Genomic DNA, 56,868 nt, shown 5'->3' with positions numbered 1-56,868 from the left:
CCGAGGGCCCCGCATCCGCACCCGCGCTGCTGCTCGGTCCGTCGCTGGGCACCTCCCACGCCCTGTGGGACGCGGTGGCGCCCGAGCTGTCGATCGGGCACCGGGTGGTGCGCTGGGACCTGCCCGGGCACGGCGGTTCGGCCGCGGACCTGATCGGGCCGGGGGCCACCGTCGCCGACCTGGCCGGCCTGGTGCTGCGGCTGGCCGACTCGCTCGGCGTCGACCGGTTCGCGTACGCCGGGGTGTCGCTCGGCGGCGCGGTGGGCCTGCACCTGGCCGCGTACCACCCCGACCGGGTGTCCTCGCTCGCCGTGATCTGCTCCTCCGCCCACTTCAACGGGGAGCGGCCCTGGCGGGAGCGGGCCGCGCTGGTTCGGGCCGAGGGACTCGCCGAGCTGGCGAGGACCGCCGACGCCCGTTGGTTCACACCGGGGTTCACCGTGGAACGGCTCGTCCGGGACCACCGCGAGGCCGACCCCGGGGCGTACGCGGCCTGCTGCGACGCCCTCGCCGCCTTCGACCTGCGCGAGGAGCTGGCGCGCGTCGCCGTGCCGACGCTGCTGATCGCCGGCCGGGAGGACCCGGCGACCCCGCCGGCCCATCTGCGGGAGATCGCGGACGCGGTGCCCGGCGCGGCGCTCGTGGAGATCCCCGGCGCCTCCCATCTCGCGCCCGCGCAGTGCCCGCAGGCCGTCCTGACCGCGCTGCGCGCCCACTTCGACGGCGGCGCCGCCCTCGGGATGAGGGTGCGCAGGGAGGTGCTCGGCGACGCCCACGTGGACCGGGCGCAGGCCCGGCAGACCCCGTTCACCGCCCGCTTCCAGGACTTCATCTCCCGCTACGCCTGGGGTGAGATCTGGACCGACACCACGCTCGGCCGCCGTGAGCGCAGCATGATCACCCTGACCGCGCTGGTCGCCCACGGGCACTACGACGAGCTGGCGATGCATGTGCGGGCGGCGCGGCGCAACGGGCTGACTCCGGAGGAGATCGGCGCGGTGCTGCTCCAGACGGCCGTCTACTGCGGGGTTCCGGCCGCGAACTCGGCGTTCGCGACGGCCCAGCGGGTGCTGGCCGAGGAGGAGGACCAGGCGTGACCGCCGGGCGGCCCCGCCCGGTGAGCTACTGGGGTCCGACTCCGCTCGCCAGCGTCTCCTCCGCCCGCGCCACCAGGCCGTCGGCACCGCACTGTCGGGCCAGGGCCAGGCCCCGGTGCAGCTCGGTGGTGGAGCGGGCCGCGATGCCGTACTCGATCCGGGCGGCCGCGTGCTCGTACTGGCAGGGCGAGGCCTCCAGGTAGGTGACGGCCTGCGCGGCGAGCCGTACCGCGCGCTGGCCGGTCTCCAGCGCGGCGGCGCAGCGCAGGGCCTCCCCGATGGCCGTGTCGGTGCCGAAGCGCTCGGCGTTGCGGCGGGCGTCCGAGGCGAGTTGGGCGGCACGCGCCGGATCCTCGGTGGCGAGGGCACGGGCGAGGTCGACGGCCCAGGGCACCAGGACGGGGTTGAGGTGGCCGCGGGCGGTGGCCGCCTTCTCGGCCTCCTCCAGTTCGTTGATGCCTTCCTTGGTGCGGCCCGCGGCGAGCAGCAGCCGTCCGCGCACCGACCGCGGGTCGGGCAGCACGATCGTGGAGGGGTAGGGCGGTGCGAAGCCGTACTGCTCGGCCACCTCCCAGGCCTCCGCCACCTGGCCGCGGGCGAGCAGGGTGTCGACGAGGTTGCAGGTGGCGGACCAGTACAGGGGCAGTCCCCGGCCGACGCGCTCGGCGAGCCGCAGTGACTCGCGCAGCGACTTCTCGGCCTCGCGCAGCCGGCCCCGCCTGCGGTGCCCGATGCCGAGGTAGGCGTGGGCCAGGGCGAGGTGACCGCCCATCCAGCCGGCCGACTCGTAGGCGCGCAGCGCCTCGTTGAAGAGGGCCTCGGCGCGGTCGAGCCGGTCCGCGTAGGCGTACGCGCTGGCCAGCATCATCAGCAGTTCGATGCCCCACTCGGGGTCGGTCCAGCCGAGTCCGGGGGGCGAGGCGGCCGTTGACCAGGGCGCGGTCGCAGAGTTCGGCGACCTCCTCGGCGTTCTCGCCGCGGGCCATGGCGTCGAAGCCGCGCAGGATGAGCAGGGCCCGCTCGGAGTTGTCGTGTCCGGCGCAGGTGCGGGCGAGGTCGGCGAGCCGCTCGGAGCGGGTGGGTGAGGTGGTCTCGCCCGCGTGGATGCCCTCCCACATGAACTGCACGGCCTGGAGCCGCATCCGGGCGGGGCCGGACTCGTGCCGGGCGGCCTCCGCCTCGACCGTGCGGACCGCCTCCTCCAACTGGTTGTTGTGGAGCAGGGCCTGGGAGAGCCGGTAGACGGCGTCGACCCGCTCGGCGCCGTCGAGTCCGGGCAGGGCGAGCGCGCTGCGCAGATGTCCGATGGTGGTGGCGGGCGAGGTGAGCAGGGTGGCGCAGCCGAGTTCGTACAGCACGTGCGGGTGGACCTCGGGCCGGGGCGGTTCGCGCAGGGCGCGCTCCAGGCAGCGGCGGGCCGCGTCGGGGGCGCCGACGGCGAGGTGTTCGCCCGCGGCCTCGCGCAGTTGGGCGACGAGTTCGGCGTCGTCGTCCGGGTGGACCTCCAGCAGATGGCGGGAGGCGGCGGCCGGTCCGCGTCCGGAGTCGGTGACGACCCGGGCGGCGATGCCGTGCATGGCGGTGCACAGGGCGGGCGGGATGGAGTTGTAGACGGCGCTGGCGATGAGGGGGTGGACGAACTCCAGGTCGCCGTCGCTGACCGGGACCGCGGCGGGGTCGGGGACGGTGAGGATACGGGCGTTGCACAGGAGTTCGGCGCAGCGCAGCGCGTCCTCGTGGCTCATGGTGGCGAGCCGGGCGACCTGGGTGACGGTGATGCCGGCGCCGAGGATGGCGGCGGCCCAGGCGAACCGGGTGGCCTCGATGCCGAGTCCCTCCAGGCGGGCGACGAGACCGCCGCCGCGGGCCGAGCGGTTCAGGGCGCGCAGTTCGGCGGCGGAGGACTCGACCGGCTCCAGCTCGCTGTCCTGCACCTTGGCGAGCAGTTCGACGGTCTCGTAGGGGTTGCCGGCGGTCACGGCCCAGACCTCGCGGCAGAAGGCGCCGTCCGCGTGTCCGCCGACGGTGGCGCGGGTGAGTCCGGCGGTGGCGTCGGGGGTGAGGGCGCTGAGGTTGGCGACCGGGCGGCTCGCGGCGGCGGCCACCGCGTCGAGGTGGCGGGCGCCCTCCCCGCGGACGTCGCCGGGCCTGCGGGTCACCACCAGGAGGACGGAGAGGTCTTCGAGGCGCTCGGCGAAGGCGGCGAGCCAGCGCAGGGTCTCCAGGTCGGCCCAGTGGGCGTCGTCGATGAGCAGCACCAGCGGCCAGTCGCGGCGGGCGAGCCGCCGGACGGCGGCGACCAGGCCGTCGCACACACCCTGCGGGTCGGCCCTGCGGTCACCGGGTTCCGTGATGCCGAGGGCGGGACCGGCGATGTCGTACCAGTCGCCGAGGTACTCGCGGGCCTCCTCCGGCAGCAGCGACACCAGCGCGGGCTGGAGCAACTGCCGTACGACGTTGAACGGGACGGACTGCAGGGTCTCGCCGCCGCGGGCGGACCACACCTGGCAGCCGCGCGCCTCGGCGATGCGGCGGGTCCGGTTGAGCAGCGCCGTCTTGCCGAAGCCCGCCTCGCCCCGGATCACCAGCAGGCTGCCCGAGGAGGAACGGTCGGCGCACAGGGTGTCCACCGCCCGTGCGACGGCGGCGACTTCGGCCTCGCGCTCCCACAGGGAAGCCGAGGTGGCCGCCGTGGGCCGTACCTCCGTCATCCCGATACCTCCCCAAGTCGCCCGAACGACGTACAGGTCTTGAGCGTAGCCCTCCGGCCGTGCGTGTGGAGGGCGGTCCGGGCAGCTGTTGCCGTCACGGGTGACGCGGAGTTCGGCCTGATGACGGCGGCGGTGACGCGAAAAGGCCGGGGACCCTCTCATACGGCTTTCACCGATGCCTCATACGGTGGGGTCATGACGCAGGTGACTCCTCCCGGGTGGTACCCCGACCCGGGGCAGACAAGTGACGCTCCCGCCACCGAGCGCTGGTGGGACGGCAGCGCGTGGACGGATCGGACGCGCCCCGCGGGCTCGTCCGCCGCATGGGGTCCGCCGGCGCCTTCGCCGGCCGGCGGAGCCCAACCGGCATATCCGGCCTACCAGATGTATCCGGCGTATCCGTCGGCGCCGCCCGGCGGCCGGCGGCGCGGGCTGCGCACGGGGATAGCCGTGGCGGTGGCCGCCGCGGTCCTCGCGAGCATCGGGGTGGGCGTGTACGTCCTCACCGACAGCGGCGGATCGGACGGCGGCTCCGCCAACTCCCAGCAGCCGGACGGCCAGGGAGGCCAGGGAGGTCCCGGCGGCGGCCCGTTCGGCGACTCCGGGGGTTCGGGCGGCGACAGCGGCTCGGGCGGCCCGGGGGGAGACGGCGGTTCGGGCGGTGACGGCGGTTCGGGTGGTGACGGCGGGGAGTCGCCGTCACCGGAGGGTTCCGAGGCGCCCCGGATCGAGAGCGGTTCCGTGACCGACCCGATCAGCGGGATCAGCCTGCCGATACCGGACGGCTGGTACGGCCAGGAGCTGAGCGTGGGCGCCTTGGTCAGCTCGGAGCAGTCGTACGCGTGCCCCGGGGACACCTCCCAGAACTGCACCAAGGGCGGCGCCTACTCGGCTCCGGCGAGCCTGCTCGGCACCGCCGGCGACTCCGCCGAGGAGGTCGCCAAGGCGGACATCGAGCAGAACGCCGAGGATTCCTACGGCGAGGGCTACGGCGAGATCACCTCGCACCAGGTGCTGGCCTCCGAGGCCGTGACCGTGGCCGGACAGAAGGGCTATCTGGTGCGCTGGAAGGCGGTCACCAGCAAGGGCGCCGACGGCTACGTCCAGTCGCTGGCCTTCCCCTCCCCCGCCCGGTCCGGGCAGATCGTGGTGGTTCGCTTCGGCATCGACGTCGGCGAGAAGCAGTCCGTGATCGACGAGATCACCGAGGGCATCGAGGTCGCGTCCGTCGACGGCAGCGGCCAGGACGTCTGACACCCGCCGCCACGGACGACGGCCGGGTGGGGCACCTCTCCGCTCAAGAGGGACCCCACCCGGCCGGGGGGTGCGCGCCGCCCCCGTCCCCACGGTGCGGCGCGAGCAGGTCACCGTCCAGTCATCCCGTGGACGGCGGCCTGGGTTCTAGGTCAGGCCCAGTGCGGGCAGTACGGCCGCCTCGACGAAGCGCAGCAGGTAGTCGGGGTCGGCGAACTCGCCCTCCAGCACGGGCCGCGCGCGCAGCACGCCGAAGATCTGCGCGGCGATGTACGGCAGCGCGGGATGGTCGGCGGCGACCTCGCCGCGTTCGACCCCGCGCTGGATGATCTTCCGGAGCGCGGCCAGTTCCGGTTCGACCAGCGCCTCGCGCAGGGCCCGCTGGAGTTCGGGGTCCTGGGTGACCGCGTGCCCGAAGGCCTGGAGCAGGATCGTGGTGTCGCCGGACCAGTCCCCGGCCGACCGGCCGGCCGCGCGCAGGTCCCCCGCGAGCGTGCCGGTGTCGATCCCGGCGAAGCGCGGGCTGCGGCTGGAGCGCAGGGCCGCCGCGACGAACTGGGGCTTGGTCTTCCACTGCCGGTAGAGCGTGGACTTGCTGCACCGCGTGCTGGCGGCGATGCCCTCCATGGTGACGGCGTCGTAGCCGCACTCGCGGATCTGGTCGAGGACGGCGTCGAAGAACTCCTTCTCACGCTCGGGCGTGATCTTGGAGCGGCGCGAGGCGGTGACCGTCTCCGGTCCGTCCGCGGCCTGCGACGTCATCGGCTCTTCTCCTCGCTCGGTGGTTCCCGGTGTGGCGCACGTCTATCGGTACACCAGTGTACCGGTACCCGACCGTATCGGTACACTGCCGTATCGGTACAGTGTCGTTTCGGTACTTACCCGTATCGATGAGTTCGGCGCGTCCGCGGAGTCACCAGCCCCGCGGGCCGCCGTCCGCACCACCCAAGCAGCACCGTCAGCGAAAGGGCCGGGGGATGAATGCCCGCACCGAGCCTGCACCGGCCGAGCCGGACGTCACCGCGCGTCCACCGCTCGTCCGTGAGCTCCTCCTCGTCGTAGGACTCTTCCTCGTCTACAAGTTCGGCCGGCAGCTGGCCACGGGCCACACCGGCGAGGCCTTCCGCAACGCGCGGCAGGTCTGGGACCTGGAGCGGGCGGTCCACCTGCCCGGCGAGGGCGCGGTGCAGTCGGTGCTGCTGCACGGCGACGGCCTGGTCGAGGCCGCGAACACCTACTACGCGACCGTCCACTTCCCGGCCACCGTGGCCTTCCTGGTCTGGCTCTACCTGCGCCGCCCCGCGCACTACGTGTGGGCGCGCCGGGTGCTGGCCGCCGTCACCGCGGTCGCCCTGGCCGGTCATCTGCTCTTCCCCCTCGCGCCGCCGCGGATGCTCGCCGCGACCGGTCTGGTCGACACCGCCCGGGTGTACGGCCCCTCCGTGTACGGCCCGCCGGCCGAGGACCACCTGTCGAACCAGTTCGCCGCGATGCCCTCGCTGCACTTCGGCTGGGCGCTGATGGTGGCGGTCGGCCTGATCGTCGCCACCCGGTCGCGGTGGCGCGTGCTGTGGCTGCTGCACCCGCTGGTGACCCTGCTGGTGATCGTGGGGACCGCCAACCACTACTGGCTCGACGCGATCGTGGCGGCCGCCCTGCTCGGCCTCGCGCTCGCCCTCATCCGCCCCCGGACTCCGTCCGGGGGGACCCCCGTCTCGCCGCGCTCGCCGCACCGCACCAGGACCACCGCGGGACGCGGCACGGAACACCTCGTACCGGCGGAAGAACCGTCTCTCGTGGGAGCTGGCCGATGAACGCCACACTGCTCGCGGTAGTGCTGTCCCTCTTCTCGGCCGTCGCCTACGCGGCCGCCGCGGTCGCCCAGGAGCGGCTCGCCTCCCGGGCCGCGGGCTCGGGCATCCTCCGGCTGATGTGCTCCGGCGCCTGGTGGGCCTCGGTCGGGCTCAACGGCTCCGCCGCGCTGCTGCACGTGGTGGCCCTGAAGTACGGGCCGCTCACCGTGGTCCAGCCGCTGGGCGCGCTGACCCTGGTCGCGGCCGTGCCGCTCGGCGCGCGGGTCGCGGGCCGGAAGGTCACCGCGACGGAGTGGCGGGGCACCGCGCTCACCCTGGCCGGACTGGCCGCGATCCTGGTCACCGCGTCCGGGCCCGCCCCGGACACCGTCCTCAGCACCCCCGAGGCGCTCGGCGTGGCCGGCGCCACGGCCGCCCTGATCGGCCTGCTGGCCCGCCCCGGCACCCGCCCGGGGCTGCGGCACGCGACCGCGTCCGGCTTCGCCTCCGGGGTCGCCTCGGCGCTCACCCAGACCGTCACGGTGGCCGCCACTGACCGCTCGGGCCCGCTGCTCAGCGTGCAGGTGGCCGGTGTGGCCCTGCTGGTCGCGGCCTTCGCGGTCGGTGGTCTGCTGCTCTCCCAGACCGCCTACCGCGACGGCCTGGACGCCCCGCTCGCGGTGGTGACCCTGACCAACCCGGTCGCCGCCGCGCTGATCGGCCTGGTCCTGCTGGGCGAGCGGCTCCAGGGCGGCGCGGCCGGCGTGCTGCTCGCCCTGGCCGGCGCGGGCCTGGCGGCCCGGGGCGTACTCCTGCTGACCCGGGTGACACCGCACCCGGCCGCCGACGAGGCCCGTGCGGCGGTGGACGAGGAACACCCCGTGGCCGCGGTGCTGGCCCTGGAGCCGGGCACGGCCTCGCTCGAACCGGCACTGCGGCCGGGCGGCGCCGCGGTCGACCCGGTGTTCGTCGCGGGCATCCCGGGTATCCCGGGCGTCACGGTCGAAGCCGTGCCGGCACCCAGGCGGCCGGAACCGGGGCAGCTCACCGCGCTGTGAGCCGCACGGCTCCCGGCACCCCCTCCTCGTACGCGTGCCGACGCCCCGGCTTCCCGAAGCCGGGGCGTCGCGCGTCAACGGGTCCCGCCGCCCGGTCTACTCGACGATCAGCGCCGGGTCGCTCACCCCGGGGCAGCCGTTCTCGACGTGGCCGGCGAACCTGCGCAGGAACGCCGGATCGGCGTCGCAGGTGACGGTCAGGTCGTACCAGCGGCGGCTCGCCGCGAGATCGACGGTGTGCCGGACCGTGGTGCCGGGGCGCACGGTGAAGGTGCGGGGGCGCCCGCCGTAGCCGCCGGTGACCTTCAGCCGGAGGCTCGACGGTCCCCCGTTGGTGAACGTGAGCCGCACGTCGTCCCCCGTGTGCCGGGCGGTGACCTCCGGTCCGGCCGCCCGGTTCGAGCCCTTGAAGACCCGCAGGAAGCCGTTCGGGCCGTGCACGGTCAGGTCGTACGAGCCGCCCGAGTAGACCGAGTTCCAGGTGTCGGCGAGGCTCTTGCCGGCCTCGGTGGTGTACGTCCAGGGCCCGTCGGTGCGGTTGCCGGAGGTGACCAGGAACGCCGCGCCCGCCTCGGCCCCGGAGGCGAAGGTCAGCGTGAACCGGCCGGCCGCCGCGTCCACCGAGCCGTCCACGGACGGGGCGTACTTCAGCGGACGGGCCCGGCGCGGACCGCGCTCCTGGCGGGGCATGTCCGGGTCGGCCGGCGGGGTCGGCCGGTAGTCGGGGTGCCGTTCGCGGTCCTGCGGCTCGTACTCGTCCGTCTCCGGCAGGGCGGCCGGGCGGCTGTCGCGGCGGGAGAAGTCGAAGGCCGAGGTGAGGTCGCCGCAGACGGTCCGCCGCCACGGGGAGATGTTGGTCTCCTCGACACCGAAGCGGCGCTCCATGAACCGGAGGATCGAGGTGTGGTCGAGGGTCTCGGAGCAGACGTAGCCGCCCTTGCTCCACGGCGAGACGACCAGCATCGGCACCCGCGGACCGAGCCCGTAGGCGCCCGCCGGACGACGGCTGTCGCCCGGGTGGACGTCCAGCGAGACGTCGACGGTCGACTTGCCGCGGGAGGCGTCCTTCGGCGGCAGCGGCGGCACCAGGTGGTCGAAGAAGCCGTCGTTCTCGTCGTACGTGATGAACAGCGCCGTCCGCGACCAGACCTCCGGGTTGGAGGTGAGCGCGTCCAGCACCTGGGAGATGTACCAGGCGCCGTAGTTGGAGGGCCAGTTGGAGTGCTCGGAGAACGCCTCGGGGGCGGCGATCCAGGAGATCTGCGGCAGCGTCCCGGCCTTGACGTCGGCCCTGAGCCGGTCGAAGTAGCCGTCGCCGTTCTTGACGTCGGTGCCGGTGCGGGCCTTGTCGTACCAGGGCTCACCGGGCTGGGCGTTGCGGTACTTGTTGAAGTACAGCAGGGAGTTGTCGCCGTAGTTGCCCCGGTAGGCGTCGGAGATCCAGCCCCAGGAGCCGGCCGCGTCCAGGCCGTCGCCGATGTCCTGGTAGATCTTCCAGGAGACCCCGGCCGCCTCCAGGCGCTCCGGGTAGGTCGTCCAGTCGTAGCCCAGTTCGTCGTTGCCGAGGACCGGTCCGCCGCCGCGCCCGTCGTTGCCGGTGTGTCCGCTCCACATGTAGTAGCGGTTGGGGTCGGTGGAACCGATGAACGAGCAGTGGTAGGCGTCGCAGATGGTGAAGGCGTCGGCGAGGGCGTAGTGGAAGGGGATGTCCTCGCGGTCGAGGTAGGCCATGGTGGTGGTGCCCTTGGCGGGGATCCACCGGTCGTACTTGCCGCCGTTGTAGGCCTGCTGGCCGTCGGTCCAGCCGTGCGGCAGGCCCTCCAGGAACTGCATGCCGAGGTCGTCGGCGGTGGGGTGGAAGGGCAGCAGGTCCTTGGTGCCGTCCGACTGGTGCCACACCGGTTTGCCGCTGTCCAGGGTCACCGGGTGGGGGTCGCCGAACCCGCGGACGCCTCGCAGCTTGCCGAAGTAGTGGTCGAAGGACCGGTTCTCCTGCATCAGGACGACGATGTGCTCGACGTCCTCGATCGAGCCCGTGCGGTGGTTCGCGGGGAGCGCGGCGGCCCGCTCGATGCTGGCGGACAGCGCGGTGAACGCCGCGGTGGCGCCGCTGAGCTGGAGGAACCTGCGCCGGTTGACATCGGGCATGACGAAGTGACCTCTCGTTCTGGGTGAGGGTGACCGGACGGGGTCATGACGAAACGCGCGCGCAAGGAGTGTTCCAGGAGCACGAAACGTCAGGGAAGGGTGCGGTGGCCCCTGTCTGAAGGTCGGGGATACGCCGGGTACGGTCCCCGACCGCGTCCCCACCGGGCGCTTCCGTCAGACGGAAACCCCTCTCCCGGGCTGCCCCGTGCCCGCCCATGATGACGCCCACGCGGGACAGGCAAGGACGCCACCGCGAGCCGAGGGAGCCGCCGTATGCCGCACATCACCGCCTTCGCCAGGAACCAGTGGTACGTCGCCGCCTACCGTCACGAGGTCGGGCGGGAGTTGCTCGGGCGGACGGTGCTCGGGGAGCCGCTGGTGTTCTACCGGACCGAGGAGGGCGGGGTCGTCGCCCTGCACGACCGCTGTGTGCACCGGCGGTATCCGCTGTCGCACAGCGGGCTCGACGGGGACCGGATCGTCTGCGGGTACCACGGGTTCACGTACGACACGACGGGCGCGTGCGTCGGTGTGCCGGGGCAGCGGCGGATACCGCGCACCGCGCGCGTCGCCGCCTACCCGGTCGTCGAGGTGGACTCGCTGGTGTGGGTGTGGATCGGTGACCCGGTACTGGCCGACGCGGGGGCCGTCCCGCGGGCCCCGCACCTGGACGCCCCCGGCTGGACGACCGTCCGGGGCATGGAGCCCATCGACTGCGACTACGGGCTCCTGGTGGACAACCTGCTCGACCTGTCCCACGAGACGTATCTGCACGGCGGGTACATCGGCACGCCCGAGGTCGCCGAGACGCCGATCACCACGGAGGTCGACGAGGGCGCCGGGATCGTACGGGTCAGCCGGCACATGGACGACGCGGAGTGCCCGCCGTTCTACGCCGAATCCACCGGAATCCGGGGTCGGATCACGCGCTGGCAGGACATCGAGTACCACGCGCCCTGCCTCTACGTGCTGCACAGCCGGGTCGCTCCGGTCGGCGTCCTGCCGGAGGCGGACGGCAGCGATCCCGGCGGGTTCCACACCGAGGTCACGTACGCCATCACCCCGTCCGGCGACGGCCAGGTGTACGACTTCTGGGCCGTGTCCCGGGACTGGGCGACGGACGACGCCGAGGTGACCGAGTTCCTGCGCGGCAACAACCACACGGTCGTCATGCAGGACGTCACCGCGCTCAACCTCCTCCAGCGGACCCTCGGTATCGAGCGGCACGGCTACCAGGAACTCAGCATCAACATCGACACCGGCGGCCTGGCCGCCCGGCGGATCCTCGCGCGGCTGGTCGAGGAGGGCGGCAAGCCCGTGGAGCGGGTGCTGTGACGACGCCGGCCGGGGAGGTCTACCGCGTCGACTGGCTGCCGGGCACCGATGTGCTGCACGGCACCTGCCACTGCGGCGCCGAACACACCGCGGAGGATCCGGTGGAGCTGTGGGAGTGGATGCTCGGGCATCCCGAGGGGCACGCGTCATGACCGAACTCGTCGTGCAGCGGCGGAAGTCGGTCGCCGACGGAGTGCTCGAACTGACCCTTCGGGATCCGGGCGGCGAGCCCCTGCCGGAATGGACACCCGGGGCGCACATCGACCTTCTGCTCGCGCCCGGACTGGAGCGTCAGTACTCCCTGTGCGGCGACCCGGCCGACCGCGGCTCCTGGCGGGTCGCGGTGCTGCGGGAACCCGGCGGACGAGGCGGATCCGCCTTCGTGCACGAGGAGTTGAGGGAGGGCGACAGGGTCGGGGCGCGCGGTCCGCGCAACCACTTCCCGCTGCGGCCGGCGCCCCGGTACCGCTTCGTCGCGGGCGGCATCGGCATCACCCCGATCCTGCCCATGCTCGCCGCGGCCGAGGCGGCAGGCGCCGAGTGGACGCTGCTGTACGGCGGGCGCACCCGGGCCTCGATGGCCTACGTCGAGGAGCTCCGCCGCTACGGCGACCGGGTCGTCCTCGCTCCGCAGGACGAGTGCGGACTGCTGGACGTGGCGGGGGTGTTCGACGGGTCGGGCGCGGGCGCGCTCGTGTACTGCTGCGGTCCCGGGCCGCTCCTGGACGCGGTCCAGGCCCTCGCCCCGGCCGGGGTGCTGCACGTCGAGCGGTTCCGGCCCGAGGAGCAACAGGGCCGCAAGGACGGTGAGTTCGAGGTGGTGCTCGCGCGGAGCGGGCGTTCCCTCACCGTCCCGGCGGGCCGTTCCGTGCTCGACACCGTGCGCGCCGCCGGGGTCGAGGTGCTGTACTCCTGCGCGGAGGGGACCTGCGGCACCTGCGAGACGGACGTGGTCGAGGGGGTGCCCGACCACCGGGACTCGGTGCTCGGCGAGGCCGAGCGCGCCGCCGGGGAGACCATGCTCATCTGTGTGTCCCGGTGCCGGGGGAAGCGGCTCGTCCTGGATCTGTGATCCGCAGGTCGGCCTCGATCCGGGCGACCGCCTCCAGCAGCGGCGGCAGCAGGTCGCGGCGGACCGACTCCAGGGAGTTGCGACCGGCGTGCACCGCGATGTTCACGGCCGCCGTCACCTCGCCGCCCCGGTCCCGCACCGGGGCGGCGACCGACCTCAGCCCGACTTCCAGTTCCTGGTCGACGATCGCGTATCCCTGGCGGCGCACCCGGCGCAGTTCGGCGCGGAGGGCGTCCGGGTCGACGAGGGTGCGCGGGGTCAGCGGACCGAGGTCGGCGCGGGCCAGCCGGGCGTCGATCTCCCGGTCCGTGAGGTGCGCGAGGATCACCCGGCCGACCGAGGTGACATGGGCCGGGAAGCGGGTACCGACGGTGATGGCGGCGGTCATGATGCGGCTGGTCGGCACCCGGGCCACGTAGACGATGTCGTCGCCGTCCAGCACGCACAGCGAGGACGACTCCCGCACCGCGCCGACGAGTTGCTCCAGATGCGGCAGGGCCAGTTCGGGCAGGGTGAAGCTGGCGAGGTAGGAGTAGCCCAGCTCCAGTACGCGCGGAGTGAGCCGGAACCGGCGTGCGTCCTGGTGGACGTAGCCGAGGTCGACGAGGGTGAGCAGCAGCCGGCGCGCGGCGGCGCGGGTCAGTCCGCAGTCGCGGGCGACCTCGCTGAGCGTCCGGGCCGGGTGCTCGGCGTCGAAGGAGCGGATGACGGCGAGGCCGTGCGCGAAGGAGTTCACGAAGTGGCGTCCGCGGTCCGGTTCGGGCATGATCCCCTCCTGATGTGTCAACAATTTTGTCAGCGAAGTGCGCGAGAGTTCTTGACCTGACCCGTTGAGAGTTCTACCTTCCCGCTGAGCACGCTTGAGCACTACTGTGCGGTCTGCGCACAGCCTGTCGGAACACCGTTGTCTGCACAGGAGGAGTCATGCGTCGTCTGCTCGCCGCTGTCGCGGCCGGCACATTCCTGTTCGCCCTGGCGGCCTGTGGCTCGTCCGACGACGGCGGTTCGTCGGACGGCGAGGGCTCCTCGGGAGACGTCACGACCGTCACCGTGGGACTCATCCCCATCGTCGACGTGGCGCCGGTCTATCTAGGGCAGGAGAAGGGCTTCTACGAAAAGCACGGCCTGGAACTGAAGTTGACGACCGCTCAGGGCGGGGCGGCGATCGTGCCGGCCGTCGTCAGCGGCCAGTACCAGTTCGGGTTCAGCAACATGACCTCGCTGATGATCGCGCAGTCGAGCGACGTGCCGGTGCGGGCCATCGCCAACGGCATCGCCTCGACGGGCGAGGAGGGCAAGGACTTCGGGGCCCTGACCGTCAAGGCGGGCAGCGCGCTGAAGTCGCCCAAGGACCTGGAGGGCAGGAAGGTCGCCGTCAACACCCTGAAGAACATCAACGAGACGGCGGTCCGCGAGTCGGTGCGCAAGGCGGGCGGCGATCCGGACGAGGTGCAGTTCGTCGAGCTGGCCTTCGACCAGATGCCGGCGGCCCTGGACTCCGGCCGGATCGACGCGGCCATGGTCGTCGAGCCGGCCCTCGCCACCGTCAAGAGCCAGGGCGGCACCGAACTCGCCTCGTCCCTGGTGGACGTCGCCCCGAACCTGACCGTGGCGATGTACTTCACCTCGGCGCGGTACGCCGAGGAGAACCCCGAACTGGTGAAGAGGTTCCAGGAGGCCACCGCCGAGTCCCTCGCCTACGCCGACGCCCACCCCGACGAGGTCCGCCAGATCGTCACGACGTACACCAAGATCCCGCCCGCGGTGCTGGAACAGGTGACGCTGCCCAAGTGGCCGGCCGAGGCCGACCGCGCCTCCATCGAGAAGCTGATGCAACTCGGCGAGCAGGACGGTCTGTTCAAGAAGACCCCGGACCTGGACCAGCTGCTGCCGTGAAGGGCCTGAACGCGCTGCTCGGTGCGGCCGGGCTCGCGGTCTTCCTCGCCCTCGGCGAGGTCGTGCCGCGGCTCGGCCTGGTCAAGGAGGCGTACTTTCCGCCGACCAGCCGGATCCTCGACGCCTTCGCCGCCGAACTCGCCGACTCCGCCTTCTGGTCGGCGCTCGGCGACACCCTCACCGGCTGGGCCCTGGGGCTCTGCCTCGCCTCCGGTGCCGGGATCGTGGCCGGCGTGGCGATCTCGGTGGTGCCGTATCTGCGCGAGGCGACCGCCTCCACCATCGAGTTCCTGCGCCCGATCCCCTCGGTCGCCCTGATCCCGCTCGCGGTCCTGCTCTACGGCACCGAACTCCGCTCGGTTCTCCTGCTGGTGGTGTACGCCGCGTTCTGGCAGGTGCTGATCCAGGTCCTGTACGGCGTGCGGGACGTCGACCCGGTCGCCGAGGAGACGGCGCGGTCGTACGGCCTCGGCGCCTGGGCGCGGGTCCGGTACGTGCTGTGGCCGACCGCCCTGCCGTACGTCATGACCGGGGTCCGGCTGGCCGCCGCAGTGGCCCTGATCCTCGCCGTCACCGCCGAACTCGTCATCGGCGCGCCGGGGTTGGGCGCGCGCATCGCCGTGGCGCAGAACTCCCAGGCGGTGCCGGAGATGTACGCGCTGATCGTGGTGACCGGGCTGCTGGGGCTGCTGATCAACGTCGGCGCGCGGGCCGTGGAGCGGCGGGCGCTGGCCTGGCACCAGTCGGTGCGCGGGGAGGTGGCGGTGTGAGGACGTTCCTCGCCCGGATCGCGTTCGCGCTGGCCCTTCCGGCCGTGCTGGTGGGCCTGTGGTGGGTGGCGTCCGACGACAGTACGGACGTGTACTGGCCGCCGCTGCGCACGATCCTGGAGACCTTCCCCGACGTCTGGACCGGGGCCCGTTTCCGGGACGACGTCCTGCCCAGCGTCCTGAGGCTGGCCGGCGGTTACGCGCTGGCGGCCGTGGTGGGCGTGGGACTCGGCGTCGTCATCGGCTCCTACCGGCGGGTGCGGGCGGTGTGCGAGCCGGTGCTGGAGTTCCTGCGGGCGGTGCCCCCGCCGGTGCTGGTGCCGGTCATCATGCTGTTCGCGGGCATCGGCGACACCATGAAGATCACGGTGATCGCCGCCGGGTGCGTGTGGCCGGTCCTCCTCAACACCGTCGAGGGCGTCCGCGCGGTCGACGCGGTGATGGCGCAGACGGCCCGCAGCTACGGCATCACCGGCCCGGCCCGGCTGCGGTACGTGGTGCTGCCCTCGGCGAGCCCGCAGATCTTCGCGGGCCTGCGCCAGGCCCTGTCCATCGGGATCATCCTGATGGTCATCAGCGAGATGTTCGCCGCCAGCAACGGTCTGGGCTTCACCATCGTGCAGTTCCAGCGCAGTTTCGCGATCCCCGACATGTGGACCGGCATCCTGCTGCTCGGGCTGCTCGGCTTCGCGCTGTCGGTCGTCTTCCAACTCGTCGAACGGCGCGTCCTGGCCTGGTACCACGGCCTGCGCGCGGCCACCCGGCGGTCCCCGTGAACCTGCTGAAAGGGCAACCCATGCTCGACGTGCGCGGCCTGAGGAAGGTGTACGAGGGATCGGGACGGCGGGTGGAGGCGGTGCGCGATCTGACCTTCACCGTCGACCCCGGCGAACTGGTCTGTCTCGTCGGCCCGTCCGGCTGCGGCAAGACCACCCTGCTGAAGTGCATGAGCGGGCTGCTCGCGCCGTCGGGCGGCGAAGTCCTGCTGGAGGGGCGGAAGGTGACCGGGCCACCGCCCGGCATGGCCTTCGTCTTTCAGGAGTACGGGCGCAGCCTGTTCCCCTGGATGCGGGTCGGCCAGAACGTCGAACTCCCCCTGAAGCAGAAGAACCTGCCCAAGGAGCGGCGAAGGGAACTGGTGCGGGACGCGCTGGAGTCCGTCGGCCTCTCCGACGCCTTCGGCGCCTACCCCTGGCAGTTGTCCGGCGGAATGCAGCAGCGGGTCGCCATCGCCCGCGCCCTGGCCTACGAGCCCCGGGTGCTGCTGATGGACGAGCCGTTCGCCGCGGTCGACTCGCAGACCCGCGCCGACCTGGAGGACCTGGTGCGGCGGCTGTGGCGGCTGCGGGGGATCACGATCCTGTTCGTCACGCACGACATCGACGAGGCCGTCTACCTCGGCGAGCGCGTCGTCGTCCTGTCCGCCTCCCCCACGGTCGTCCAGGAGCAGTTGAAGATCGATCTGCCGGACGAGCGGGACCAGTTGCACACCCGGGTCGCCCCGCGCTTCGCGGAGCTGCGCACCCATGTGTACGAGCAGATCCAGGCGGCGAAGCGGGGCACGGCGGTCGCGAAGGAGGACGCGCCGCCCCGGCGGTGATCCGGGCCGACGACGGTGCCCGGAGGGCTACTTGGCCGCCCACAGCCCGCGGACGTGGCCGAGGTGCCGGGTCATGACCTCCCGCACGGCCTCCTCGTCGCGGGTCAGGAGCGCGTCGAGGAGTTCCAGGTGCTCCTCGGCGGAGGCCGTCAGCCGGCCGGCCTTCACCAGTGCGGTGAGCCCGTAGAGGCGGGACCGGCCCCGCAGGTCGGCGACGACCGTCACGAGGTGCGCGTTGCCGGCCAGGGCGAGCAGCCCGAGGTGGAAGCGGGTGTCGGCCTCGACGTAGGCGATGAGGTCGCCCGCCTCCGCGGCCCGGACGATCTCGCGGGCGGCGGGCCGCAGCGCCTCCAGCGAGACCGGGTCGGCGGTCCCGGCGAGGGCGACCACCGTGGGGATCTCCACGAGCGCACGGATGTGGGTGTATTCGTCCAGCTGCTTCTCGGAGACCGCGGTGACCCGGAAGCCCTTGTTGGGCACGGTGTCGACCAGGCCCTCCTTGGACAGGTCCAGCATGGCCTCGCGCACCGGGGTCGCCGAGACGCCGAAGCGGGCGGCCAGGGTGGGCGCGGAGTACACCTCGCCCGGCAGGAGTTCACCGGCGATCAGTGCGGCCCGCAGCGCGTCGGCGACCCCCTCGCGGTAGCTGCGCTTCTTGCCGCCCAGCGTGGGCAGGGAGGGGGCGCCGGCGGGCTGGGGGGCCATGGGGGTGTCTCCTAGGGGATGCGAGGTCCGCGGGAATTCACGGTCACGCGGAATGCCAAGTCGCGCGGGAATGCCAAGTCGCGCGGGAATGCCATGTCACGCCGGAATGCGAAGTCACGCCGGAATGCAATGTCACGCGTCACCGGTCATTATCCCCGTCTCCGCGCCCGGCCCGGCGGCGCCCGTCACAGGACGAACCCGGCCGGGAACGGGTCGTCGGGGTCGAGCAGGTACTGGGCGGTGCCGGTGATCCAGGCGCGGCCGGTGAAGCTGGGCAGCACCGCGGGACGCCCGGCCACCTCGGTGGTGCCGAGCAGCCGCCCGGTGAACCGGGTGCCTATGAAGGACTCGTTGACGAACTCGGTGTGCAGGGGGAGTTCGCCGCGCGCGTGCAGCTGCGCCATGCGGGCGCTGGTGCCGGTGCCGCAGGGCGAGCGGTCGAACCAGCCGGGGTGGATGACCATCGCGTGCCGGGAGTGGCGGGCGGTGGCGCCCGGCGCGTACAGGTGGACGTGGTGGCAGCCCCGGATGGAGGGGTCCTCGGGGTGCACCGGCTCGGCCTCGGCGTTGACGGCCTCCATCAGGGAGAGGCCGGCCTTGAGGATGTCGTCCTTGTGGGCGCGGTCGAAGGGCAGGCCGAACGCGTCGAGCGGGAGGACGGCGTAGAAGTTGCCGCCGTAGGCCAGGTCGTAGGTGACCGTGCGTCCGTCGGCCAGGGTGATCCGCCGGTCAAGGGCGACGGCGAAGGAGGGCACGTTCCGCAGGGTGACCGCCTTCGCGGCGCCGTCCTCCACGGCGACCTCGGCGACGACCGGGCCGGCCGGGGTGTCGAGGCGGATCGTGGTGACGGGCTCGACGACCTCGACCATGCCGGTCTCCACCAGCACGGTCGCCACGCCGATCGTGCCGTGGCCGCACATCGGCAGATAGCCGGAGACCTCGATGTAGAGGACGCCCCAGTCGCAGTCGGGGCGGGTGGAGGGCTGGAGGATCGCGCCGCTCATCGCCGCGTGGCCGCGCGGCTCGTTCATCAGCAGCTGTTTCACGGGGTCGCGGTGCTCCCGGAAGTACAGCCGGCGTTCGTTCATGGTGGCGCCGGGGATGGTGCCGATCCCGCCGGTGACGACCCGGGTGGGCATGCCCTCGGTGTGGGAGTCGACGGCGTGCAGGACGATGCGGCTGCGCATGGTCACCGGTCCGTTCCGGCCGCCAGGGCCCGTTCCGTGGCGGCGCGGACGGCGGCCTGCTGCCCGGGCAGCAGCGGGACCCGGGGCGGGCGCACCGGGCCGCCGTACCGTCCCACGAGGTCCATGGAGAACTTGATCGCCTGCACGAACTCGACCCGGGAGTCCCAGCGCAGCAGCGGGTGCAGGCACGCGTACAGCTCCTTGGCGGTGGCCAGGTCACCGGCGACGGCCGCCCGGTACAGCCGCACCGTGGCCTGCGGCAGCGCGTTCGGGAAGCCGGCCACCCAGCCCTTGGCGCCGGCCAGCGCCAGCTCCAGCAGGACGTCGTCGGCGCCGATCAACAGGTCGAGTTCCGGGGCGAGTTCCGCGAGCCGGTAGGCGCGGCGGACGTCGCCGGAGAACTCCTTGACCGCCTGCACGTGCCCCTCGGCGTGGAGTTCGGCGAGGAGTTCGGGGACGAGGTCGACCTTGGTGTCGATGGGGTTGTTGTAGGCCACGACCGGCAGACCCGCCTTGGCGACCTCCGCGTAGTGGGCGAGCACCGAACGCTCGTCGGCGCGGTAGGCGTTGGGCGGCAGCAGCATCACGGAGGCGCAGCCCGCGTCGCGGGCCTGATCGGCCCAGCGCCGGGCCTCGGCGGAGCCGTAGGCGGCGACTCCGGGCATGACCCGGTCGCCGCCGACGGCGCCGACGGCGGTCTCGACGACCCTGGCGCGCTCCTCGGGGGTGAGGACCTGGTACTCGCCGAGCGAGCCGTTCGGGACCACGCCGTCGCAGCCGTTGGCGACCAGCCAGGCGCAGTGTTCGGCGTACCGGGCGTGGTCGACGGTGAGGTCGTCGTTGAGCGGGAGGGCGGTGGCGACGAGGACGCCGTGCCAGGGACGGTGGTCGGTGCCGGTCATACGGTCTCCCTGTGTGGGGTGTGACATGTCACTGTGGTCGCGAGGACGGGGGGCCGGCGGGTCTGGCCGGTGCCTCGGGTTCAGTCGTCGTGCTCCCCCGCCCGCGCCAGTACGCCGAGCGGCACGGGCCGGGCGAGCGGTCGTCGGTGCGGGGTGGGCGGGCATCCGGTGAGTCCCTCGACCCCGGGTGCGCACATCCGCCCCTGGCACCAGCCCATCCCGGCCCGGGTCAGCAGTTTCACGGTGCGCGCGTCGCCGGCCCCGAGTTCTACGACGGCCGTGCGGACCGCCCCGGCGGACACTTCCTCGCAGCGGCAGACGACGGTGTCGTCGGTAACCTGCTCGGTCCAGTGGGCGGGCGGTGCGCAGACCTCGTCGAGCGCGGCGAAGAAGGCCCGCAGCCGGGTCCGGGTCCGGGCGGCCCCTGCCCAGGCGGCGGGGTCGGGAGCGGTGCCGTGCAGCCGGGCGGCGGCGGACCGGCCCGCGATGTGTCCCTCGGCGAGGGAGAGCGCGGCGCCGCCGATGCCGGTGGTCTCCCCCGCCGCCCAGACCAGCGGGACGTCGGTGCGCTGTTCGTCGTCGACGTGGACGCCGGGTCCGTCGAGGCGGCAGCCGAGGGTCTCGGCGAGGTCGGTGTGCGGGAGCATGCCGTGGCCGACGGCGAGCGTGTCGCAGGGGATCCGGCGTGCGGTGCCGGGCCCGACCCGCCCGGCGCGGTCCAGCGCGGCGACCGTCACCGCCGTGAGCCGCTCGGTGCCGTGCGCCTCGACGACGGTGTGCCGGGCGAGGACGCGGACCCGGTGCCGCAGCAGGCGGGCCGCGTACCCGGCGCCTTCCAGGGCCTTGCCGGGTGCGGCGGCCAGGGCCCGGGAGCGGCGGACGAACGCCGCCGGGTCGGAGGACTCCACGAGCGCAGCGACCTCCATACCGGCCGTGGCCAGCCCGGTCGCCACGGGCAGCAGCAGCGGTCCGGTGCCCGCCACGACCGCGGTACGGCCGGAGACCGCGAGGCCGCCCTTGAGCATGGCCTGGGCGCCGCCCGCGGTGACCACGCCGGGCAGGGTCCAGCCGGGGAAGGGCAGCACCTTCTCGTAGCCGCCGGTGGCCAGGAGCACGGCGTCGGCGCGCGCTTCGGCGGGGTCCTCCTGCGCGGGACCGCGTAGGGCGTGCACGGTGAACCCGGCACGGTGGCGGTCGACGAGCCAGACGTGGTGGTCCGCCAGGTGCGTCACCGTGCCCGCCTCCTCCTGGGCGCGCAGGCCGTCGCGCAGTCGCTCCCAGGTGGGCCACTGGTGGTGCAGGGCCCGCGGTCGTCGGGCGCGCAGTGCGGGCGCGGGCTGCCGGTAGAACTGGCCGCCCGGCGCGGGTGCGGCGTCGATCAGGGTGACCCGTACGCCGCGGGCGGCGGCCGCGAGGGTGGCGGCGAGCCCGGCGGGGCCCGCGCCGATCACGGCGAGGCGGGGGTGTTCAGTCATCGTGGCCCGTCCCCTCCTGGGTGCGGATGGTGTCGCCGGGGCGCAGCGGGACGAGGCAGGCGCGCTGGTTGGGCCGGTCGTTGACGGTGACGAGGCAGTCGAAGCAGACGCCGATGCCGCAGAAGACGCCCCGGGGGCGGCCCGCGCCGCGGGTGGCGCGCCAGGAGGTGATGCCGGCCGCCCAGAGCGCGGCGGCCACCGTACGCCCCGGCAGGACCTCGATCTCGCGGCCGTCGAGGGTGACCGTGAAGGCGGGGCCGGGTCGGGCGTCGGCCAGGTCCAGGGGGTCTCTCACAGGGCCTCCTCGGGGGCGGGGAAGCGGTCCGGACGGAAGGGGGACAGGCTCAGGTCGGGGGTGGCACCGGTCAGCGCCTGGGCGATGAGGTGTCCGGTCCCGGTGGCCAGGCCGATGCCCGCGCCCTCGTGGCCGCAGGCGTGGTGCAGACCGGGCACCCGGGGGTCGGGGCCGACGGCGGGGAGGTGGTCGGGCAGGTACGGGCGGAAGCCGACGTACGAGCGCAGCGCGCGGACGTCCGCGAGGAACGGGAACAGTCGGGTGGCGCCGGCCGCCAGGGCGCGTACGACGGGCAGCGAGAAGGAGCGGTCGAAGCCAACGCGTTCCCGGCTGGCGCCGATCAGCACCGGCCCGGCGGCGGTGCCCTCCACGACCGGAGAGGTCTGGAGGGCGGCCGAGTCGCTGGCGACGTCGGCCACGTAGTCGGCCGCGTACACCTTGTGGTGGATCAGGCGCGGCAGGGGCTCGGTGACCAGGACGAAGCCCCGGCGCGGGAGCACGGGCAGCGGGGCGCCGGCGAGGCCGGCGAGTTCGCCGCCCCAGGTCCCGGCGGCGTTGACGACGGCCGGGGCGTGGATGTCGCCCCGGTCGGTGCGGACTCCGCGCACCGCGCCGTCGGGGGTGCGCGGCAGGGCGGTCACGGTCCGTCCGGTGAGCAGGCGGGCGCCGGAGGCGCGCAGCAGGTGGGCGGCGGCGAGGGCCGGCATGACCTGGGAGTCCTGCGGGTAGTGCAGCGCGCCGGGCAGGCCCGGGGCGAGCCGGGGTTCGAGGGTGTACAGGGCGTCCGGGCCGACGGGGTCGGCGACGACTCCCGCGGCCCGCTGGCCGTCGGCGAGGCGCTCCAGCGCGGTGAGTCCCTCGGCGGAGGAGGCCACGACGACACCGCCCTTGGCCTCGTACTCCACCGACGCGCCCAGTTCCTCGGCGAGTTCGGCCCACAGGCGGGCCGAGAGCAGCGCCAGGTCCAGTTCGGGGCCGGGTACCTTGTCGGAGACCAGGAGGTTGCCCTCCCCGGCGCCGGTCGTGCCGCCGGCCACCGGTCCGCGGTCGACGACCACGACGTCCAGGCCGGCCCGGGTGGCGTACAGGGCGCAGGCCGCGCCCACCATCCCGGCTCCGACGACCACGACATCGCAGGTCAGTCCCTTGGTCACGGCAGTACTATGTCACATGGCTCTCTTGCTGGGAATGCCACCGCGCGGGTGGGAACCGGGGCGGGAAGCGCGGGCCGCTGTCGTCAGGAGCGGGGCGGGGAGGCGGAGTTGACCGGGCCCGGAGGCGCCCGGGGGGACTGACGAGGCGCCGTCGGCGACCTGAACGCCGACGGTGCCCGTCAGGCCTCGGAGGCGGGCACCACGCTCAGATGGGCCGCCGTGCGGCGCGGACGCCCAGGGCGGCGCGCGGGGTGTGCCGCGCGACGCGCGTCACGCAGAACCAGGGTCAGCCGGGTGCAGCCCATGTCCCGCAGCACGCCGGGCGTCTCGTCGACGATCCGGCAGTCGGTGGCGCCCCAGCGCGGGTCGGGGTGGAGCAGCGGGCGCACGGCGCCGTCGGGTGCGAGGGCCTGCTCGCCGACCGTGCGGATCCAGTGCGGCAGGCCGTGCCGGTAGGCCGCTTCCATGATCGGGTCCTGGGCGATGTCCCGGCGGATGGCCTGGAGGCCGTGGTCGTGACCGTGGCGCTCCACGGCGGCCGCGAAGTTCCCCAGCATCGGCAGGCACCAGCTCGACTCGTGGTCGCCGAGCACGCTGCCGGCATCGGGGTGGAACAGCACGAACCGGAGGAAGTTGTCACCGGGCATGGCCGTGGGATGCGGTCCGACGCCGCGGAAAAGTGACGCGAAAGCGGTGTTGGCGAGGACGACGTCCCAGCGCCGGTCGAGGACGACGGAGGGGAAGGAGACGGCTTCCAGGAGACTGGCGTAGTCCTGGAGGTAGGCCTGGGCCTCGGGAGTCTCGGCGACGGGCCGCGGTGCCGATCGCTGCCCTCCTGCCTGATATGCCATCGGGAGGTCACCCCTCTTGCCTGTGCGGCCTTGACGCGGCGCCCCGATCCTGGTGCCCCGACGCGAGCGGTGTCAACTATCGTGGCATTCCATGCCGGTTGACGGCTGAAATTGGCCACAGTTGTGGCGAGACCTGGATGTGAGTTCGAACCACCCGCTACTCTCCGGGAAGTTCACCGCGATCGCTGGTGAGAAATCGTGAAGAGACGTAGGAGTTCTGTCGGTGACGGTTGGCTTCGGGGGTCCGGGCGCCACGGGGACGGCGGCACTGCCGGCCGTCGTCGCTCGCGTGACCGCACTCGCCGACCGGCTGGGCGTACCGCACACCGAGGTCTTCCACACCGTCCGGCTGTCCGTCGCCTCCGGTGTCCCCGAGCCCGTGGTCAAGGCGCTGCTGTGCGGCCGCCCCGCGGGCGAGCCCGATGTCCAGGCCCGCTTCCTGCAACGTCTGGACCTGCTGCGCCGCACCCGGCTCAAGCCCAACGGCCGCAAGTACACCCAGCAGGAGATCGCCGACGGCGCCGGCATGTCCCGGCAGCAGGCGGGCGCCCTCATCAACGGGGACCGGCGCCCCACCATGGAGCACTGCGACGCCATCCAGCGCTTCTTCCGGGTGCACGCGGGTTTTCTCACCGCCGAGGACCCCGAGGCGCTGGCGGGCGCCCTCCAGCGCACCGAACAGGAACTCCTCCAGCAGCTCGCCGAGCGGGAGGCGGCGGTGCCCGCCGAGGATCCGCTGGAGCGGCTGTTGCAGGACCACGGCGTGCGGGGGATCGCCTGGCGGGCCGCGCAGCTGCCCACCGACCAGCACCGCGACAAGGTCGCCGAATGGCTGGACATGCTCCTGGAGAGCGTCAAGCGGCCCGAGTCGTGACCCGGGGGAGGACCGTGGGCATCCGTAGGGACATGCACCGCCTGTGCGGCGAGCTGGTCGGCGAGCTGGAACTGCCCGCTCCGGCGCACCCGGCGGACCTGTACGCCGCGCTGTGCGCGGCGATGGCCAGGCGCCGCGGCCGCCCGGTCCGCTTCCGTACCGCCGCCTTCCCGCCCGGCACCGCGAGCGGTCTGTGGCTGGACATGGCGGACCAGGACCTCGTGGTCATCGAGGAACGCACCGCGCCCGACCACCAGTTGGTGATCCTCGGTCACGAGCTGTGGCACATGAAGGCCGGGCACCACGGGCACCACGTGGAGGGCGCCGCCGTCGCGGCCCGGCTGCTCCAGGACGAGGCCCAGCTGGAGGCGACGGTGCGGCAGGTGGCGGCGCGCAGCCGCTTCGACCTGACCGACGAACAGGAGGCGGAGAGCTTCGGGCTGCTGCTGGCCAGCAAGTGCCGCACCTGGCTCGCCGGTTCCTCGCTGCGCGGGCCGGTCCAGAAGGACCATCTGGCCGGCCGTATCGAGGCGTCGCTGGGGTATCGCGGACCGCAGGGCTGACGGCGGCTCCCGCGCCGAACTGCGCTGAGCGGGCGAACCGCGGGGTGCTCCGGACCCGATTGTCAGTGGTGGGCGGCAAGCTGGTGGTGCGCCCTGTTCCGCGGGGCGGGAGACGACGCCGACTTCGGGGAGAGCCGACCGATGCCCACCGCCGTACTGACCGACCGCGAACGCGTCGCCGTGCAGGCGTACCTGCGGCTGCTGCACACCGTGCGGGCGGCCTTCGACACCGCCGGGGGCGCGCCGGGCGGCGGCCGGCCTCCCGTGGTGCCGCCCGGGGTGCTGGCGGAGGCGGAGCGCGCCCTGGCGGACGCCGGACTCACCGGCAACGAGGAGGAGTTCTTCCGCCTGCTCCACAGCTGGTGCCCGGAGCCATGAGCGGCCTGTCTCCGCCCCGGTGAGGGCTCAGTCGTGCGGTACCGCCACCGCCGTGGCGACCAGGCCGTGCTCGACCGTCCAGCGGCCCTCGAAGGCTCCGACGCGACGGCCGCGGACCAGGGGGCCGGGGACGAGGAGCGTGGCGGTGAAGCCGCCGCCGGGGCGTCCGCCGGGGTCGGCGAAGAGGTCGATGTCGGCCTCGGTGAAGTCCAGCCACCGGCCGGTGAGGGGGAACCACGCCTTGTAGACGGACTCCTTGGCGCTGAACAGCAGCCGGTCCCAGCGGATCTCCGGCCGTTCGCCGGCCAGCCGGCCGACCCGCAGGGCCTCTCCCGGCAGGGCGACGGCGGCCAGCACCCCGGCCGGCAGCGGTTCGTCGGGTTCGGCGTCGATACCGAGGGAGGCCAGGTCGCCGGCGCGCACCAGGGCGGCGGCGCAGTAGCCCTCGCAGTGGGTCATGCTGCCGGTCAGGCCGTCCGGCCAGCGCGGGGCGCCCCGGTCTCCGGGCAGCAGCGGCTGCGGCGGCACGCCGAGCTTCTCCATGGCGCGCCGGGCACAGCCGCGGACGGCGGCGAACTCACGGCGGCGCTTGTCCACCGCGCGCGCGACGACGGCCGCCTCCTCGGGGTACAGCGCGGCGCTGCCGTCGCCCTCGTCGCCGTACGCCTCCACGGTCACCACCGCGTCCGGCAGCAGTTCCTCGATCAAGAGGCTCAGACCTCCCTGGGCAGGATGCGGCGCAGCCGTCCCGGCGGGTCCGGGCGTTTGCGCCACTCGCGTGGGTAGCCGACCGACACCTCCTCGAACCGGACGCCGTCGTGCCAGGTGGTCCGCGGAATGTGCAGGTGGCCGTAGACCATGGTCTCCACCCGGAAGCGGCGATGCCAGTCCGCCGTCAGTCCGGTGCCGCACCACATGGCGAACTCCGGGTGCCAGAGGATCTCCATCGGGTGCCGGTCGAGCGGGTAGTGGTTGACGAGGACGGTGGGCAGGTCCCCGGGCAGCGCGGCGAGGCGCCGCTCGGTCTCGGCGACCCGGGCCCGGCACCATGCCTCGCGGCTCGGGTACGGGTCGGGGTGCAGCAGGTACTCGTCGTTGCAGACGATGCCGGTGCCCTGCGCGTACCGCAGGCCCTCCTCCTTGGTCGCGCAGCCCTGCGGCAGGAAGGAGTAGTCGTAGAGCAGGAAGAGCGGGGCCACCGCGACCGGGCCGCCCGGTCCCTCCCAGAGCGGGTAGGGGTCCTCGGGGGTGGTCACGCCGAGTTCCCGGCACAGGGCGACCAGGTACTCGTAGCGGGCCACGCCGCGCAGGGTCACCGCGTCCCGCGGGTGGGTCCACAGTTCGTGGTTGCCCGGGGCCCAGATCACCTTGCTGAAGCGTCCGGCCAGCGTGTGCAGGGCCCATCGGATGTCGGCCACGGTCTCCGCGACGTCGCCGGCCACCAGCAGCCAGTCGTCGTCGGTCTCCGGGCGCATCTTCTCGACTAAGGAACGGTTCTCTTCGTAGCCGATGTGCAGGTCACTGATGGCCAGCAGCTGTCCGGCACCGCCGACCGTCGACGCCACCTCTCGCCCCCTCCGCGCGTAGAAAGCACCACGAGAACACATTCGCGGTTCGGGTACAAGGCGGGTTCCCGCCCGCGACGGCCGTGTCGGGGCGCGACTACGGTGTCCCTTGATCCAGCCGGGCCCGATCGGAAAATCCGTAACACGCACGTTGCACGCGGGGCCTCCGCCAAGCCGTATGATCGCCCCAACACCACCGCCATGAACTTCCCTTCGCACGGGGCGGTTTGGTGTACCTCCAACCTCCCTGGCCGGGCACGGCCTGCTTCGCCGTGCCCGCGAACCCCGAAAGGCGGCCTGCATGGTCTCTCGCGTACGCGTCTGGCTCAACCGCACGTACGCGGAGAACGTGTTCTTCATGGATCAGCTGCGGCGAAATCCCAGCGACCGGGCCGTCGAGATCCATGCCACGCACGGTGACGCGGACTCCCCCGTGCTGGCCGCCGCCGACACCGCCGATCTGGAGCCGGAGGGTCTGTCCCCCGCCGCGTACGTGGAGTACGCGCTGGACCAGTGCGCCCGGCGCGGGATCGACGTGTTCGTGCCGCGGCTGCACCAGGCCGCGGTGGTGGCCCACCGGGCCGAGTTCGAGGCGGCGGGTACGGCGCTGCTGGCGCCGCCGCCGGAGGCCGTGGCCGTCTTCCACGACAAGGTGATCGCCTACGAGGCGGTGCAGGCGATCGGTGTCCCGGTGCCGCCGTGGTGGCGGGTGCGCGGCGCCGACGAACTGGTGGCCGCGGTGGAGGAGCTGGAGGCGGCCGGGCACCGGGCCTGCTTCAAGCCGGCCTCCGGGGCGGGCGGGGTGGGCTTCCGTGTGATCACCCGCACCCCGTTCTCGCTGATGCACCTCAACGGCTTCCCGAGCCCGTACGTCCCGCTGGACCTGGTACTGGAGGCCCTGGCGCACTCCGAGGAGCAGGTGGACTGGCTGGTGATGCCGCGGCTGGAGCAGCCGGAGGTGTCGGTGGACTGCCTCACCGGCCCGGACAACCGGATCCGGATGGCGGTGGGCCGCACCAAGAACGGCCGCCGTCGCGGGTTCACCCTGCACGAGCAGTGGCTGGAGCCGGCGCGGGCGGTCGCCGAGGGCTTCGGGCTGCACTACCTGTCCAACATCCAGTTCCGGATGTTCGGCGACCGGCCGGTGCTGATGGACGTCAACACGCGTCCGGCGGGCGGACTGCACCAGCTGTCGCTGTGCGGGATCAACGCTCCCTGGGCGGCCGTGCAGCTGGCGCTCGGCGAGGACCCGGGGCACATCGACCCGCCGTTCCTCGGCCAGGACTACACCGTGGTGTCCGGCCCCCGGCCGCTGCGCGGGGTGTCCCTGCCGCAGCAGCGCGCCGAGGAACCCCAGCAGGCACTGCCCGCCGTACCGGCTCCGGCCGAGGCCGCGGAGGCGGCGGAGGCCGTCGGCGCGGTGGAGACCCGGGCGGGTCAGGCACTGCCGCTGTAGGGGTCCAGCCGTCGATCGTGACCGGCGTGGGGGTGCTAGACCTCGTACCCCCACGCCGTGGCGATCTCCCGCAGTCGCGGGGGCAGTTCGGCGGTGGGGTCGGCGGTGCGGGCCGGCTGGATGCGGCCCGACTTGATGGTGCTGCTCCAGTCGCCCAGTTGGGGGCGGAAGGTGCCGTGGTCCTTGCTGCCGTAGTCGAGCATGCCGGGCTCCCAGTCGACGCCCAGGTAGGCGCAGAGGGCGCGGGTGGCCCGCTCCGGCTCCGCCGTCAGCTCCTCGTAGGTCATCACGTGGGCGTCGAGCGTCCGGCGGGCCTCCTCCAGCTTCTCGGAGTAGTTGAGCACTTCGGCCAGGATCTCCGCGTGGTCGGGGTCCTTGCGGCGGTCGGTGAGGGACGCGATGATCGCGCCCGGGTGACGCAGCAGCAGGATGTACCGGGCGTCGGGCCAACATCGGTGCAGCCGGGGCCAGACGAGCGTGTTCGGCGGGGTCTTGTCGACGATGACGTCCTTGCCGCTGCGGGTCAGCTCCAGATGCATGACCCGGTCCCACAGCAGGTGTTCCAGCTCGGTCCGGTCCAACTCCAGCGCCTTCATGGCGTCGGGGGTGAACCCGCGGCTCAACTGGACGTGGACCGTGCGCAGATGCATCTCGTGCGGAGCGCGGATCCGGCTGTGGCTGTTCAGCAGCACCCGCAGCAGGGTGGAGCCGGAGCGCACCGAGGACAGGACGAACACCGGTGACTCCACCAGGCGCGGGGCGCGCGGCGCCACGTACGCGGGCTTGGCGGGCTCGGCCGCGGCCCGGGGCGCGGGGACGGCGTCCAGGGTGCGGCGGGGCGGGCTCACCGCCTGGATCATCAGCCTGCCCCTGCGCCTGAGCCCCTTGCCGATCACCGACTTGCGCGAGTCTCCCACCGCCACACCTCTCTCTTGCGCCTTCGTGGGCGCATCACAGAGGCACCAGGCGAACTCCAGGTGTCGGCGAGGGAAAGAGCGATGGCCACGGAAGTCTCGATTCCGGCCGTGACCAGGCGTTTTACCGCTTCCTTAAATCTTTCTGGGAGTTTCGCGGAAAACCCCGCCCCGGTCAGGACCGTCCGGATCCCCGGTACACCCGGAGCTCCTGGTCCAGTTCGACCGCGAGGACGGTCGCGCAGGGGTCGAGATCGGCGGCGGCCGGCGGGTCGATCCAGAGCACGCCGGGGGTCTCGTGCAGGCCGCCGACGATCCGGTGGGGCAGTTCCCGCCCGCTGCCGACGACGGTCACCCGGCGCACCCCGCCGATGAGTCCGCGTACCCCGATCTCGGCGCGCGGGGCGTCGAACAGGATCAGGTACAGGGTGCGCCGGTCCGCCGAGAGGGTGCTCGGCCCGTAGTGGTGTCCTGCGGGCATCCCGCGTCCGGTGCCGTGGACGGCGTCGGAGTGCCGGGCGATCCAGGCGCCGAGCCCTTCCAGCCGCTCGACCTGCTCCTCGGGGACGGTGCCGTCGGCGCGGGGGCCGACGTCCAGGAGGAGGTTGCCGCCCCCACCGATCGTCTCGGTGAAGTAGCGGATCAGCTGGTCGACCGACTTGTGGTGGTGGTCGTGGGGCTGGAAACCCCAGGAGTCGTTGACCGTCAGGCACAGCTCCCAGGGGCCCTCCGGCGGCACCACGGGGGCGCCCTGCTCGGGGGTCGCGTAGTCGCCCTCGCCGAGCATGCGGGCGTTGAGGACGACGTCCGGGACCTCGGAGCGGATCAGCGCGGCCAGGTCGGCGATCCGCCACTGCTCCTCGTCGCGCTCCCACTCCCCGTCGAACCAGAGCAGGTCCGGCCGGTAGCGGGCGGTGAGTTCGCGGATCTGGCCGTCGCGGTAGGCGAGGTACCGCTCCCAGGCGGCGGGGTCCTCGGCGCCCGCCGCGGCCTGTGCGTAGGGGCTGTCCTCCCAGTCCAGGAACGGTCCGGGCCGGCGGACGGAGGCGTAGTCGGGGTGGCTCCAGTCGGAGTGCGAGTAGTACAGGCCGACCTTCAGTCCCCGCTCGCGCAGCGCGTCGGCGTATCCGGCGATCAGGTCGCGGCCGGTGTTCAGCTCCCCGTGCGCGGAGTCCCACAGGGCCACTCCGTCGTGGTGGCGGCTGGTGAGGACGGCGTATCCGGCGCCGGCGCGGGCGAACAGGTCGGCCCAGGCGCGGGGGTCGTAGCGGTCGGCGGTGAAGCGGCCGAGCTGCGCCATGTACCGGTCGTAGGGGACGCGGCCGTCGTAGAAGGACCAGGACTCCGCGACGCCGTCCACGGCGTAGATCCCCCAGTGGACGAAGATCCCCAGCTTGGCCTCGGTGAACCAGGGCTGTATCGGCATGGCTAGCTCCTCGCCAGGCGCAGGGTCAGGATCTGGAAGGGCCGCAGCTCGACCGGTACGGCGCCGTCGGTGGCCTCGGCCCGTTCCAGGGGGCGTTCGAGCAGGTCGGTGACGTGGGCGCCGGCCAGGGGGAAACCGGGGCGCAGCACGCCGCGGGCGCGGCCGCCGCGGGACTCGTAGAGCCGTACGACGACATCGCCGGAGCGGTCGTCGGCGAGCTTGACCGCTTCGACGGTCACGCCCTCCCCCTCCACCGAGACCACCGGTCGCGGGGCGCCCGCGGCGTCGGCGGTGCGCAGGGGCAGGTTGAGGGCGTAGCCCTCGGCGACGGCGTCCTCGACCCTCGCGCCGGGCAGCAGGGAGTACGTGAAGCGGTGGGTGCCCTGGTCGGCTCCGGGGTCGGGGACGCGTGGGGCGCGCAGCAGGCTGAGGCGGACCGTGGTGGTGGTGCCGCCGTCCTCGCGGACCGTGCGGGAGACGTCGTGGCCGTAGGTGGAGTCGTTGATGACGGCGACTCCGTAGCCGGGTTCGCCGAGGTGGACCCAGCGGTGGCCGGAGACCTCGAAACGGGCGGCTTCCCAGCTGGTGTTGGTGTGGGTGGGGCGCTGCACGTGCCCGAACTGGATCTCGGCCGAGGAGTGCGGGGCGCGGATGTCCACGGGGAAGCCGGCCTTGAGGAACTTCTCCGACTCGTGCCAGTCGACCTCGGTCTCGAAGTCGACGCGGGCGCTGTCGGCGCGCAGCCTGATGGTCTGGGTGATCCGGGAGCCCTTGCCGAAGGCGCGGGTGACCCGGATCGCGCCGGCCAGGACGTCCCGTTCGACGACCGCCACGGACTCGGTGTCCAGCAGGTCGGTGAAGCGGTTGCGGTAGTGCTGGTCGACGTCCCAGGCGTCCCAGCAGTTGGGCAGGTCGGTGTGGAGGCGGAGCAGGTTGCCGGGGCCGGCCAGGACCTCGCGGCGGGCGCGCCGGTCGTACACCGAGGAGAGGGTGCCGTCCTCGGCGAGTTCGACGCGGACGAGACCGTTGTCGAGGGCGCGCTCCTCCACGGTCACGAGGTCGTTCGGCGCCTCGTGGGAGAGGGGGGCGCTGCCCCCGCCGGGCACCCGCACGAGGGCGGTGGAGCCGTCGGCGCCGCGCACCACCTCGCGCCGCTCGAACGGGCCGGTGTTGAAGACCCGGGTCGCCCCCGTGCCGAGCGCGCCCACGGCCTCGGTGGTGATCTCCTCCAGCTCCCGGGCGACCCGGGCGTACTCGGCCTCCGCCTCCCGGTGCACCCAGGCGATCGAGGACCCCGGCAGGATGTCGTGGAACTGGTGCAGCAGCACCGTCTTCCACAGCCGGTCCAGCCGCTCGTACGGGTAGGAGTACCCCGGCGCGTGCAGGGCGGCCGTCGTCGCCCACAACTCGGCCTCGCGCAGCCGGTGTTCGCTGCGCCGGTTGCCCTGCTTGGTGCGGGCCTGGGTGGTGTAGGTGGCGCGGTGCAGCTCCAGGTACAGCTCGCCGACCCAGACGGGCGCGTCCGGGTACTCCTCGCGGGCCTTGGCGAAGAACGCGTCGGGGTGCTCCACGACGACCTTGGGCGAGCCCTCCAGGTCGGCCAGCCGGCGGGCCCGTTCCATGATCTCCCGGGTGGGTCCGCCCCCGCCGTCGCCCCAGCCGAAGGGGGCGAGCGAGCGGTTGGCGCGGCCCTTCTCGGCGTAGTTGCGCACCGCGCGGGACATTTCCTCGCCGCTGAAGCGGGCGTTGTAGGTGTCGATCGGCGGGAAGTGGGTGAAGATCCGGGTGCCGTCGATGCCCTCCCACCAGAAGGTGTGGTGGGGGAACCTGTTGGTCTGGTTCCAGGAGATCTTCTGGGTGAGGAACCACTCGTTCCCGGCGAGCTTGGCCAGTTGGGGGTAGGCGGCGTTGTAGCCGAAGGAGTCGGGCAGCCACACGCCCTTGGTCTCGACGCCGAAGTGCTCCATGAAGAACCGCTTGCCGTGCACGAACTGGCGGGCGACCGCCTCCCCGCCGGGCAGGTTGCCGTCGGCCTCCACCCACATGCCGCCGACGGGCACCCACTGGCCCTTCCTGACCGTCTCCTGGATGCGCGCCCACACCTGGGGGTGGTGGTCGCGCACCCACTCGTACTGCTGGGCCTGGGAGCAGGCGAAGACGAAGTCCTCGTACTCCTCGGCGAGCGCGGTGACGTTGGAGAAGGTGCGGGAGGTCTTGCGCCTGGTCTCGCGGACCGGCCAGAGCCAGGCGGAGTCGATGTGGGCGTGGCCGACGCCGGACAGGACGTGGGCGCCGGCGTGGGCGGGCCTGGCCAGCGCGGGCCGCAGTGCCGCGCGTACGGCCGCGGCGGACCCGGCGATGTCGTCCAGGTCGAGCAGGTCCATCGCCCGGTCCAGGGTGTGCGTGATCTCGTGGCGGCGCGGGTCGTGCTCGCCGAGTTCCCGCATCAGTTCGCGGAGTACCTGGACGTCCAGGTCGAGGTGGAAGACCTCCTCGTCGAGGACGGCGAGGTCGGCGCGCCGGAAGGTGTAGAGCGGCCGGTCGCCGGCGGTCAGGACGTCACCGAGGGGCGTCGGGGCGGCGAAGCCCCCGGCGAGGATGTCGGGGTTGGAGGCCGCCTCCACCAGGTAGTCGACCCGTTCGCCGCCGGTGGCCGGATTGGCCACGGGGACGTACTGGTTGAGCGGGTTGACCGCCTTGAGCGGGGTGCCGTCGGTCAGGTGGACCAGGGCCTCCGCCTGGTTGCCGGGCCAGTCCCCCGTGAACCCGAGGTCGACGACCGCCTCGACGCGCCGCCCGGCCCACTCGGCGGGCACCTGTCCGCGCATCCGGAACCAGGTGGTGCCCCAGGGCGGGCCCCACGGGGTGTCCATGGCGAACGGTTCGTAAGGGGCGGAGGCCGCCTCGTCGAAGGGCACCGGCTCCCCGGGGGCCTGCCAGGACGCCACGTCGAGCGGGGTGGTGGCGGCGTACAGGGCGGGCCTGATGCGCTGGTGGTGGAGGCGCTCGACACGCTCCTCGATCCGGCGGCGTTCGTCGTGCATGGAGGTCTCCCGAGGAAGGGCGAAAGCGCTTTCCGATCAGCCGGTCACCCAAGATACGCGAGCCCGGGATGGACCGCGGAGTAGCCCTCGACCAGCCTGCGGGCGACGGCCACCGAGTCGACCAGCGGGTGCAGCGCGAACGCCTTCACGGCCGTCGCGCGGGAGCCGGAGGCGGCGGCGGCGAGGACCTCGCGCTCGACGGCCTTGACCGAGCAGACCAGTCCGGTGGCGTGGCCCGGCAGCGGATCGACCGCGACCGGGTGCGCGCCGTTGGCGTCGACGAGACAGGGCACCTCGATGACGGCGTCCGCGTCCAGGGCGGAAAGGGTGCGCCGGTTGCGGACGTTGAGGATGAGGGTGGCGCGCTCGTCGCGCGCGATGGCCCGCATCAGCGCGAGGGCCACCTTCTCGTAGCCGCCGGAGAGGTCGTCCGCCTCGCGCTCCCCGGCGCCCGCGCTCTCCCGGTTCTCCGCCATGTACGTGGCCTCGCGCTCGGCGCGGGTGCGTTCCCAGGCGGCCAGCGCGGAGGCGTCCGGGTCGGTCGCCTCCGCGTAGAACCCGGCCTGCTGGTCGCGCAGGAAGGCGCCGCGGGTCAGCTCCGCCTCCCGGTAGGCCCGGACGGTCTCCCGGTTGAAGTAGTAGTAGTGCAGGTACTCGTTGGGGATCGCGCCGAGGGAGCGGAGCCAGTCGGCGCCGAAGAGCCGGCCCTCCTCGAAGGAGCCGAGCAGTCCGGGATCGGCGAGCAGGCGCGGGAGTTCGTCGCGTCCGGCGACCCGCAGCCCGCGCACCCAGCCGAGGTGGTTGAGGCCGACGTAGTCGATCCACGCCTCGGCCGGATCGTGGACGCCGAGGACGCGGGCGATACGGCGGCCGAGGCCCACCGGTGAGTCGCAGATGCCGATGACCCGGTCGCCGAGGTGGTGGGACATGGCCTCGGTGACCAGGCCGGCGGGGTTGGTGAAGTTGATGACCCAGGCGTCCGGCGCCAGCCGGGCCGCCCGCCGGGCGATGTCGACCGCCACCGGCACGGTCCGCAGCCCGTAGGCGATCCCGCCGGCGCCGACCGTCTCCTGGCCGAGGACGCCCTCGGCGAGCGCCACGCGTTCGTCGTCGGCGCGGCCCTGGAGACCGCCGACGCGGATCGCCGAGAAGACGAAGTCCGCGCCGCGCAGGGCCTCGTCGAGGTCGGTGGTGGTGGTGACCGCGGGCGCGTCGGGTACCGGCGCGGCCTGCTCGGCCAGCACCCGGGTCACCGCGCCGAGGCGGGCCGCGTCGAGGTCGTGCAGGACGACCTCGGTGACCCGGCCCTCGCCCCGGTCGCCGAGGAGTGCGCCGTACACCAGCGGCACGCGGAATCCGCCACCGCCCAGAATCGTCAGCCTCACGAACGTACCCTTCCAGCCGCGTGTGTTCCGGGGGCCGTGTCCGGTGGCCCTCACCAGGTCAAATCTACGCACGTGGGGGGCCGGGGGGTCGTAGGTCGCGCCCAGGGGGCCGGGGGTCCTGTCGGTGGGCGACCGCGGGGTCCGCTGCGGCCGGCCGCGCGGTTCCCCGCACCCCTGGGGGTGGGCTTCGCCCTCCCCGGTGACCTTCGTGGGGATCCGTGGTTCCATTCCAGGGCCACCCCCTCGACGTGAAGGATTCTTGTCTGATGAAGCGTCAACTTCTTTGTATGGCTGCCGTGTTCGCCGCCCTCACGCTGGGCGCGGGGACCGCGACGGCGGCCGGTGATCCGCGGTGGGAGGAGACCGGCACGGCGTACACCGACACGCTGGGCGGCGGGCAGGGGCTCGCCAGCCGCGCGGACGGTTCGCTGCTGTACCGGGGGCTGATGGACATCCCGCTCGCCCTGCGGATCAAGGGCTGGAACCACGTCGGCGACCCGGACATCGCCCAGGGGCACGTCTTCGACGCCTACCAGGGCCCGGACACGGCCGGCTCGAAGATGTTCGCGGTGACCACCCCCTCCGGGAAGCGCTACGAGTACGTGCACCCGCTCAACCCGGGCGAGAAGCTGAACAACTCCTTCGCGGCCGTCTCCCCGGACGGGCAGTGGCTGGTGGCGGGCGAGTGGGGCGACCAGAACCGTCTCCAGGTCTTCCCCGCCCCGCTGCTCAACCCCTCCACCCCGCCCACCGGCGGGGAACTCAAGGAGGTCTGGCAGATCACCCTGGACCGGCCCGTGCGCGACATCCAGGGCTGCGACTTCGTCACCGACACCCGCCTGGTGTGCGCCTCGAACGACGCCACCGGATCGCTGTTCCCGGAGATCCGCCCGCTGCTCCAGGTGGACCTGGAGCGGAAGCTGGACGGGCAGCCGGTCACCGGAGCCGTACGCGCCCTGTTCGCGCTGCCTCAGCGCAGCCTGTGCTCGGGCACCTTCGAGGCGGAGGGCGTGGACTACGACGCGCGCAGCGGCACCCTGCGCGCCCAGATGATCCAGCCCGGCGTCTGCGCGGTCTCGACGAGCGTGTACGCGTACCGCCCGGCCGCGGACTGACCGCCCGGCCCGCGCACCGCCGATGACGTCCCGTTCCGCGCCCGACCGGCTGCTGTCCGTGCTCGGCGCCTTCGACCACGAGCATTCGGCCCTGAGCCTGACGGAGATCGCCCGGCGGGCCGGGCTGAGCCTGACCACCGCACACCGGCTCGTGGGCGCCCTCACCGCGTGGGGCGCCCTGGAGCGGGACCGGTCCGGTGTCTACCAGGTGGGGCTGCGGCTGTGGGAGCTGGCCGCGCTCGCACCGCGCGGGCCGGCCCTGCGGCAGATCGCGCTGCCGTATCTGGAGGACCTGTACGAAGCGACCCACGAGAACGTGCAGTTGGCCGTGCGGGACGGTACGGAGGTCGTCTACATCGAATGGATCTCGGGCCGCTCGGCAGTGGGCGTCCACATCCGGATCGGTGCCCGCTGGCCCCTGCACGCGACGGGGGTGGGTCTCGCCCTGCTCGCCCACGACGACCCCGCTCGCCAGGAGGAGTACTGCGCGGGCCCGTTGGCGGCCTTCACCCCGTACACCCTCACCGACCCGGTCCGGCTGCGGCGGCAGCTGGCCGAGGTGCGGCGGACAGGTGTGGCGGTGAGCGACCGTCAGGTCACCGACGACGCGCTGTCGGTGGCCGCTCCGGTCCGGGGGGCCGGTGGCACGGTGGTCGCCGCCGTGTCGGTGGTGGTGCCCCGGTCGGAGGCCCAGGTGCCGGTGCTGGCGCCCGCGGTGCGGATCGCGGCGCGGGGCATATCGCGGGCGCTCGGCTGGCGGCCGGAGCGCGGCTGAGCGTCTCGCGCCGCCGCGGTCACCGGGCCCGGCGGGAGTCCCGCCGGGCCTGGTGGAGTTGCTGCCGGGTCCGGTGGGAGTGCCTGCCGGGCCCCGTAGGAGTGCCTGCCGGGTCCGGTGGGAGTGCCTGCCGGGCCCCGTAGGAGTGGGCCGGGCCCGGCAGGGGCGGGTCAGCCCTTCTGTTCGACCCTCACCCAGTCCACCTCCGCCCGCACTCCCCCGGCGGCGATCCGGTCCACGCTCGACTGAGGAAGCCCCCAGTACGGGGTGGTGACCTTGTTCCAGCCGGCCGGATAGGCGCCGCCCAGCGCCAGGTTGAGGATCACGTACTGGTCGCGGTCGAAGACCCACTGGCCGCGCGTCGACTCCAGCTTGTTGCGGGTGGCCTCCTGGACCAGGGCGTCGTCCACGAAGAAGCGCATACCGGTCGGGGTCCACTCCACCGCGTAGGTGTGCCACTGGTCGGCTCGGCCGCCGTTCGGATAGACCTGGCGGGCGCCGATGTTGCCGTCCGTGGAGTAGCCGGGGCCGTGCAGGGCGGTGCTGGTCCAGTCGCCGTACCCGATGTTCTCCATGATGTCGGTCTCGCCGGAGGCCGCCAGGACACCGACGGGTCGTCGACGTTGCTGCCCAGCAGCCAGAACGCGGGCCAGAAGCCGTCGCCGACCGGGAGCTTCATCCGGGCGCTGACCCGGCCGTAGGTGAAGTCGAACCTGGTGTTGGTGTCGATGCGGCCCGAGGTGAAGTCGTAGGTGCCGCCGCCCGCCGTGGTGCAGCCCTTGCAGTGCCGGGCGGCGAGGATCAGACTGCCGTTCTCCTGGCGGATGGTGTCGGTGGAGTCGACGTACGCCTGGGACTCCCCGTTGACCGGGCCCATCTCGGTGCCGGTGCGCACCACCCGCCACTTGGCGCGGTCCAGGGCCGCGGTGGTGAAGTCGTCGAAGAAGGTGGTGCGGTAGGTCCCCGGCTGCTCCGCGGGGAGCGCCGGGTAGGCGGCCGTCTCGCTGCCTCCGGTGCCCCAGACCTGGAACTCATAGAGCGAGTAGCCGAACTGGGCCGTCGCGGGGGCGGGGTTGTGGAAGGAGCGGCGTTCCTTGCCGAGCATCCGGACGTAGCGGCCGGTGGCCGGCTGGGCCAGGCGGACGGAGTCGTGCCGGCCCACCGCCTCGGCGGGGGACCGCACGTCCGCGCGGCGGGCCGCCACCTCCGCCGCCGAGGGGCGGTGCACCGTGCGCCAGGTGCGGTTGTCGTCGGAGACCTGGAGTTCGTAGTCGACGGCGTAGGCGGCCTCCCAGTACAGGTCGACGGTGTCGATGGTCGCGCGGGCGCCGAGGTCCACGGAGACCCAGCGGTCCGCGTTCCAGTCGCTGGACCAGCGGCTCTGATCCGCCTTGAGGTCGGCCGGCCAGCCCCCGTCGGTGACGAAGGCGGGTGAATTGCCCGCGTGCTGGTAGTAGTTGGTGAAGGCCGGGTGGTTCAGGGCGAGATTGGCGCGGGTGGTGGAGGCGGGGGCGGGCTCGCCGCCGTACACCTTGAACGAGTACAGCGAGTAGCCCCACGGGGTGGCGCGTTCCACGCCGCGCATCCGCACGTAGCGGCCGGTGGCCTCCTGCGGGTAGGTGTGGGCCGTGACGGTGCCTCCGGTGCCGGCGGTCTCGGTGTAGAACGGGGTCCAGTCGGTGCCGTTCTTCGAGACCTCCAGGACGTAGCGCCTGCCGTGGGCGGCTTCCCAGTCGAGGACGACGCGGTCGATCCGGAGGGTGGCACCGAGGTCGAGGCGGATCCACGCGGTGTCGGCGAAGTCGCTGGACCAGCGGGTCGCTCCGTCGCCGTCGAAGGCGAGCCCGGGGGCGAGGTCAGCGTTCTCACTGCCGGAGGCGGTCACCGCGGCCGGGTTCAGGGCGTACGCGGCGGCCGCGCGGTCGGTGTCCCAGGCGGCCGCGGCCGCGCTCGCCCCGGGGGCGGGAGCGGGGGCGGGGGCGGGGGCGGCGACGGCCGGGCCCGCCGTCAGGGCGACCGCCGCGCCGAGCGCGGTCAGCAGGATCCGGGGGGTACGGGTGGACATGCGGCTCTCCTTGGGGAGGGAGGGTGGGGCGCCGGTTCCCCGTAAAGTCTCACTACTTAATTTAGGTTGTGATTTAAAACTCATGGGAAGCGGTCGTCAAGGTGTTGCGCAGGAGGAAGCGGCGGCCCGACGCTACGGAGGGACGCGGCACCGTCGGATCAACTGCCCTTGGACCTCCGCTCGTCGAGGCCTGATGGGCGGGAACCTCCTGATCCCGGCGCCGGAGTCACGCCTCGGTCCGACGCCGGCGGCCGGGCGTGGCTCCTACGGCGGCGGTGGCGGCCCCTCCCGGCCTTTGAGGCGTGGGAGGGGCTGCTGCGCCTCGCCGTGGCGTCAAGTACGCGGCTCAGTAAGTACGCGGCTCAGTCGAGCGTCGTCCGTGCCAGGTAGGTCACTTCCGCTCCCGCGTGCCACGCCGTGGCGCGGCAGGCGAGGGCGGTGTCGGCGGTGACGCGGGCCGGGGTGACCCGCCAGCGGACCGTCAGTTCACCGCCCGGCCGGAGCCGGGGAGCGGCCACCGGGTCCAGGGCGCGCAGGTCCCAGCCGCCGGGGGCGCCGAGGGTGAGCCGGGGGGCCGCCCAGGGGCGGGCGGATCCGTTGGCGAGGGTGGCGGTCACGGTGAAGTCCGGTGACACGCCCGAGACTTGCAGGGTCAGGCCGAAGGGCCGGCGCGGGTAGGACGGCGCCCAGGACCGTCGCATCCGCCGCACCAGGGCGTCCGCGAGGGCGGGCCGCGCGGCTGCCAGGTCGTGCTCCTCGCCCGGGTCGCGGGCCAGGTCGTACAGCTCCACGTCCCAGGTCTCGTCGGGGGCGTCCCGGTCCTGGCCGGGGGCGAAGCGCACTGCCTTCAGGTCGCCGCGGCGCAGGGCCTCGGCGGTCCGCCCGCCCCGGCCGCGGTCCTCGGCGTCGGAGCGCGGGGTGACTCCGCTGTGGTTGCGGTAGAAGTACAGGTCGTCGTGGCGGGCGGCGGGGCCGGAGCCGCGCAGCAGCGGGGCGAGGGAGAGACCGTCGAGGTCCGTGGGGGCGGGGGCGCCCGCGAGGTCGGCGAGGGTGGGCAGCAGATCGGTGAGCGGGGTCGGGCGGTCGGTGGTGCCGGGCCGGACCCGCCCCGGGGACCAGGCGAGGAGCGGGACCCGGATGCCGCCCTCGTACAGGTTCCGCTTGTAGCCGCGCAACGGGCCTGCCGCGTCGAAGAGTTCGGGGTCGGTACCGCCCTCCTCGTGGGGCCCGTTGTCGCTGGTGACCAGGACCAGGGTGCGGTCCGCGACACCGAGCCCGGCAAGCCGGTCGACGACCTCGCCGACGAGGCTGTCCAGCAGGCCGACCTGGGCCGCGTGTCGGCGGTCGGGGCCGGGCCAGGGGCGGTCGGCGTACGCGCCCTCGTCGGGGACCTGGCTGGGGGCGTGCGGCAGGTTCGGGGTGAGGCAGAGCAGGAACGGCTCGGCCCGGTGTGTGTCCAGGAAGGCCAGCGCGCGTTCCCTGAGCAGGTCGGGCGCGTAACTCCCGCGGGCCTCACCCCGGTTCTCGGGGATGTCCTCGCGGGTGCCGTCGCGCCACAGGTGGTCGGGGTAGTAGTCGTGGGCGTGCCGGTGCCCGATGTAGCCGTAGAACTCCTCGAAACCTCGGGAGTTGGGGTGGCTCGGCTGGTCGGGCCGTTCGGGTCCGAAACCCCATTTGCCGAAGATCCCGGTGCGGTAGCCGAGCGACCTGAGCGCCTCGGCGAAGGTGAAGTCCCGTTCGGTGAGGGCTTCTTGGCCGCCCGACCCCCAGGGGTTCTCCCGCACGGTGGCGTGGCCGCTGTGCAGTCCGGTCAGCACCGAGCAGCGGGAGGGCGCGCAGACGGGGGCGGTGGCGTAGGCGTCGGTGAAGCGCAGCCCTTCGGCGGCCAGGGCGTCCAGGCGGGGGGTGCGGATGAGTTTCTGCCCGTAGGAGCCGAGTTCGCCGTGGCCGAGGTCGTCGGCGAGGACCACCACGAAGTTGAGCCGGTCCGGGCCGGAGCGCCCCGCCGGCACGGCGGCGGCGGGCTTGCCGTCGGACGGGGGCAGCGACCGCTCGTCGGACGGGGGCAGCGCCGCCGCGTCGGCCTCGCAGCCGGTGCCCGCGGTGGCCGCGGCGGGCACGGCGGCGGCCGCGGTGAGGAATCGGCGGCGGCTCGGCATACGGGTCTCCCGGGAGGCGGCGGGCGGCGGGGCAGCGGGTCCGCAGACGATGGTGATCCCAGCCGTCGGTCCAGGACCATGCATACGCTGTGAACGCTCTGTTGCGACTGTTGAGAGGTGCGGTGCGGACATCCGGTTCCTTCTCCGCGGCGTGCGGAGTGTCACCGGGCGGGCCGCGATATCCCTCTCACCGGTGAGGACCGCGGCGCATCCGGCCTCCGATACTGGAGGGGCCTCTTGCCCCCGAGGAGCCGCCCATGCCCCCGCCCCCCTGGCTCGCCCCGGCCGTCACCCGGCTGCGCACGGCGAACCCGTACGTCGTCGACGCCGCTCTCGCCGCCCTGGTGCTGTTCGCCGCCTCCCTTCAGTGGCTCTTCCCGGACGAGGGGGACGACCGGCTGACCTGGCAGGGCTGGCTGCTGGCCGCGGCGACGGCGCTGCCGCTGGTGTGGCGGCGCCGGGCGCCCTTCGTCACGGCCTGCGCGGTCTCCGTGGCGACCCCCGCGATGGCCTGGTACCACGCGCCCCCGCCGGACGTGGTGTACGCCGGTCTGGTGGTGCTCTACACGGTCGCCGCGGACCGGAGGGTCTGGCAGCGCCGGGCCATGCTCACGGGCTGGATCCTCGGTGTGGTGCTGACCATGCACCACAAGGAGGAGCCGCTGCCCTTCGAGTACGCCTTCCACCTGCTCAGCGTGGTGGGGGCGTACGGCGTGGGCATGCTGGCCCGGGTCCAGCGCGCCTACACCGCCGCCCTGGTGGACCGGGCCCGGCGCCTGGAGCGGGAACGGGCCGCCGACACGGCGCGGGCGACGGCCCAGGAGCGCGCCCGGATCGCGCGCGACATGCACGACATCCTGGCCCACGCGGTGAGTCTGATGGTGGTGCAGGCCGAGGCCGGGCCGGTCGTGGTGCGCAGTGATCCGGCGCGCGCCGAGGCCGCGTTCGACGCCATCGCCGGTACCGGCCGGGACGCCATGGCGCAGTTGCGGCGGATCCTCGGCGTGCTGAAGGAGGAGCCGGGCGACGGCGAGGCGCGGCGGCTGCCGCAGCCCGGGGTGGCGGCGCTGCCGGGCCTGGTCCGGCAGGTCACCGACTCCACCGGACTCCGGGTCGAACTGCGCGCCGACGGCGAGCCCCGCCCGCTGTCCCCGGACACCGAGGTGGCCGCGTACCGGATCGTCCAGGAGGCGCTCACCAACACCGTCAAGCACGCCTACGCCTCCTCCGCGACGGTCACGCTCGACTGGGCGGAGGACGAACTGACCCTGTCGGTGACGGACGACGGACGCGGCCCCTCCGGCCCGGACGGCGGGCACGGGCTCATCGGCATCCGGGAGCGGGCCTCCGCGTGCGGGGGCAGCGCCCGCGCCGGGCGCGGTCCCGAGGGCGGTTTCCGCGTCCTGGTACGGCTTCCGGCGGACGACCGGCAGGCGGCGCGGGGATGAGCATCCGGGTGGTCGTCGCCGACGACCAGGAACTGGTCCGCAGCGGCTTCAGCATGATTCTGGAGGCGCAGCCGGACATCGAGGTCGTGGCGGAGGCGGGCGACGGCGCGCAGGCGGTGGAAGCCGTGCGGCTGCACGCCCCGGACGTACTGCTGCTGGACATCCGGATGCCCGTCATGGACGGTCTTGAGGCGGCCCGGCAGGTGTGCGGGCAGTCCGCCTGCAAGGTGGTCATGCTGACCACGTTCGACCTGGACGAGTACGTCTACGACGCGCTGTGCGCGGGGGCGAGCGGCTTCCTGCTGAAGGATGTCCGCCGCGACGACCTGGTGCACGCGGTCCGGGTGGTCGCCGCGGGCGACTCCCTGCTCGCGCCGACGGTCACCCGGCGCCTGGTCGCGGACCTGGTGCGGCGCCGCAGGCAGGAGGCCGCGGCGGAGGTCACCCCGCGGCGGCTGGAGGTGCTCACGGCCCGTGAGACGGAGACCCTGCGGATGCTGGCCAGGGGCCTGACCAACGCGGAGATCGCCTCGTCGCTGTTCGTCAGCGAGCACACCGTGAAGACCCATGTCAGCAATGTGCTGAGCAAGCTGGGGCTGAGGGACCGGGTGCAGGCGGTGATCTGCGCCTACGAGACGGGCCTGGTCACGCCCGGGGAGGCTCAGTCCTGATCCTGGCCTCCCCGGTCCTCGGTGTCTTGTTTGCCGGCTCCGTGGCCCTCACCTCCGTGGTCCTCGCCCAGCTCGGTGAAGAGGGTGAGCTGGAGTGCGGCGGGTGCCTGGAGCCGGGCGTTCAGTGAGTTCCAGGGGGTTCGGGTCGGCTCGGCGATCACCTCCGCGCCGGCGTCCGCCAGCCGCCGGGTCGTCGCCGCCGAGTCGGCCACCTCGAAGGCCACCCGGACGTGTCCCGCGACCCGTCGGCCGACCTCGACCTCGTCGATGAACTCCGCGTGGTGCGGATCGGTCAGTTCCAGGGTGGCCCGGCCCGCCTCCAGGATGCTCACCCGCCCGTCCGGCGAGGAGAACGCGGCCCGCTCGGGCAGGCCGAGCACATCGCGGTAGAAGTGCAACGCGGCGTCGTAGTCCTCCGCGGTGACCACCAGGCGCAGTTCGCGGACGGCGGGCTCCTCGGCCATGGGCACTCCCTCGTGATCGGCGGCTCCTGACCGGTCAACTCCCGGGCGGTCCGCGATGATTCCCGGTCCCGCATCCCCCGTACGAGTGAGGCGGCCCGGCTCCTCCCCCGTACGGCCGAGGCCCGCAAACCGCTCGCTCCGGCGATCCGGCGGACCCCGGTCCGGAGCGAGCCTGGGAGCGAAGTCAACCGTCCATCACCGGGAGGGGCCGTGCTCGCCACGCTCGCCCGGGCGGCCACGCGCCGCCCGCTCACCGTCATCCTGCTCTGGCTGCTCTTCCTGCTGCTCGGCTTCGGGCTCGGCACGGGGGTGTTCGCACGCCTCTCCGACGACGTACCGGACGTGCCCGGCACCGAGTCGGAGCTGGCGGAGGAGTACCTCGCCCGCGCGGACCCGGCCGGCGAGTCCGTCACCGCCGTGGTCGCCGGCGGGGCGGTCTCCGACACGGCCCTGCGCGCCCAGGTGGAACGGGCCGTCGCCGAGGTCCGTGAGATCGCCGGGGTCGCCGCCGTACCCGACCCGTACCGCACGCCCGGCCTCACCGCCCGGGACGGACAGGCCCTGATCATCCCGGTCACCTTCGAGGGCGGCCTCGACGAGGACGCCGAGGAACGGGCGACGGACGCGGCGGCCGAACGCATCCGGCGGATCGAGGCGCCCGAGGTGCATGTCAGCGGCGGCGAACTGCTCGGCCGGCAGCTGGGGGAACGCGCTCAGGAGGACGTGAAGAACGCCGAGTTGATCTCCCTTCCGGTCGTACTCGCGCTGCTGCTGGTGATTTTCGGCGGACTGCGGGCCGCCGCGCTGCCGTTGGTGATCGCCGTGAGCGGAGTGGCCGGCGCGTTCCTCGCCCTGTTCGCCTTCAGCGAGGTCACCGACATCTCGGTCTACGCGATCCAGGTCACCACCATGCTGGGCCTCGGACTCGCCGTGGACTACGCCCTGTTGCTGCTGGTCCGCTTCCGTGAGGAGCGGCGGCACACCGACGACGTCGAGGTCGCCGTGCACCGTACGGTCGCCGCGGCCGGGCGGACCGTGCTGTTCTCCGGGGTGACGGTGGCGGTGAGCCTGACCGGGCTGCTCGTCTTCCCCAGCGTGTTCCTGCGCAGCATGGGCCTGGCGGTGGCCGCCGTGGTCGTCGTCGACATGCTGGCCGCGCTCACCCTGCTGCCCGCGCTGCTCATGAGGTTCGGCGGCCGGATCCCGCCCGCCAAGGTCCGCCCGGACCGCGAGGAGGGCCGTCTCTTCGCCCGGCTGGCCCGCTTCGCCACCCGTCGCCGAATCGCCGTGGTCGCCACCGTCGTACCCGCCCTGCTGGTGCTGGCCCTGCCCGTGGCCGGGCTGACGATCAGCGTGGGCGACGCCAAGCAGCTGCCCGCGAGCACCGAGGCCCGGCAGCTGTACGACACCGTCGACGGGCACTTCCCGCCCGGTACCGGGGTCTCGCCGATCACCGTGGTGGCCCGGCCCGGCGCCGATCCGGCGACCGTGGAGCGGATCGGCGGGCTGCCCGGCGCGGAGTCCCGGTCGCTGCCCGGCGGCGCCACGGTGGTGGAGATCCAGCCGGCCGGCGGCGTCGACGACAGGGCCGCCACGGACCTGGTGGAGCGGATCAGGGACCTGCGCGGCGGCGAGCCGGTGGAGGTGACCGGGACCGCCGCCCGGCTGGTGGACTTCCGGGAGATGCTCGCCGAACGGGCGCCCTGGGCGGCTGTTACGGTCCTCGCCGGCATCTTCGCGCTGCTGTTCGCGTTCACCGGGTCGGTGCTGATCCCGCTGCGCACCATCGCGACCACGCTGCTCAGCCTCGGCGCGGCGCTCGGGGTGGTGGTGTGGGTGTTCCAGGACGGCCATCTCGCGGGGCTGCTCGGCGCGGAGGGGCTGGGCGCGCTGAGTCTGACCGCGCCGCCGCTGATCGTGGCCATCGCCTTCGGGCTGGCCATGGACTACGAGCTGTTCATCCTGGCCCGGATCCGCGAGGCGCGGCAGCACGGGGAGGACGACCGGGCGGCCGTGGTGACCGGGCTGCGCCGCTCCGGCCGGGTGGTCACGTGTGCGGCGCTGCTGCTCGCGGTGGTGTTCGGGGCGTTCATGACGGGCGGGTTCTCGCCGATCCTCCAGATCGGACTCGGGCTCACCCTCGCGGTGCTGATCGACGCCACGGTGGTGCGGATGCTGCTGGTTCCGGCGACGATGGCGCTGCTCGGTCGGCGGGCCTGGTGGGCGCCGCGGGCCCTGCGCCGGGTGCACGACCGGTTCGGGCTGACGGAGGCGGCGTCGGTCCCGGAGCGGCCGGTACCGACCAAGGTCTGAGGCCGGCGCTCGACGCCCAGCCGTCCGAGGCCCCTCCCCGAGCCCACCGGGGTGGGGGTCCCGGGGGCGTCGGCGGCTGCGGGGCGTCCGGGGCCGGTCGCGCAGTTCCCCGCGCCCCCAGGCAGGACGGGCAGCGCGCCGGCCTGACACGCACCGCCGGAACAGCCAGGGCCCGGGAGCGTCGGCGGCCGCGGGCCGTCGTGGGCCGGTCGCGCAGTTCCCCGCGCCCCCAGGCAGGACGGGCAGCGCGCCGGCCTGACACGCACCGCCGGGGGCGTCGGGTCTCACCGGAATCTCAGGGTGGGGACGTTCGATTCAAAGGTTCGTCCAAGGAACGAGACGCACGATGCACGGGCAAACGTGGATGGATCAGGAAGGCCTGCCGTGGGCGTCTCGCACATATCGAACCGGTCCCAGCCCCCGTCGCGGGGGTGGTCGCGGCGCGGGATCCTCGCCGTGCTCGGCGGGGTCCCCGTCGCCGTGCTGACCGGCTGCGGAGGCTCCGCGGACGCCTCGGAGGGCGGCGCCACCCGGGCCGCCACGAAGACCGCGTCCACCGCCTCCACCCCGACGCCCGTGATCTCGGTGAGCCCGGCGGACGGCGCCAAGAAGGCCGCGTTCACCCGGCCCGTGGAGGTCACCGTCACCGACGGCACCCTCGCGTCGGTCACCGTCACCGACGCCGACGGGACCGCGCTGGCCGGGTCCTACGACGACGCGCGGACGACCTGGACGTCGACGGGGAACCCGGTCTCGGGCACGACGTACACCGTCACCGCCGAGGCCGCGGGCGGCGGAGCGACGAAGACCGCGAGCTTCACGACCGCGGCGCCCGGCGCGACCTTCACCGGCTACTTCACGCCCGAGTCGGGTTCCACCTCCGGCGTGGGCATGCCGGTGTCGATCAACTTCACGCACGCCGTGACGGACCGCGCGGCCGTGGAGAAGGCCATCACCGTCACCGCGGAACCGGCCGTCGAGGTCGTCGGGCACTGGTTCAGCGACACCCGGCTCGACTTCCGCCCCGAGTCGTACTGGGCGGCCGGCACCACGGTGACGCTCGGCCTGCGGCTGCGCGACGTGGAGGGCGCGGACGGTGTCTACGGCGTCCAGTCCAAGGACGTCACCTTCCACATCGGCCGTGAGCAGATCAGCACCGTCGACCTCGCGACGCGCAGGATGACGGTCGTGCGGGACGGGCAGACGGTCGCCACCTACCCGGTGACCGGAGGCGACGCCGAACACACCACCTGGTCCGGGATCATGGTGATCAGCGAGCGGTTGAAGGAGACCCGGATGGAGTCCTCCACGGTCGGCCTCGGCGACGAGTACGACATCGCCGACGTCCCGCACGCCCAGCGGCTGACCACGTCCGGAACCTTCATCCACGGCAACTACTGGGCGGCCTCCTCGGTGTTCGGCGGCGCCAACACCACCCACGGCTGCATCGGCCTCCAGGACGCCAAGGGCGCGGCCGACAAGTCCGTGGCCGGATACCGCTTCTACGACAGTTCGATGCTCGGTGACGTTGTGGTGGTGACCAACTCCGACGAGGAGACGGTCGATCCGGCCAACGGGCTCAACGGCTGGAACCTCTCCTGGGAGCAGTGGCGGGCGGGCAGCGCCCTGTAGCGAGGGTCACCGGGTGAAGCTTTAGCGCATTTACGCAGTGAACTCCCGTGCCGTGCATAGGTTTTCTCTGCTTCACCTCTTGACGACCGGAGCGTCGGGGAGCACATTGGCGGCACTTTGAGAGCGCTCTCAGCACTACGTGGGTCATGGGCGCTTTCGAGTGCGTCCCCGCACCCCCGCACCCGTACCCGAGAGGCAGTAGGCCCATGAGCGAAACCTCCGGCACTCCCCGCAGACGACGGCGCCCGCTGCGGCGCGCCCTGATCGCGACCCTCGCCTCCCTGGGGCTCGCAACGGCCGCCGTCGCCTCCGCCGACGCCGCCGCCCCACCGCCCCCCACGGGCTGGACGCAGGTGTTCGTGGACGACTTCAACGGCGCCGCCGGCAGCGGCGTCAACGCCGCCAACTGGCAGTACGCGACCGGCCACGGCTACCCCGGCGGACCCGCGAACTGGGGCACCGGCGAGATCGAGAACATGACGTCCAGCACCAACAACGTGGCCCTGGACGGCAGCGGCAACCTGCGCATCACCCCGCGCCGCGACGCCTCCGGCAACTGGACCTCCGGCCGCATCGAGACCAACCGCGGCGACTTCCAGCCCCCGGCCGGCGGCAAACTGCGGGTGGAGTCCCGTATCCAGATGCCCAACGTCACCGGAGCGGCCGCGCGCGGCTACTGGCCGGCGTTCTGGATGCTCGGCACGCCGTACCGCGGCAACTACTGGAACTGGCCGGGCGTGGGCGAGCTGGACATCATGGAGAACGTCCAGGGTCTGAACACCGTCTGGTCGACGATGCACTGCGGCACCAGTCCCGGCGGCCCCTGCAACGAGACCACGGGCATCGGCGGTTCGCGCGCCTGTCCCGGCGCCACCTGCCAGGCCGGCTTCCACACCTACGCGCTGGAGTGGGACCGCTCGACCAGCCCCGAGCAGATCCGCTTCTACGTCGACGGGATCAACTACCACACCGTGCGGGCCGATCAGGTGGACGCGGCCACCTGGAACAACGCCACCAACCACGGCTACTTCATCATCCTGAACGTGGCCATGGGCGGCGGCTTCGTCGACGCGTTCGGCGGCGGCCCGGACGCCGCGACCGTGCCCGGGTACTCGATGGTCGTGGACTACGTCCAGGTGCTGACCAGTGGGAGCGGTACCACGCCCCCGCCGACCGGCAACCGGGACGCCTACAGCGCGATCCAGGCGGAGTCCCACGACAGCCAGTCCGGCACGATGACCGAGGCGACCTCCGACGCGGGCGGCGGCCAGAACATCGGCGCCCTGGCCAACGGCGACTGGGCGCTGTACCGGGGCGTCAACTTCGGCTCCTCGGCGGCCACCCAGTTCGTCGGACGGGTGGCGAGCGGCGCCGGGGCCGGAGTGAGCGGGCTGGTCGAGGTCCGGCTGGACAGCCGGAGCAACGCGCCGGTCGGGAGCTTCGCGGTGGGCAACACCGGCGGCTGGCAGAGCTGGCGCACGGTCCCGGCCAACATCGGCGCGGTGACGGGCACGCACGATGTCTACCTCACCTTCACCAGCGGCCAGCCGGCCGACTTCGTGAACGTGAACTGGTTCAACTTCGGCCGCTGACGGCGGTCGTACACCGCCGGCGGTCGGCTTCCCCGGAAGCCGACCGCCGGCGCGCGCCGCGGGGCCGGGTCCCCGCACGCGGGCTCCGAGGGCTCCCAGGACGCCGCACGGCGTGCTCAGCGCATCTCCGTGCGGAAGGCCGCCGGGGTCTGCTCCGTGTGCTGGTGGAAGAACTTGGAGAAGTTGGCCGCGTCGGGGAAGCCGACGGCGGCGCCCACCCGGCCGACCGGCAGGTCCGTGTGGGCGAGCAGCCGCTTCGCCTCCAGGATCACCCGCTTGTCGATGAAGCTCTTGGGCGTCTCGCCGGTCGCGGCGCGCACGGCCCGTACGAGGGTGCGGCGGGAGCAGCCGAGCTGGTCGGCGTAGGCGCTGACGCTGTGGTTGGTGGCGAAGCCGCGTTCCACCGCGTCCCGGAAGAGGGTGAAGGCGGACCCCGCCTCCCGGTGGGCGGTGTCGTGGGAGCTGGCGGCGAGGTGCGCGAGGCGCAGCAGGAACGCGGAGAGGGAGTGACGCAGGACCGCGGTGTGCAGGCTCAGGGGGAGCGTGGTGGTGTCCTCGTACTCGCGGCGGAGCTGGTCGAGTCCCGCGCGCAGGGCGGCGAGCTGCGGCTCGTCGGGGTGGAGCAGGGGCGGCAGGTCGTAGCGGTACAGGCCGGCCGCCTCGACCGTCGCCCGCGGCAGGAAACCGGGCTGCATGGTGAGCACGGTTCCGCGGTACTCACCCGTCGATGCGAAGCGATGGCTCTGTCCGGGCCGGACCCACGTACTCGGCGAAGTCGATCATGTGGCGGACCGGGCCGTCCTCGAAGAGCATCACGACATGGAAGTCGATGCGGTGCATCCGCTCCAGGGGCACCTCGGCGTGCCAGGTGCGGTCGTCGCCCATCGGGCCCACCTGCATACCGACGCCGCGAACGCTCAGGTCGACCGGGAAGGGGAAGGTTCTGATCCCGTCCTCGCCATCACCTTGCACCGTTCTGTCCGCCATGTCCTTCTCGTACCGCCTCGGCCGCGCTCCCGCTGTCCCACTTTCACCACAGGCTGACACACGGCGACCTTCCCTTGAAAAAGTCAGACTTTTACTTTTGAACACGTCAACCGACACACCCCGCTCTTATCGAGGACTTCTTGAAGATGAGCACGCAGACACCGGACCGCTTCGAATGGACCGAACTCGACCGGCGTGCCGTCGACACCGCGCGCCTGCTGGCGGCGGATGCCGTGCAGAAGGTCGGCAACGGCCACCCCGGCACCGCGATGAGCCTCGCGCCCGCCGCGTACACGATCTTTCAGAAGGTGATGAGGCATGACCCCGCGGATCCCGAATGGACCGGCCGTGACCGTTTCGTCCTCTCCCCCGGTCACACCTCGCTGACGCTGTACACCCAGCTCTTCCTGGCCGGCTACGAGGTCGGGCTCGACGACCTCAAGGCGTTCCGGACCCAGGGGTCGAGGACGCCCGGCCACCCCGAGTACGGCCACACCGCCGGTGTGGAGACCACCACCGGACCCCTCGGCCAGGGCGCCGCCAACGCCGTGGGCATGGCGATGGCCGCCCGCTACGAGCGCGGCCTGTTCGACCCCGCGGCCCCCGAGGGCGAGTCCCCGTTCGACCACACGATCTGGGCGATCGTCTCCGACGGCGACCTGGAGGAGGGCGTCTCCGCCGAGGCCTCCTCGCTGGCCGGCCACCAGAGGCTGGGCAACCTGGTCTTCCTCTACGACGACAACCACATCTCCATCGAGGGCGACACCGCGACCGCGTTCTCCGAGGACGTGCTCGGCCGCTACGCGGCGTACGGCTGGCACACCCAGCGCGTGGCGCCCACCGAGGACGGCGACGTCGACGTCCACGCCCTGTACACGGCGCTGGAGGCGGCCCGCGCCGAGACCGGGCGGCCCTCCATCATCGCGCTGCGCACGGTCATCGCCTGGCCCGCGCCGAACGCCCGGAACACCGAGGCCTCGCACGGCTCCGCGCTCGGCGAGGACGAGATCGCCGCCACCAAGCGGCTGCTCGGCTTCGACCCCGCACGCACCTTCGAGGTCGCCGACGAGGTCCTCGCGCACAGCCGCCGGGCCCTGGACCGCGGCGCCGAGGCGCACGCCGCCTGGGACAAGCGCATCGCCGAGTGGCGCGCCGCCGAACCGGAGCGGGCCCGGCTCTTCGACCGCGTGGTCGCGGGCCGGCTCCCCGAGGGCTGGGAGTCCGCGCTCCCGGTCTTCGAGCCCGGCACCTCGGTCGCCACCCGGGCCGCCTCCGGCAAGGTGCTCCAGGCGCTCGGCCCGGTCCTGCCCGAGCTGTGGGGCGGCTCGGCCGACCTGGCCGGCTCCAACAACACCACCATCGACGCGGGCAGTTCCTTCCTCCCCGGGGGCAACCCGCTGCCGGAGGCCGACCCCTACGGACGCACCGTCCACTTCGGCATCCGCGAGTTCTCCATGGCCGCGGAGATGAACGGGATCGCCCTGCACGGCAACACCCGGATCTACGGCGGCACCTTCCTGGTGTTCTCCGACTACATGCGCAACGCCGTCCGGATGTCCGCGCTGATGCAGCTGCCCGTCACCTACGTGTGGACGCACGACTCCATCGGTCTCGGCGAGGACGGGCCCACCCACCAGCCGGTGGAACACCTCGCCTCGCTGCGCGCCATCCCCGGCCTGAACGTCGTCCGGCCCGCCGACGCCAACGAGACGGCCGTCGTGTGGGCCGAGATCCTGCGCCGGCACACCACCGACCCGGCCCCGCACGGTCTGGCGCTGACCCGCCAGGGCGTGCCCGTGTACGAGCGCGACGAGGACGCCGCGAAGGGCGGTTACGTCCTGCGCGAGTCCTCCACCCCGACGCCCGAGGTCGTCCTCGTCGCCACCGGCTCCGAGGTGCAGCTCGCCGTCGCCGCGCGGGAGCTGCTGGAGGCCGAGGGGACCGGCACCCGGGTGGTGTCGATGCCGTCCGTGGAGTGGTTCGAGCAGCAGCCGCGCGAGTACCGCGACCGTGTCGTTCCGCCGTCCGTGCGAGCGCGTGTCGCGGTCGAGGCCGGGATCGGTCTGACGTGGTACCGGTTCGTGGGTGACGCAGGACGCATCGTCTCCCTCGAACACTTCGGCGCCTCCGCCGCCGCCCCGACCCTGTTCGCCGAGTACGGCTTCACCGCCGAGCACGTCGCCACCGCCGCCCGGGAATCCCTGGCCGCGGCGCGTGGCTGATCCGACCGCCAGAAAGAAGATGATCGAAGTGACCGAAGTACTCCGGCGCCTCTCCGACGAGGGCGTCTCCATCTGGCTGGACGACCTGTCCCGTAAGCGGATCGCCTCCGGCAACCTCGCCGAACTCGTCGCCACCAGGCACGTGGTGGGGGTGACCACCAACCCGTCGATCTTCCAGGCCGCCATCGGCTCCGGCGAGGGGTACGAGGAGCAGCTCGCCGACCTCGCGGTGCGGGGCGTCACGGTCGACGAGGCCGTCCGGATGATGACCACCGCCGACGTCCGCGCCGCCGCCGACATCCTGCGGCCCGTGTACGACGCGACCGGGGGCCGGGACGGCCGGGTCTCCATCGAGGTCGACCCGCGCCTCGCCCACGACACGGCCGCCACCGTCGCCGAGGCCCGGCAGCTGGCCTGGCTGGTCGACCGCCCCAACGTCATGATCAAGATCCCGGCGACCAAGGCGGGCCTGCCCGCGATCACCGCGGTCCTCGCCGAGGGCATCAGCGTCAACGTCACGCTGATCTTCTCCCTGGAGCGCTACCGCGAGGTCATGGACGCCTACCTGCTGGGCCTGGAGCGGGCCGCCGAACGCGGCCTGGACCTGTCCCTCATCCACTCCGTGGCCTCCTTCTTCGTCTCCCGGGTGGACGCCGACATCGACAAGCGGCTGACCGCGCTCGGCACCGAGGAGGCGCTCGCGCTCAAGGGCCGCGCCGCCCTCGCCAACGCCCGCCTCGCCTACCAGGCGTACGAGGAGGTCTTCGCCTCCGACCGCTGGCTGAAGCAGGCCGCCGTCGGCGCCCACCGGCAGCGCCCGCTGTGGGCCTCGACCGGCGTGAAGGACCCGGCCTACAAGGACACCCTCTACGTCGACGAGCTGGTCGCGCCCGGCACCGTCAACACCATGCCGGAGGGCACCCTCGACGCCACCGCCGACCACGGCGTGATCACCGGGGACACCGTCACCGGCGGCTACCCGCGGGCCCGTGCCGACCTGGCCGCCGTCGAGCGCCTCGGCATCTCCTACGACGAGGTCGTCACCCGGCTGGAGGACGAGGGCGTCGCCAAGTTCGAGGCCGCCTGGCAGGAACTGCTGGACGCGGTCGCCACGTCGCTGGCCGGCAAGGGAGTGGGCGGGGAATGACCACCGAGTGGACCAACCCGTTGCGGGACGTCCGCGACCGGCGGCTCCCGAGGATCGCGGGCCCTTCCGGACTCGTCATCTTCGGCGTCACCGGCGACCTGTCCCGCAAGAAGCTGATGCCGGCCGTCTACGACCTGGCCAACCGCGGTCTGCTGCCGCCGGGCTTCTCCCTCGTCGGGTTCGCCCGCCGGGACTGGGAGGACCAGGACTTCGCGCAGGTCGTGCACGACGCCGTCCGCGAGCACTCCCGCACCCCGTTCCGCGAGGAGGTCTGGCAACAGCTCGCCGAGGGCATGCGGTTCATCCCGGGCGACTTCGACGACGACACGGCGTTCAAGCAACTGCGCTCCGCGGTCGACGAGTTGGACAACTCCCGGGGTACCAGCGGCAACTACGCCTTCTACCTCTCCGTACCGCCGAAGTTCTTCCCCAAGGTCGTCCAGCAGCTGAAGAAGCACGGCCTCGCCGACGCCCCCGAGGGCTCCTGGCGGCGGGCGGTCATCGAGAAGCCCTTCGGCCACGACCTGGGCAGCGCGCGTGAGCTGAACGCCATCGTGCACGACGTGTTCGACCCGGAGCAGGTCTTCCGGATCGACCACTACCTGGGCAAGGAGACCGTCCAGAACATCCTGGCGCTGCGCTTCGCCAACCAGATGTTCGAGCCGATCTGGAACCGGTCGTACGTCGACCACATCCAGATCACGATGGCCGAGGACATCGGCATCGGCGGCCGGGCCGGCTACTACGACGGCATCGGTTCGGCGCGCGACGTCATCCAGAACCACCTGCTCCAGCTGATGGCGCTCACCGCGATGGAGGAGCCGGCCGCCTTCGACGCGGGCGCGCTGCTGACGGAGAAACTGAAGGTCCTCAAGTCCGTGAAGCTCCCGCAGGACCTGGGCCGGCACACCGTGCGCGGGCAGTACGCGGGCGGCTGGCAGGGCGGCGAGAAGGTGCGCGGCTACCTCCAGGAGGACGGCATCGACCCGGGGTCGACGACCGACACCTACGCCGCGATCAAGCTGGAGGTCGACAACCGCCGCTGGGCCGGGGTCCCGTTCTACCTGCGCACCGGCAAGCGGCTGGGCCGCCGGGTCACCGAGATCGCGGTCGTGTTCCAGCAGGCGCCGCACTCCCCCTTCGACCACACCGCCACGGAGGAGCTGGGCAAGAACGCGATCGTGATCCGCGTCCAGCCCGACGAGGGCGTCACCGTCCGCTTCGGCTCCAAGGTGCCCGGCACCTCGATGGAGATCCGGGACGTCACGATGGACTTCGCCTACGGCGAGTCGTTCACGGAGTCCAGCCCGGAGGCGTACGAGCGTCTCATCCTGGATGTCCTGCTCGGCGACGCCAATCTGTTCCCCCGTCACCAGGAAGTGGAAGAGTCCTGGAAGATCCTCGACCCCATCGAGGAGTACTGGGCGCGGCACGGCAGGCCGGCGCAGTACGCCTCGGGCAGCTGGGGACCCGGGGAAGCCGACGAGATGCTCGCACGAGACGGACGGAGCTGGCGCAGGCCATGAAGATCGACCTGACCGACACCACGGCAAGCAAGATCAACAAGGCGCTCGTGCGGGGGCGCCGGGCCATCGGCACCCCCGCCGTGGGCATGGTCCTGACGATGGTGATCGTCACGGACGAGGAGAACGCCTACGACGCGATCAAGGCGTCCGAGGAGGCGTCGCACGAACACCCCTCACGGACGCTGGTCGTCATCAAGCGGCACGCCCGCACCCCGCGCGACCGCACCGCCTCCCGGCTGGACGCCGAGGTACGGGTGGGCGCCGACGCGGGCACCGGCGAGACGGTGATCCTGCGGACCTACGGCGAGGTCTCCGACCACGCCGACTCCGTGGTGCTGCCGCTGCTGCTGCCGGACGCCCCGGTGGTCGTGTGGTGGCCGGTGGACGCCCCCGAGATCCCCGCCAAGGACCCGCTGGGCGCGCTCGCCCAGCGCCGCATCACCGACATGTACGCCGTGGAGCGCCCGCTCCAGGCGCTGGAGGCCCGTGCGCGTGCCTACGCGCCGGGCGACACCGACCTCGCCTGGACCCGGCTCACGCCGTGGCGCTCGATGCTGGCCGCGGCCCTGGACCAGGCCCGGGTGGAGATCACCTCGGCGGCCGTGGAGAGCGAGGCGGAGAACCCGAGCGCCGAACTGCTGGCCCGCTGGCTGGAGGCGCGCCTCGGGGTGAAGGCCGAGCGGATCGTCACCGCGGGTCCGGTGGTCACGGCCGTCCGGCTGGGCACCGCGAACGGTGAGATCGTCATCGACCGTCCCGAGGGCCCGCTGGCCACGCTGTCCCTGCCGGACCAGCCCTCGCGCACCCTCGCGCTGAAGGTCCGCAGCACCTCCGAACTCATCGCCGAGGAGCTCAGGCGCCTCGACGCCGACGAGATGTACGCCATCGCCCTGCGGGGCGAGGCCGCCAAGGAGACGCCCTCTCATGTCTGACTACCCCCGGCTCACCCGGCGGCCCGAGTGGACCGCCCTGGAGGACCACCGCGCCGCCCGGCAGACGCATCTGCGTGACCTGTTCGCCGACGACCCCGGGCGCGCCGAGCGGTACGTGATGCGCGTCGGTGATCTGCGCATCGACTACTCCAAGCACCTCGTCACCGACGAGACCCTGGCACTGCTCCAGGAACTGGCCGTCGCCACCGATGTGTTCGGGCTGCGGGACGCGATGTTCCGGGGTGAGCGGATCAACCTCACCGAGGACCGGGCGGTGCTGCACACCGCGCTGCGTGCCCCGCGCGGGGCGGTCGTGGAGGTCGACGGGGAGAACGCCGTTCCCGGGGTGCACGCGGTCCTGGACCGGATGGGAGCCTTCGCCGACCGGGTCCGCTCGGGCGAGTGGACCGGCCACACCGGGCGGCGGATCCGCACGGTCGTCAACATCGGCATCGGCGGCTCGGACCTCGGTCCGGCCATGGCCTACGAGGTGCTGCGGCCGTTCACCGACCGGGAGCTGACGGTCCGTTTCGTCTCCAACGTCGACGGCGCCGACCTGCACGAGGCCGTCCGGGACCTCGACCCGGCGGAGACCCTCTTCATCGTCGCGTCGAAGACCTTCACCACGATCGAGACGATCACCAACGCCACCTCAGCCCGTTCCTGGCTGCTGGCCGGGCTCGGCGGCGAGGAGAAGGCCGTCGCCAAGCACTTCGTCGCCCTGTCGACGAACGCGGAGAAGGTGACCGGCTTCGGTATCGACCCGGACAACATGTTCGAGTTCTGGGACTGGGTCGGCGGCCGCTACTCCTTCGACTCCGCGATCGGCCTCTCGCTGATGATCGCGATCGGCCCGGACCGGTTCCGGGAACTCCTCGACGGTTTCCACCTCGTCGACGAGCACTTCCGCAC

Annotated in this window: 44 protein-coding genes and 4 pseudogenes (1 of these 48 only partly in view); 27 read left to right on the top strand and 21 right to left on the bottom strand. The window is 73.0% G+C overall.

The window, feature by feature from the left end; genetic code table 11:
* On the top strand, nucleotides 1-1,097 hold the 3' portion of the coding sequence (pcaD, locus tag AB0E07_RS15535; protein ID WP_362250946.1) for a 3-oxoadipate enol-lactonase. It extends 28 nt beyond the left edge of the window; 1,097 of the gene's 1,125 nt are visible here — the last part of the coding sequence; its start codon lies off the left edge, out of view; the stop codon is at nucleotides 1,095-1,097.
* A gap of 25 nt (nucleotides 1,098-1,122) precedes the next feature.
* On the opposite strand, the pseudogene AB0E07_RS15530 reads toward pcaD, so the two are convergent.
* Nucleotides 1,123-3,808 (bottom strand): annotated as a pseudogene (locus tag AB0E07_RS15530) (AAA family ATPase).
* Between the two features lie 195 nt (nucleotides 3,809-4,003).
* On the opposite strand from AB0E07_RS15530, the gene AB0E07_RS15525 reads away from it, so the two are divergent.
* On the top strand, nucleotides 4,004-5,062 hold the full coding sequence (locus AB0E07_RS15525; protein WP_362250943.1) for a DUF2510 domain-containing protein: 1,059 nt from the start codon (nucleotides 4,004-4,006) through the stop codon (nucleotides 5,060-5,062).
* A 147-nt stretch (nucleotides 5,063-5,209) separates the two neighbouring features.
* On the opposite strand, the gene AB0E07_RS15520 is transcribed toward AB0E07_RS15525, so the two are convergent.
* Nucleotides 5,210-5,824, bottom strand: a complete 615-nt coding sequence (locus tag AB0E07_RS15520; protein ID WP_362250939.1) for a TetR/AcrR family transcriptional regulator — start codon at nucleotides 5,822-5,824, stop codon at nucleotides 5,210-5,212.
* Nucleotides 5,825-6,039: 215 nt separating this feature from the next.
* On the opposite strand from AB0E07_RS15520, the gene AB0E07_RS15515 reads away from it, so the two are divergent.
* Entirely contained in the window at nucleotides 6,040-6,876 is an 837-nt protein-coding gene (locus tag AB0E07_RS15515) for a phosphatase PAP2 family protein (protein WP_362250936.1), read from the top strand.
* The gene (locus tag AB0E07_RS15510; RefSeq protein WP_362250932.1) at nucleotides 6,873-7,913 is read left to right on the top strand and encodes a hypothetical protein; all 1,041 of its coding nucleotides are present in this window, start codon (nucleotides 6,873-6,875) and stop codon (nucleotides 7,911-7,913) included. Before AB0E07_RS15515 ends, AB0E07_RS15510 begins: the two co-directional genes overlap by 4 nt.
* 96 nt (nucleotides 7,914-8,009) lie before the next feature.
* Here the strand turns inward: AB0E07_RS15510 and AB0E07_RS15505 are convergent, their stop codons facing one another.
* Nucleotides 8,010-10,061: a phosphocholine-specific phospholipase C gene (locus AB0E07_RS15505; protein WP_362250929.1), complete on the bottom strand. Its 2,052-nt coding sequence runs from the start codon at nucleotides 10,059-10,061 to the stop codon at nucleotides 8,010-8,012.
* Between the two features lie 273 nt (nucleotides 10,062-10,334).
* Here AB0E07_RS15505 and AB0E07_RS15500 point away from each other — a divergent pair, with 273 nt between their 5' ends.
* Genes AB0E07_RS15500 through AB0E07_RS15490 form a run of 3 tightly spaced genes read left to right on the top strand, consistent with a single transcriptional unit; the run spans nucleotide 10,335 to nucleotide 12,468 of the window.
* Nucleotides 10,335-11,396, top strand: coding sequence for an aromatic ring-hydroxylating dioxygenase subunit alpha (locus tag AB0E07_RS15500; RefSeq protein ID WP_362250926.1), 1,062 nt, complete (start codon nucleotides 10,335-10,337; stop codon nucleotides 11,394-11,396).
* Nucleotides 11,393-11,548, top strand: a complete 156-nt coding sequence (locus AB0E07_RS15495) for a hypothetical protein (RefSeq protein ID WP_362250923.1) — start codon at nucleotides 11,393-11,395, stop codon at nucleotides 11,546-11,548. The genes AB0E07_RS15500 and AB0E07_RS15495 overlap by 4 nt, the downstream gene beginning before the upstream one ends.
* Nucleotides 11,545-12,468: a PDR/VanB family oxidoreductase gene (locus AB0E07_RS15490; protein WP_362250920.1), complete on the top strand. Its 924-nt coding sequence runs from the start codon at nucleotides 11,545-11,547 to the stop codon at nucleotides 12,466-12,468. Before AB0E07_RS15495 ends, AB0E07_RS15490 begins: the two co-directional genes overlap by 4 nt.
* Here AB0E07_RS15490 and AB0E07_RS15485 read toward each other — a convergent pair.
* Nucleotides 12,419-13,234: an IclR family transcriptional regulator C-terminal domain-containing protein gene (locus tag AB0E07_RS15485; RefSeq protein ID WP_362250917.1), complete on the bottom strand. Its 816-nt coding sequence runs from the start codon at nucleotides 13,232-13,234 to the stop codon at nucleotides 12,419-12,421. The genes AB0E07_RS15490 and AB0E07_RS15485 overlap by 50 nt on opposite strands.
* Nucleotides 13,235-13,392: 158 nt before the next feature.
* Between AB0E07_RS15485 and AB0E07_RS15480 the strand changes: the two genes are divergently transcribed.
* Genes AB0E07_RS15480 through AB0E07_RS15465 form a run of 4 tightly spaced genes read left to right on the top strand, consistent with a single transcriptional unit; the run spans nucleotide 13,393 to nucleotide 16,734 of the window.
* On the top strand, nucleotides 13,393-14,364 hold the full coding sequence (locus AB0E07_RS15480; protein ID WP_362250914.1) for an ABC transporter substrate-binding protein: 972 nt from the start codon (nucleotides 13,393-13,395) through the stop codon (nucleotides 14,362-14,364).
* A complete protein-coding gene (locus AB0E07_RS15475; protein ID WP_362250911.1) occupies nucleotides 14,361-15,134 on the top strand; it encodes an ABC transporter permease in 774 nt (257 codons plus the stop codon). Before AB0E07_RS15480 ends, AB0E07_RS15475 begins: the two co-directional genes overlap by 4 nt.
* The gene (locus AB0E07_RS15470) at nucleotides 15,131-15,910 is read left to right on the top strand and encodes an ABC transporter permease subunit (RefSeq protein ID WP_362250908.1); all 780 of its coding nucleotides are present in this window, start codon (nucleotides 15,131-15,133) and stop codon (nucleotides 15,908-15,910) included. The genes AB0E07_RS15475 and AB0E07_RS15470 overlap by 4 nt, the downstream gene beginning before the upstream one ends.
* Nucleotides 15,911-15,930: 20 nt before the next feature.
* On the top strand, nucleotides 15,931-16,734 hold the full coding sequence (locus AB0E07_RS15465) for an ABC transporter ATP-binding protein (protein ID WP_362250905.1): 804 nt from the start codon (nucleotides 15,931-15,933) through the stop codon (nucleotides 16,732-16,734).
* A gap of 27 nt (nucleotides 16,735-16,761) precedes the next feature.
* On the opposite strand, the gene AB0E07_RS15460 is transcribed toward AB0E07_RS15465, so the two are convergent.
* The 7 genes from AB0E07_RS15460 to AB0E07_RS15430 form a co-directional block, all read right to left on the bottom strand.
* Nucleotides 16,762-17,439: a GntR family transcriptional regulator gene (locus AB0E07_RS15460; RefSeq protein ID WP_362250902.1), complete on the bottom strand. Its 678-nt coding sequence runs from the start codon at nucleotides 17,437-17,439 to the stop codon at nucleotides 16,762-16,764.
* Between the two features lie 185 nt (nucleotides 17,440-17,624).
* Nucleotides 17,625-18,626 (bottom strand): proline racemase family protein, encoded by a 1,002-nt coding sequence (locus tag AB0E07_RS15455; protein WP_362250899.1) that lies wholly within the window; start codon nucleotides 18,624-18,626, stop codon nucleotides 17,625-17,627.
* A 2-nt stretch (nucleotides 18,627-18,628) separates the two neighbouring features.
* A complete protein-coding gene (locus tag AB0E07_RS15450; protein WP_362250895.1) occupies nucleotides 18,629-19,528 on the bottom strand; it encodes a dihydrodipicolinate synthase family protein in 900 nt (299 codons plus the stop codon).
* Nucleotides 19,529-19,608: 80 nt separating this feature from the next.
* The gene (locus AB0E07_RS15445; RefSeq protein WP_362250892.1) at nucleotides 19,609-21,003 is read right to left on the bottom strand and encodes an FAD-dependent oxidoreductase; all 1,395 of its coding nucleotides are present in this window, start codon (nucleotides 21,001-21,003) and stop codon (nucleotides 19,609-19,611) included.
* Complete coding sequence (locus AB0E07_RS15440; RefSeq protein ID WP_362250889.1) at nucleotides 20,996-21,298, bottom strand: (2Fe-2S)-binding protein; 303 nt, start codon at nucleotides 21,296-21,298, stop codon at nucleotides 20,996-20,998. Before AB0E07_RS15440 ends, AB0E07_RS15445 begins: the two co-directional genes overlap by 8 nt.
* The gene (locus AB0E07_RS15435) at nucleotides 21,295-22,452 is read right to left on the bottom strand and encodes an FAD-binding oxidoreductase (RefSeq protein ID WP_362250886.1); all 1,158 of its coding nucleotides are present in this window, start codon (nucleotides 22,450-22,452) and stop codon (nucleotides 21,295-21,297) included. The genes AB0E07_RS15440 and AB0E07_RS15435 overlap by 4 nt, the downstream gene beginning before the upstream one ends.
* A 179-nt stretch (nucleotides 22,453-22,631) precedes the next feature.
* A complete protein-coding gene (locus AB0E07_RS15430) occupies nucleotides 22,632-23,303 on the bottom strand; it encodes a hypothetical protein (protein WP_362250883.1) in 672 nt (223 codons plus the stop codon).
* Between the two features lie 223 nt (nucleotides 23,304-23,526).
* Here AB0E07_RS15430 and AB0E07_RS15425 point away from each other — a divergent pair, with 223 nt between their 5' ends.
* The 3 genes from AB0E07_RS15425 (at nucleotide 23,527) to AB0E07_RS15415 (ending at nucleotide 25,118) form a co-directional block, all read left to right on the top strand.
* Nucleotides 23,527-24,177, top strand: coding sequence for a helix-turn-helix domain-containing protein (locus tag AB0E07_RS15425; protein WP_362250879.1), 651 nt, complete (start codon nucleotides 23,527-23,529; stop codon nucleotides 24,175-24,177).
* 32 nt (nucleotides 24,178-24,209) lie between these two features.
* Nucleotides 24,210-24,740, top strand: coding sequence for a toxin-antitoxin system, toxin component (locus tag AB0E07_RS15420; protein WP_362251383.1), 531 nt, complete (start codon nucleotides 24,210-24,212; stop codon nucleotides 24,738-24,740).
* Between the two features lie 141 nt (nucleotides 24,741-24,881).
* The gene (locus tag AB0E07_RS15415) at nucleotides 24,882-25,118 is read left to right on the top strand and encodes a hypothetical protein (protein WP_362250876.1); all 237 of its coding nucleotides are present in this window, start codon (nucleotides 24,882-24,884) and stop codon (nucleotides 25,116-25,118) included.
* A gap of 27 nt (nucleotides 25,119-25,145) precedes the next feature.
* Here AB0E07_RS15415 and AB0E07_RS15410 read toward each other — a convergent pair whose 3' ends face one another.
* On the bottom strand, nucleotides 25,146-25,826 hold the full coding sequence (locus AB0E07_RS15410; protein WP_362250873.1) for a 4'-phosphopantetheinyl transferase superfamily protein: 681 nt from the start codon (nucleotides 25,824-25,826) through the stop codon (nucleotides 25,146-25,148).
* Nucleotides 25,827-25,831: 5 nt separating this feature from the next.
* On the bottom strand, nucleotides 25,832-26,683 hold the full coding sequence (locus tag AB0E07_RS15405) for a metallophosphoesterase (RefSeq protein WP_362250871.1): 852 nt from the start codon (nucleotides 26,681-26,683) through the stop codon (nucleotides 25,832-25,834).
* Between the two features lie 301 nt (nucleotides 26,684-26,984).
* On the opposite strand from AB0E07_RS15405, the gene AB0E07_RS15400 reads away from it, so the two are divergent.
* Nucleotides 26,985-28,139, top strand: a complete 1,155-nt coding sequence (locus AB0E07_RS15400) for an ATP-grasp domain-containing protein (protein ID WP_362250868.1) — start codon at nucleotides 26,985-26,987, stop codon at nucleotides 28,137-28,139.
* A 35-nt stretch (nucleotides 28,140-28,174) separates the two neighbouring features.
* Here AB0E07_RS15400 and AB0E07_RS15395 read toward each other — a convergent pair whose 3' ends face one another.
* From AB0E07_RS15395 to AB0E07_RS15380, 4 genes are all read right to left on the bottom strand, one after another.
* Nucleotides 28,175-29,056: a sulfotransferase gene (locus tag AB0E07_RS15395; RefSeq protein ID WP_362250865.1), complete on the bottom strand. Its 882-nt coding sequence runs from the start codon at nucleotides 29,054-29,056 to the stop codon at nucleotides 28,175-28,177.
* Nucleotides 29,057-29,228: 172 nt separating this feature from the next.
* Nucleotides 29,229-30,479: an alpha-L-fucosidase gene (locus tag AB0E07_RS15390; protein ID WP_362250862.1), complete on the bottom strand. Its 1,251-nt coding sequence runs from the start codon at nucleotides 30,477-30,479 to the stop codon at nucleotides 29,229-29,231.
* Between the two features lie 2 nt (nucleotides 30,480-30,481).
* Entirely contained in the window at nucleotides 30,482-33,523 is a 3,042-nt protein-coding gene (locus AB0E07_RS15385) for a glycoside hydrolase family 38 C-terminal domain-containing protein (RefSeq protein ID WP_362250859.1), read from the bottom strand.
* Between the two features lie 44 nt (nucleotides 33,524-33,567).
* On the bottom strand, nucleotides 33,568-34,908 hold the full coding sequence (locus AB0E07_RS15380) for a 6-phospho-beta-glucosidase (RefSeq protein WP_362250857.1): 1,341 nt from the start codon (nucleotides 34,906-34,908) through the stop codon (nucleotides 33,568-33,570).
* Between the two features lie 266 nt (nucleotides 34,909-35,174).
* On the opposite strand from AB0E07_RS15380, the gene AB0E07_RS15375 reads away from it, so the two are divergent.
* Nucleotides 35,175-36,023: a hypothetical protein gene (locus AB0E07_RS15375; RefSeq protein WP_362250854.1), complete on the top strand. Its 849-nt coding sequence runs from the start codon at nucleotides 35,175-35,177 to the stop codon at nucleotides 36,021-36,023.
* 22 nt (nucleotides 36,024-36,045) lie between these two features.
* The gene (locus AB0E07_RS15370) at nucleotides 36,046-36,798 is read left to right on the top strand and encodes an IclR family transcriptional regulator (RefSeq protein ID WP_362250852.1); all 753 of its coding nucleotides are present in this window, start codon (nucleotides 36,046-36,048) and stop codon (nucleotides 36,796-36,798) included.
* 170 nt (nucleotides 36,799-36,968) lie between these two features.
* Here the strand turns inward: AB0E07_RS15370 and AB0E07_RS15365 are convergent.
* Both AB0E07_RS15365 and AB0E07_RS15360 read right to left on the bottom strand, forming a co-directional pair.
* Nucleotides 36,969-38,863 (bottom strand): annotated as a pseudogene (locus AB0E07_RS15365) (discoidin domain-containing protein).
* Between the two features lie 362 nt (nucleotides 38,864-39,225).
* On the bottom strand, nucleotides 39,226-41,022 hold the full coding sequence (locus AB0E07_RS15360) for a sulfatase-like hydrolase/transferase (protein ID WP_362250849.1): 1,797 nt from the start codon (nucleotides 41,020-41,022) through the stop codon (nucleotides 39,226-39,228).
* A gap of 257 nt (nucleotides 41,023-41,279) precedes the next feature.
* Here AB0E07_RS15360 and AB0E07_RS15355 point away from each other — a divergent pair, with 257 nt between their 5' ends.
* Nucleotides 41,280-42,470: a sensor histidine kinase gene (locus AB0E07_RS15355; RefSeq protein ID WP_362250846.1), complete on the top strand. Its 1,191-nt coding sequence runs from the start codon at nucleotides 41,280-41,282 to the stop codon at nucleotides 42,468-42,470.
* Nucleotides 42,467-43,141 (top strand): response regulator transcription factor, encoded by a 675-nt coding sequence (locus AB0E07_RS15350; protein ID WP_362250843.1) that lies wholly within the window; start codon nucleotides 42,467-42,469, stop codon nucleotides 43,139-43,141. The genes AB0E07_RS15355 and AB0E07_RS15350 overlap by 4 nt, the downstream gene beginning before the upstream one ends.
* Here AB0E07_RS15350 and AB0E07_RS15345 read toward each other — a convergent pair.
* Entirely contained in the window at nucleotides 43,132-43,605 is a 474-nt protein-coding gene (locus AB0E07_RS15345) for a VOC family protein (RefSeq protein WP_362250840.1), read from the bottom strand. The genes AB0E07_RS15350 and AB0E07_RS15345 overlap by 10 nt on opposite strands.
* Nucleotides 43,606-43,815: 210 nt before the next feature.
* On the opposite strand from AB0E07_RS15345, the gene AB0E07_RS15340 reads away from it, so the two are divergent.
* From AB0E07_RS15340 to AB0E07_RS15330, 3 genes are all read left to right on the top strand, one after another.
* On the top strand, nucleotides 43,816-45,918 hold the full coding sequence (locus AB0E07_RS15340) for an MMPL family transporter (protein WP_362250837.1): 2,103 nt from the start codon (nucleotides 43,816-43,818) through the stop codon (nucleotides 45,916-45,918).
* A 384-nt stretch (nucleotides 45,919-46,302) separates the two neighbouring features.
* Nucleotides 46,303-47,550 carry an Ig-like domain-containing protein gene (locus AB0E07_RS15335; RefSeq protein WP_362250833.1) on the top strand — a complete coding sequence of 416 codons (1,248 nt, stop codon included), beginning with the start codon at nucleotides 46,303-46,305 and terminating at the stop codon, nucleotides 47,548-47,550.
* 206 nt (nucleotides 47,551-47,756) lie between these two features.
* Nucleotides 47,757-49,142 carry a glycoside hydrolase family 16 protein gene (locus AB0E07_RS15330; protein ID WP_362250830.1) on the top strand — a complete coding sequence of 462 codons (1,386 nt, stop codon included), beginning with the start codon at nucleotides 47,757-47,759 and terminating at the stop codon, nucleotides 49,140-49,142.
* Nucleotides 49,143-49,258: 116 nt separating this feature from the next.
* Here AB0E07_RS15330 and AB0E07_RS15325 read toward each other — a convergent pair.
* Nucleotides 49,259-50,129: pseudogene (locus AB0E07_RS15325) on the bottom strand (AraC family transcriptional regulator).
* A 146-nt stretch (nucleotides 50,130-50,275) separates the two neighbouring features.
* Here AB0E07_RS15325 and tkt point away from each other — a divergent pair.
* The 5 genes and pseudogenes from tkt to AB0E07_RS15300 all read left to right on the top strand — a co-directional run.
* Entirely contained in the window at nucleotides 50,276-52,351 is a 2,076-nt protein-coding gene (tkt, locus tag AB0E07_RS15320; protein ID WP_362250827.1) for a transketolase, read from the top strand.
* Nucleotides 52,352-52,370: 19 nt separating this feature from the next.
* A complete protein-coding gene (tal, locus tag AB0E07_RS15315; protein WP_362250824.1) occupies nucleotides 52,371-53,498 on the top strand; it encodes a transaldolase in 1,128 nt (375 codons plus the stop codon).
* Complete coding sequence (gene zwf / locus AB0E07_RS15310; RefSeq protein WP_362250821.1) at nucleotides 53,495-55,024, top strand: glucose-6-phosphate dehydrogenase; 1,530 nt, start codon at nucleotides 53,495-53,497, stop codon at nucleotides 55,022-55,024. Before tal ends, zwf begins: the two co-directional genes overlap by 4 nt.
* A complete protein-coding gene (gene opcA / locus AB0E07_RS15305; protein WP_362250818.1) occupies nucleotides 55,021-55,956 on the top strand; it encodes a glucose-6-phosphate dehydrogenase assembly protein OpcA in 936 nt (311 codons plus the stop codon). Before zwf ends, opcA begins: the two co-directional genes overlap by 4 nt.
* Nucleotides 55,949-56,868: pseudogene (locus tag AB0E07_RS15300) on the top strand (glucose-6-phosphate isomerase); the annotation flags it as partial. The gene opcA and the pseudogene AB0E07_RS15300, both read left to right, overlap by 8 nt.

This window comes from Streptomyces sp. NPDC048002, from assembly GCF_040653275.1.
In the GTDB taxonomy this organism is placed as follows: Bacteria; Actinomycetota; Actinomycetes; order Streptomycetales; family Streptomycetaceae; genus Streptomyces.
Note: the sequence above shows the minus strand (reverse complement) of the source record. Positions and strands in the feature narration are given on the sequence as shown.

What these genes read in the sequence shown, in the direction of transcription:
- AB0E07_RS15330 (WP_362250830.1), top strand. Translation starts at nt 47,757, where the DNA reads ATGAGCGAAACCTCCGGCACTCCCCGCAGACGACGGCGCCCGCTGCGG.
- AB0E07_RS15465 (WP_362250905.1), top strand. Translation starts at nt 15,931, where the DNA reads ATGCTCGACGTGCGCGGCCTGAGGAAGGTGTACGAGGGATCGGGACGG.
- tkt (WP_362250827.1), top strand. Translation starts at nt 50,276, where the DNA reads ATGAGCACGCAGACACCGGACCGCTTCGAATGGACCGAACTCGACCGG.
- AB0E07_RS15385 (WP_362250859.1), bottom strand. Translation starts at nt 33,523, where the DNA reads ATGCACGACGAACGCCGCCGGATCGAGGAGCGTGTCGAGCGCCTCCAC.
- AB0E07_RS15350 (WP_362250843.1), top strand. Translation starts at nt 42,467, where the DNA reads ATGAGCATCCGGGTGGTCGTCGCCGACGACCAGGAACTGGTCCGCAGC.
- AB0E07_RS15520 (WP_362250939.1), bottom strand. Translation starts at nt 5,824, where the DNA reads ATGACGTCGCAGGCCGCGGACGGACCGGAGACGGTCACCGCCTCGCGC.
- AB0E07_RS15345 (WP_362250840.1), bottom strand. Translation starts at nt 43,605, where the DNA reads ATGGCCGAGGAGCCCGCCGTCCGCGAACTGCGCCTGGTGGTCACCGCG.
- AB0E07_RS15505 (WP_362250929.1), bottom strand. Translation starts at nt 10,061, where the DNA reads ATGCCCGATGTCAACCGGCGCAGGTTCCTCCAGCTCAGCGGCGCCACC.
- AB0E07_RS15445 (WP_362250892.1), bottom strand. Translation starts at nt 21,003, where the DNA reads ATGACTGAACACCCCCGCCTCGCCGTGATCGGCGCGGGCCCCGCCGGG.
- AB0E07_RS15480 (WP_362250914.1), top strand. Translation starts at nt 13,393, where the DNA reads ATGCGTCGTCTGCTCGCCGCTGTCGCGGCCGGCACATTCCTGTTCGCC.
- opcA (WP_362250818.1), top strand. Translation starts at nt 55,021, where the DNA reads ATGAAGATCGACCTGACCGACACCACGGCAAGCAAGATCAACAAGGCG.
- AB0E07_RS15360 (WP_362250849.1), bottom strand. Translation starts at nt 41,022, where the DNA reads ATGCCGAGCCGCCGCCGATTCCTCACCGCGGCCGCCGCCGTGCCCGCC.
- AB0E07_RS15430 (WP_362250883.1), bottom strand. Translation starts at nt 23,303, where the DNA reads ATGGCATATCAGGCAGGAGGGCAGCGATCGGCACCGCGGCCCGTCGCC.
- AB0E07_RS15455 (WP_362250899.1), bottom strand. Translation starts at nt 18,626, where the DNA reads ATGCGCAGCCGCATCGTCCTGCACGCCGTCGACTCCCACACCGAGGGC.
- AB0E07_RS15400 (WP_362250868.1), top strand. Translation starts at nt 26,985, where the DNA reads ATGGTCTCTCGCGTACGCGTCTGGCTCAACCGCACGTACGCGGAGAAC.
- AB0E07_RS15525 (WP_362250943.1), top strand. Translation starts at nt 4,004, where the DNA reads ATGACGCAGGTGACTCCTCCCGGGTGGTACCCCGACCCGGGGCAGACA.
- AB0E07_RS15355 (WP_362250846.1), top strand. Translation starts at nt 41,280, where the DNA reads ATGCCCCCGCCCCCCTGGCTCGCCCCGGCCGTCACCCGGCTGCGCACG.
- AB0E07_RS15420 (WP_362251383.1), top strand. Translation starts at nt 24,210, where the DNA reads ATGCACCGCCTGTGCGGCGAGCTGGTCGGCGAGCTGGAACTGCCCGCT.
- AB0E07_RS15450 (WP_362250895.1), bottom strand. Translation starts at nt 19,528, where the DNA reads ATGACCGGCACCGACCACCGTCCCTGGCACGGCGTCCTCGTCGCCACC.
- zwf (WP_362250821.1), top strand. Translation starts at nt 53,495, where the DNA reads ATGACCACCGAGTGGACCAACCCGTTGCGGGACGTCCGCGACCGGCGG.
- AB0E07_RS15460 (WP_362250902.1), bottom strand. Translation starts at nt 17,439, where the DNA reads ATGGCCCCCCAGCCCGCCGGCGCCCCCTCCCTGCCCACGCTGGGCGGC.
- AB0E07_RS15500 (WP_362250926.1), top strand. Translation starts at nt 10,335, where the DNA reads ATGCCGCACATCACCGCCTTCGCCAGGAACCAGTGGTACGTCGCCGCC.
- AB0E07_RS15415 (WP_362250876.1), top strand. Translation starts at nt 24,882, where the DNA reads ATGCCCACCGCCGTACTGACCGACCGCGAACGCGTCGCCGTGCAGGCG.
- AB0E07_RS15485 (WP_362250917.1), bottom strand. Translation starts at nt 13,234, where the DNA reads ATGCCCGAACCGGACCGCGGACGCCACTTCGTGAACTCCTTCGCGCAC.
- AB0E07_RS15515 (WP_362250936.1), top strand. Translation starts at nt 6,040, where the DNA reads ATGAATGCCCGCACCGAGCCTGCACCGGCCGAGCCGGACGTCACCGCG.
- AB0E07_RS15390 (WP_362250862.1), bottom strand. Translation starts at nt 30,479, where the DNA reads ATGCCGATACAGCCCTGGTTCACCGAGGCCAAGCTGGGGATCTTCGTC.
- AB0E07_RS15375 (WP_362250854.1), top strand. Translation starts at nt 35,175, where the DNA reads ATGAAGCGTCAACTTCTTTGTATGGCTGCCGTGTTCGCCGCCCTCACG.
- tal (WP_362250824.1), top strand. Translation starts at nt 52,371, where the DNA reads ATGATCGAAGTGACCGAAGTACTCCGGCGCCTCTCCGACGAGGGCGTC.
- AB0E07_RS15510 (WP_362250932.1), top strand. Translation starts at nt 6,873, where the DNA reads ATGAACGCCACACTGCTCGCGGTAGTGCTGTCCCTCTTCTCGGCCGTC.
- AB0E07_RS15490 (WP_362250920.1), top strand. Translation starts at nt 11,545, where the DNA reads ATGACCGAACTCGTCGTGCAGCGGCGGAAGTCGGTCGCCGACGGAGTG.
- AB0E07_RS15370 (WP_362250852.1), top strand. Translation starts at nt 36,046, where the DNA reads ATGACGTCCCGTTCCGCGCCCGACCGGCTGCTGTCCGTGCTCGGCGCC.